Source organism: Isachenkonia alkalipeptolytica, from assembly GCF_009910325.1.
Lineage (GTDB): Bacteria > Bacillota > Clostridia > Peptostreptococcales > T1SED10-28 > Isachenkonia > Isachenkonia alkalipeptolytica.
Window position 1 is genome coordinate 1 of the sequence record NZ_SUMG01000012.1, and the last position, 57671, is coordinate 57671.

A 57671-nucleotide genomic window follows, 5' to 3' on the forward strand; every position below is an offset into this window, starting at 1 on the left:
CAGGGGGTCGGACCCTGTGGTACAAAAAAAGTGTACCACAGGGTCCGACCCCCTGGTACACTTTTTTTGTTTCTTATTTTCCATTTTCCGTTTGCTTAGGATTCCCTGCGGTTTGACTAAATGATAAAGTTGATGATGAAAACCAGTACTAAAATGTAAGCAATTGGGGATACGTCCTTGGCCTTGCCCGTAAGCACCTTCAGGAATACGTAAGAGGAAAGTCCGAAAATAATACCTTCCGCAATACTATAGGTTAGGGGCATCATAATAATCGCCAAGAACACCGGAATGGCTTCCGTATAATCGCTTAAATCAATCTTTTGAATCGGACTCATCATGAACAGTCCAACGATGATCAGCGCCGGTGCCGTAGCGGCGTCCGGTACGATTAGGAAGATCGGGGAGAGCAATAGGGCAATTAAGAACATCCCTGCGGTGGATAGCGCCGTAAGACCGGTTCTTCCACCTTCAGCAACTCCCGCAGCACTTTCTACATACGTGGTTACGGTACTGGTTCCTAGACAGGCTCCGGCAGTGGTACCCACAGCGTCGGCAAACAGTGCCTGCTTCGCCTTCGGTAGAGATCCGTCTTCCCGTAAAATGTTGGTCTTTGAAGCAACCCCCACTAAGGTTCCGATGGTATCCAGCATGTCGACAATTAAGAAGGTTACCAACACAATCACCATATCCCAGGTGAAAATCTCACTAAAACCGACAAATTGAAAAGCAATAGGTCTTAAGGATGGAGGGGTGCTGATGATTCCTTCCGGTAAGTTGGCAACACCAAAGGGAATACTGATTACCGTCGCCACCAAAATTCCTAATAATAAAGCCCCTTTAATATTTTTAATCAGTAATACTCCGGTAATAATAATACCGGCGATGGTAATCAGTACGGGAGCACTGGTCATATCACCCAGGGTGACCGCCGTGGCTTCATAAGGTATAACCACTCCCGCATTTTGAAGACCGATAAAGGCGATAAATAAACCGATCCCTACGGATATGGCATGCTTTAAGTTGATCGGAATGGAATCCACAATCTTATCCCGTACATTAAAGGCGGTTAAAATAAGGAAGATAATTCCTTCGATAAACACTGCGGTTAAGGCGAATTGGAAAGAATATCCCATTCCGAGAACCACCGTGTAAGCAAAAAAAGCATTCAGTCCCATACCCGGGGCTAAGGCAAAGGGGTAGTTGGCATAAAAGGCCATTACTAAGGTTGCAATAATTGCAGATACTGCGGTTGCCGTAAACACGGCACCAAAATCCATCCCTGCGTCGGATAAAATCCCGGGGTTTGCAACTAATATGTATGCCATGGTCATAAAGGTAGTAATTCCTGCTAAAATTTCGGTTTTCACATTGGTGCCGTGTTCCTTTAACTTAAAGGTTTTTTCCAAGAATCCGTTTTCCATGCTTTGGTTATTACTCAAATTTGTTTCCTCCTCTTATCTAATTTTAATAAACCCGTTGAGAGAAACTTGATTCGCGTGAAAATTCCAACTGTAGCCTCCTTTCTGAATATTCAAGATGGTAAAAAAGTTGAAGCTATAGTATTATAATATATTTTTGCTATAGCTTCAACCGATTTTCTTGTCTAGTACTATGATACTACATTTGTATCCATCATTTTAATGTGTACTCTACACAATTCTTTTCGAATTCTTGTTGTTTTTCGAGGATTATTCTAATAAAGTTATACAATCGGATCCAAAATTTTGAAATTGTTCACATCAATGATGCCCTGATCCGTCAGTTTCCATTTGGGACTGGTGGAAAGAGCCAAAAAGGACAGGTGCATAAAAGGCGCATGCACTTTGCCGCCTAATTCCTCGTTCACGATTCTTTCCAACTCTCCATAGCCGGCACTGACCTCGTGACCGGTTAATTCATCGGTGATTAAGCCCCCCACAGGGAGTCTCATTTCCTGAATTACCCGACCCCGGTTGGCCACCGCAATACCGCCTTCCATTTCAATGACCCGGTTGATGGCATGGGCAATATCCTTCAGGTTCGTACCCACGGCAATGATGTTATGGGTATCATGAGCAATACTCTCGGCGAAGGCGCCCTGGGTGATTCCGAAACCTTTCACAAAGGCCCGTCCAATACTGCCGTTTCTGCCGTAACGCTCCACGCACACCATGTGAAGGACATCTCCCTGCACGTCGGCCTGGGCAATACCCTGCTGAACCTTTACCGGTTCTTCGAAGCTGTCACTTAAGTTTTGATCGGGAATCAGTCCGATCACCCGGGCGGTGGCTTCCCGACCCTCGGTTTTAATTCCTAAGTCCTCTTCCTTAACGGGAGCAACTTTTACCGAGTGCTTTACGGCATCGGGATAGGTGTACTTCGGAAGCTCTTCCAGCATCTTTCCTTCGTAGGCCGTCAGCTTTCCTTTGACGTACACCGCCTCCACACTCATTTCCTGAAGATCGTCGATAATGGCGATATCCGCTCTTTTTCCCGGTGCTAAAATCCCCACATCCTCCAATCCGAAATAGGTTGCGGGATTGATGGTAACCATTTGGATCGCTTCAATAGGGTCTGCACCCTCTTGGATGGTCCGTTTCACAATTTCATTCATATGCCCGAGCTTTTCCAAGTCCTCGGCCACCATATCATCGGTGGCCAGGATGCATCTTCTCGAGTCCAGTCCTTCTTCCGTAACTGCCCGGATACATTCCGCCATGTTTCGCTGGGTGGAACCCTCCCGCATGAAAACGTAGACTCCTTGGCGAAGTTTCTCCACACATTCTTCCTTCGTCGTGGTTTCATGACAGGAACATTCCCCCGCCGTAGAGATAATATGGGCGGCGAGTTCGTTTCCGAAGAGCTCCGGAGCATTGCCGTCCACCACCTTGCCAAGACTTCGGGCATAGGCCGTGGAGGCCAGCAAATCCGTCACCACTTCCGGGGTATTTCGGTATACATGCTTTACGTTACTGAATCCCTGAAGTTCTCCGATTCCGATAATGTTCTGGTAGTTCAGTAAATCCGGCATATCCTTTGAGGTAATATCATAAGCTGCAGTTTCCAGTCCCGGAGAATCCGGAGTAAGGGCCGGCACCACCAGTTTCACATTGTTCGGTACATGGGCGGCTTCGTCGGCCATGGCCTTCATTCCGATAGGACCTAAGGCATTGCCGATCTCATGAGGATCCGCCACCAAAGTGGTGGTCCCCGAGGGAATGGAGAACCTGGAAAATTCGGTGATGGTCAGCATACTGCTTTCAAAGTGCATATGGGAATCCATAAAGCCCGGTGCAATAAAACGTCCGGAAACGTCCACTACTAACGTATCGGGACCAATCAAGCTTGACGCGTCCCCCACGTTAAGAATATAGTCTCCCTTAATGGAAACGTCGGCCACGTAGACTTCCCGGGTTAAGACATTAATGAAGTTCCCGCCGCTAAGTACCACGTCGGCGAAATCATGATCCGACATTAACACATCAATCAGATTCCGATATTCCATTGATTTTTTAAATCCTTGGGCATCTAACACAATTCGCCCTCCCTTCTGTATCACAATCAATCGTTGAATCTATTTTTATCCACTGTCGTCTCTGTTTTAAAATTGTCGTCTCTGTTTTTAAATCAATCCTTCAATCCCTCATTTGAGTTCATTATCTTTTTCAATCATATAGATCAATATTATCCACAATTCCTACAATGGCCATATCAATAGCAGATTCCCGCTTTCTGGCTGCATTCCTGGCCGCGGTACCCTTCGTGTAGATTACCACTTCCCCGATTCCGGCGCCTACGGTGTCCACGGCAATGACCGGCTCTCCGATTTCCTTGTAGTCCATGGTCAGGGGTTGGGTAATCATTAATTTACAGCCCAACAGGGTTTCATCTTTTCTCGTTGCCACTGCGGTTCCAATTATTTTTCCTATATTCATGGTCTCTCTCCTTTACCCTTGTTCTTTTTTGATTTCAATCCCCATGGTTTTGGCACGATCCCAGGCCAAAGGGGTAACAATTGTATTGAAAGGAACTGTTAGGATCTTTAAAGGAGAGTTCATATTTGTAAGATCTTTCTCCGTAATGATGGTTTTATCTCCCATTTTGCCCCGTTGTTCCCCTGGAGGTTGAACCCTTGGGGCTTTTGTCTGTTCCCGGGATTTTAAAGCCTTTTGCTTCAAGAAGGTATCTTGTAACACTTTCTGATAGTCTTGACCATAGAGGGTTACCACTCCCATTTTTTCGATCTTTTCTATCATTTCATCAACCATCTTTTGCATTTCGGGAACCTTCGACCGCTGTCCTTTATAGGCCACCACACTATCCAGGTTCAAAACCATTTTTTTCCCCCGCCACAGACCTTCCCATAAAAGGGTGGAAATAAAATCATCCAGTATTCCCTTGGAAAGTTTGGAAGTTGTGTTTTGTGTGGTCATGGGCACAACGATGCCGTCCACCCGCTCAAGAATCCGGGTGATTTCCCCTTTATCCACTTCCGTGAAAACATTCCGGGCGCCCAGTTGTTTTTGTATGTTTTTAATGTCCTGCAAATCTTTCCCGTTCCAGGAAAAAGCGACGTCAAAGCTGATTCCGTATTCCCGGGACCTTTTCAGTTCCTCTAAAGCTTGATCGATCCCTCTATTGGTACCGGTAAAGACCGCTAACAAATTCAACTGTTTTTCTCCGGGGGAAGGCGGCGGATTCACCGCGCCCTTCCGTACATCCGGGTAGCCACTCTGTTCATTCCTGTTTGGATTCTTTTTTGGATTGTTGCTTGTATTCTCATACGGACTTGAAGACTGCCCAAGCTGATCCAAAATCGATTTGGTAAAATCATGCTTATTCATCGTTTAACACCTCACTGAGGAGTTTACCCCTTTATTCTTGACCTTTTAACATTACTCTTTCCACTTCTGAATGAGGTCTTGGGATTACATGAACGGAGTGCAGTTCACCAACCACTCTTGCGGCCTCTGCTCCTGCATCGGTGGCGGCTTTTACGGCCCCTACATCGCCTCGTACCATTACAGTTACCAGACCGAAGCCGATTTTCTCATAGCCTACCAATTGTACGTTTGCTGCCTTTACCATGGCATCCGCTGCTTCCGTAGCGCCTACCAAACCCTTTGTTTCTACCATACCCAGTGCTTGACTCATAATATACCCTCCTTGAATTTTGTATTATTCATTTCTTATTTACAATAACTGATGATGCTCGCTTAGCTCTTTGCTTTTGTGGTATTACCCTTTTTGGTTTCCTGTTTCTTGCCGGTTTCCTGTTTCTTGCTTGTTTCCTGTTTCTTATCGGTTCCCTGCTTTTTATTGCTGTTTTCAATGACCTTGGCCCCTGATTTCTTCTTAAGGTTTTTTCGGAAAATTTCAATCAAGTGGTCCAATTCTTCATCGGGTCTTGCAATAACATGATGGGCTGCCACCGTGCCGATTTGCCGGGCCGCTGAAACACCTGCGTCCACTGCCGCCTGTACTGCTGCTACATCCCCGGCTAAGTGCACGGTTACACTTACCGCCTTGCCTACACCGATGACTTTTTCATAACCGATCAGTTCCACATCGGCGGCTTTACTGGCTGCATCCAGGGCTGTAACGGCGCTGGTCAGTCCTATGGTTTCAATCAAACCTAATGCCGGTTTCATACCACACCTCCTCCTTTTTCAATGCTTACAACAAATTCCCTTTTCCTAGAGACTTTAACCCTACGGGAACCACGTCTTTCCCGGGCTTTGCAATCACCGAGGTTTTTACCCCGCCCTTATTATAGGGATCTTTCACCGGACTTGTCTTTTCTTTTGCCCGGGAATGCTTCTCAGGCTTTGAAGGCTTCTCTTGGGGCTCCTCTGCTTTTTCAGAAGACTTTTTCACCAAATCCTCGAGTTTCACTTTTTTACCCCGAGCATCCGATGAACTCTTCCCATTGGCAACCTCCAGGTTTCCCCGAGAGCCGTGAATAAGACCGGAAATCATTTCTTCTTCCCGTGTATCCAAATTCCGCTCCCTTTCCGGGGTGTCAGAGCAGGTGTTGGTTTTGATGCTTTTATTCTTTTTCGACATCTGATCCATCATTACTCTTGCTAACGGATTTGCCATATTATCACCACCATTTTGGCTAATCTAGAATTTTATCAATTTCATCGTGAGGTCTTGCAATTACATTTGTTGAAATAACTTCCGCAATTTCTGCGGCGATCTCCTTGGCATTCTCCACCGCTGCGGTAACCGCGGCAACTTCTCCGGTGACAATTACTGCCACAATACCCGAGCCCACATATTCTGCCTCTAATAGGGTTACATCGGCGGACTTCACCATGGTATCCGCTGCCTGTATTGCTGCAACTAAACTTTTCGTTTCCACCATTCCTATGGCCTGTCGCATAATCAATGACCACCTTTACTCTATTATTTCATATCCGGAAAATACTTACCAATATCAATATTTTCATATCCGGGAATAACTGCTCTTTCAAAGAACTTCCCTTGCTCACCTAAAGGCTTGGTTCCATCGATTCCGATTTTATCCGTATATCCTTGGGCTACATGAGAGGCTTCCAGTCCCGAGCCCAGGGCCCCTTGGATTACTACCAGATCTTTTCCTGCCTGAACCCTGGAAGCTAAGGCCAATTCAACATCTTTGTAGTTATAAATATCAATGTCCTCATCCACCACTACAACATGTTTAATATCCTTCGAGCTTCCCAGGGCTCCCATGATCGCAGTTTTCGGATCTCCTTCATGGTTTTTTTTGATCTGTATAATCCCATGGAAGCGACAACCACCCCCAACGGTAATGTGCACATCCTTTGCATCCACGAGGTTATTCACATAACTGAAAACCTCCGCCTCTCGGATCAATCCGTTGGATAAATGCTCTTCCCTTGAAGGAAATGCGTGTTGAAAGTAGGGCTCATTTCGGTGCATCACGGTTTGGATTTTCATCACGGGATTCGGAGCAACCTCCCCGTAATATCCCATCAGCTCTCCAAAAGGACCTTCATCCACCCGCTTGTTGGGGATCAGATGGCCTTCAAAGACCATTTCCGCATAGGCGGGCACTTCCAGGTCCACGGAATGACACTTCACCAGTTCTAAGGGTTCTCCCCGAAGGGCACTGTCCACATGGTATTTATCCACCCCGTATTTCTCGGAGCTTATTTGGGATGCCAATAAGTACTCCGCATCGTATCCCAGTACCAGGGCACACTCCAAGGGCTGCCTTTTTTCTTCCAATTCTTTGAAATGCTTCAACAGTAAAGGCGACGCCCCGGAAATCAATGCATTGATTTCGTCCTTCTCATTGATTTGAAATCTTCGTACCGCCATATAGGTCTTTTTCGTTTCCGGATCCTTCACCACCAGCATCCCTGCGGTAATGAACCGCTCCGAGTCCTCGCCATTGGACTTGGGGATGGGAAACATTCTTCCGATATCAATGTTGCGGGTGATGATGTTCTCTTTGATCGGTCCATCCTCTAAAAGCTTGGGTGGTTTGGGATTTGCAATGGCATCCATGATCCGTTCCAGTCGATCTTCCTTGGTCATGCCCATCAAGTCATAATAAATTTGTCGTTCCCCAAAGATTCCGCCCACTACCGGAACCTTGTGGCCTTTGACCTTGGAAAACACGATGGGCTTTTCGCTGTCGAAGTAATCCAGCACGGCGCCCAATTCATAGATCGGGTCCACCGGTTCATGGCAATGGAGCAGCCGGTCGGATGCCTCCAGTAATCCTAAGGTCTTACGAAACATTTGTCTTTCCAAAACATCCCTCCTTTCTTACTCGCCCCATCTTTTTGCCAGGTGATGTTCGATTCCCAGTTGATCCAGGGTTCTTGCCACGATGGCATTCACGATGTCTCCAATGGTTTGAGGGTGGTGATAAAAGCTCGGGGACAGGGGCATAACCCGAACCCCCATTTTGGCCAGTTTCAGCATGTTCTCCAGGTGGATCACGCTCAAAGGAGTCTCCCTGGGCAAAATCACCAGTTTACGATCCTCTTTCAACACCACATCCGCGGCCCGGGTCAATAAATTATCCGAACCCCCGTGAGCAATGGTGGACAGAGTCTTCATGGAACAGGGGACGATGACCATCCCGTCGGTCTTAAAGGACCCGCTGGAAATCTTCGCCGCCAAATCATTGTTCCGATGAAAAACCGTAGCATAGGATTTGATCTCCTCAAGACTCATCCCGGTTTCATGGTCTAAAACATATTCCCCCATGGTACTTACCACCAAATGGGTTTCAATATTTAATTCTTTTAATGCTTTTAGCAGAGCGACCCCGTATAGGGCACCGCTTCCACCGGTCATCCCGACTATTATTCGCATCCCAGGTCCTCTCTTTCTCAGGCCTTATATTCAGGCGCCGATTAGTCCACTTTATTCTCCGTGTCTCCTCCGCCTAGCCAAGGATCTTCTCCTTTTTCCCATGCGTCGATGTATTCGTCGATGGTGATCACCTTGGTGAAAATTCGCAGGTCATTCAATCCGTACTCGTGCATTTCATCATTCTTAGAGTGTACGCCGTCGCTTAAGGTAATTACTTTGTAGGCATTGGCTAAGGCATCCGAGGCCGTACTTCTTACACATACGTTGGTCCAAACTCCGGTAACCACAACGGTATCGATGTTTTCTTCCTTTAAGTACAGGTCCAGATCCGTGTGCTGAAAGGCACTGTGCCGTCTTTTCGGAATGATGTATTCGTCTCCTTCCGGGTACAGCTCTTTAATAAAATCGGAACCCCAGGTTCCTGCCACCGCATGTCTCGGTCGCACTCTAAAGTCTGCATCGTTTTTCCGGTGGGCCTCTTGAATGTGGACTAGATGGATATCATCTTTTCCCTCTGCATTTCTTTCCCGAACCCATTTCATTAGTTTTTGCAGGTTCGGCACAATCTCTTCCCCGCCGGGACAACGTAGAGGGGCCTTTTCTCCTATAAAATCATTTAGCATATCTATTACTACAATTGCATGTTTTGCCATTTGCAAACGCCTCCTTATATTTTATCACAATTTTTTGATTTTCCTATCCTTATGTTGAAAATGATGTTGAAAATGTTGAAAAAAACCTTCCTAGTTTTCCACCGAAGACCAAGAAGGTTTTTTTGTCATTGGTCAATAATTGTTGCTGTTCCCGGGCTTAACCTATTCCCTTTTTATTCTTTTTCCACAAAGGGATATTTGATGTTATTATCCAATTTTTGAATGCTTTGTCGTCGAACAAAATTTCCATAGCCTTCTTCTCCCACGATTCCGTGATTGATATCGAATACTACTTTTCCCCGAACCACGGTTTTAACCGGCTTTCCTTTTAGTTTCATGCCGTGCAGAGGATTGTACTTCGCCATGGAATAGGTGTCCTGTTCATCCACGGTCCATTCGTGATCTAAGTCTACCACGGTTAAGTCTGCATCGGAACCGATTTGAAGAGCCCCTTTCTTAGGATACAGTCCATACATCTTCGCCGCGTTGGTACTTAAGATCTCCACAAGCTTGCTTAGGGTAATCCGTCCTTTGTTGTATCCTTCACTTACAAGGATCGGTACCATGGTCTCCACTCCGGGGATTCCCGGGAAGGTGTTCCAGATGTTTGCCCCTTCAAAGTCTTTTTCCGTTGCAATTTCATAGGGGGCATGGTCCGTTCCGATGAAGTCCACACTTCCGTTATTAATTCCTTCCCATAATTCTTCGTTATCCTTTTTCGTTCTAAGGGGCGGTGCAATCTTTGCAAAAGCTCCCCGCTCCGTCATGGCGTCTTGATAATTCAGGGTTAGATAATGAGGAGTGGCTTCCGCGGATACATCAACGCCCCGCTTTTTCGCTTCGCCGATTAATTTTGCACCGATGCCGGTACTCATATGAACAATGTGCAGTCTCGCGCCAGTGTCCTCCGCAAAGCTGATGCCCAATTCAATCGCCGCTTTCTCTGCAAGGGCCATTCTCGCTTCCGCCCAGGCGGGAGCGTCCATTCTTCCTTCTTTTTCAAACTTCTTCGTATAATAATCGCACATGTCAAAGTTTTCTGCATGGATTCCTACGGGAAGTCCGGTTTTAGCCACGGCTCTGAAGGCTTCCAGCATTTCAGGATCCGTTACCTTCGGATAAGTGGGTACCGAGGGAGTCATATAGCATTTAAAGGCACATACGCCGTAATCCGCCTGTTCCTGCACATTGTGTAACCATCCTTCTCGAACATCTTCTCCGGTTACCCCGCCCCACATGGCATAGTCTACAATCGCTTTATCTTTAATAGCATTTAATTTCGATTCCAGATTGTCCACGGCTCGTACTGAGGGTTTGGAGCAGCAGGGCATATCCATGACCATGGTCAGTCCCCCGGCGGCAGCGGAGGAAGTTCCGGTTAAGAAATTCTCCCGATGGGTAAATCCGGGATCCATAAAGTGGACATGGGAATCAAAGCACCCGGGCAGGGTTAAATGCCCTTCTAAATCAATGATCTCCTTGGCTTCCACCCCTTGGATATCCGTTGAAAATCCTGAGATTTTTTCGTCCTTCACTAAAATGTTGGTTACTACGGTTTCGTCTCCCTGGGGGATTCTTGCATTCTTATAAATTACATCGTACATGTTATTGGCCTCCTTTTATTTTTAAAACAACAGGTCTTACCTTTCATCAATAAGGGTGTTTCTTTTTTTCCCCACGCTTATTCCATCAAGTGGGTTTCTAGAATTTGACTGTTATCAAAGCCTTCCAGTCCCAGGAAATACTCCAGAGAATTCACAATGTGAGCAAGTTTTACCGGCCCTACAATTTCTGAACCTGTAACCCTTACACCAAATCGCTCGGCCTCCTGCTTCACCGTGTTAAAGGTTCGGTAAAGAGGAGTTTTGTTACAGTCAAACATGTTCATGGAAACCACAACCCCTTCGTGGTCCGGGAACTTAATGCCCACGGACTTAACGGTGGAAAATCCTCCGCTGGGTCCCCGAACCGCCTTGGCAATTTTCTTCGCAACGGATACATCCTCGGTATCCAAAAATACATTATAGGCCGTCAGACCTTCCGTCTCGGCACTGACAATGGTGGCCCCCATTTTTCCCGACAGCTTGCCGTCGGTGCTCAGATCCGGCTTTCGGTCTTCATAATCGGGATGTGCGGGATCTTCAAGGAGCTCTTTAAGCCCTTCATACTGCCCTTTCCGGATATAAGCCAGGCCTTTTCTTTGTTCATTTCTTGCATTCTCCGCTGCAAAAAACACGGGTACGCCTGTCCTTTCATGAAGTTCCGATCCGATTTCCTCTGCTAAGTTGACGCATTCTTCCACGGTGGTGTTTTTAAACGGGAACAGCGGGATAGTGTCCTGGGCTCCGATTCTGGGATGGGACCCTTCCTGTTCACTCATGTCAATAAGCTCCGTGGCCTTTGCCGCCATGTTTAACAAGGCTTCCTTTAAGGGTTCCGGTTCTCCGATGGCGCATAGCACCGTTCGATTAAAATCATGTTCCGGCTCACAACTCACTAAGGTGACCCCTTCTTTGTTTCTCAGCTCATCAGACACAGCGTTGATCACGTTCTCTCTTCTGCCGTCACTGAAGTTCGGCACTGCAAGCATATACTTCTTTTCTGTAGTCATACGTTAAACCTCCCTGATATATTTATTTAAACCCTAATGTTCAATCTATGCATTCATCATATCACATAATTCTTTGAATCTCTTTGTTATTAATCTATAATTCTTTTCCCTCCTCCCCCCCGATAATCTCTTTCCACTCTTGATTTCAGAAGGATTCAAGGCTTTTTTCTACGGAAATCTCCCAAATATTTTATACAAATCCCTAAATCACTGCTTCCAAAGCGATTTCCGCTCTTTTATCATTTTGTTACTTTTTTATAAAGCATATCCAAAGTCTAAATAGTATAATAAAAACAGCATCGAATCTTCTTCGAAAAAGTGATACACTGAAATGGATTCGAAAGACAAATGAGAGGAGCGTTGAAATTGGGTTTGAAAATCATTGATCTATCCCAGGAAATTTTTCAAGGCATGTCGGTTTTTCCTATGCATCAAAAAACCTTTATTATGGAGAACATGACCCATGAAGAAAACATGGAGGATACCGGAAGCAAATCCCTAGGCTTTTCCGCACGAAATCTTTTAATGAGCGAACACTGCGGTACCCATAGTGACGGAGTGTGGGAATACAACCCCGAGGGCCCCACCATTGATAAAATGTCCCTGGATCACTTTTGGGGCAGTGCGGTCTGTCTGGATGTAAGCCATATCCCCGCCACCCGCTACATTGAAGCAAAGGACTTGGAGACGGCTCTACAAAAATCCGGTCTCGAATTGCGTAAAGGGGATATCGTTCTTTTATATACCGGGCACTACGACCGAAACTTCAACACAGAAAAATGGCAAACCGAGTACAGCGGTCTTAGCTACACCGGCGCAAAATGGCTGGCGGAAAAGGGAGCCATCAATATCGGAGTGGACGCCCCCGCCATTGACCATCCCCAGGACCTTGATTTTTCCGGTCATCTGATTTGCGGAAAATACAACATTACCAATACCGAGAATCTATGTAATTTGGACCAGGTGGCCAATAAACGGTTCCTCTACATGGGGCTCCCCCTGAAAATCCGGGACGGCACCGGCTCTCCCATTCGGGCGGTGGCTTTACTGGAAGAATAAGCCGGACCCAAAGGTCAGGGATCGGTAAAAATCCACCCACAATAATGACCACCCAAAACCATAGAATGCAAATCGTAAAAAAAAGGACTTCCCGAAGAAGTCCTTTTTTTATTACCATCCTATGCTTCTTTAGCAAAGCTTACTTTCATCCACCCTTACTTTCCCAGCAGCTTTTTAATCTTCACCGCAATTTCCAGGTTCAACCGATCATCAAAATCCTCCAGATTCATCCCCGTGACTTCCTTAATCCTTTGCATCCGGTAAAGTATGGTGTTGTAGTGAGCAAATAGTTCATTGGAAATTTTTTTAAAATTCCCGTTAAACTTAAAATAGGCTTCCAGGGTTTTGACCAACTCTGTGGATTTTTTCTGATCATAAGCCACCAGAGGTTTTAGGGTTTCATCGTAAAACTTTTCCAATTCTTCATCCAGATGATCCTGACTGAGGATCTTAAAAACCCCCAGGGACTGGTAGCTGACGATGCTGACCTCACGGTTCACCTTGGAAATTCGCATGGCTTTTAAGGAGTCCTTAAAGCTTTTATGAAAATTCTCCATGCCGGTATAAATTCTGCCCACTCCCACGTGGATATCCACACTGATGGACTGCAATTTGATGGCTTTTTCCAAATGGGTTTTGATTCCTTCGATCTTTCGATCCCGTTTATCTTTTTTACCAAAAGACAGTACCAAAATAAAGCTGTCGGTTTTATTCACCACCACGCCCTCGATCCGGTACTCCTCCAGCAATCGCTCGGAAAGGTTTAAGACCCTGCCCATGTCGTCCTCCATAAAATCATTGGACTGTCCTTTTCTCGAATCGAAGTTTACGATGATGCTTAAATAGTCCTTTTCCGGATCAAGACTGAACATCGGCGCTTTTTCCAGGGCTTTTTCCCTTCGATAGGCTTCCAGGGATACCAGTTCTTCGAAAAATTCGGCTTTATATCGATTTTCCACTTCTTTTACGGAGAGCTTCCGGAGCATGTCCAGGGACATGGTGGTGGCCGTAGCTTCCAGTACCGAAAGGTCAAAACCTCCTAGGGGCGTACTGAGCCCCCAGGCGAAAATATGCCCGAAGACACTGTTTTTCACAACAATGGGCATGACCATGCGATCCACATAGATCTCGCCGATTTCTTCCTTACTCTCATAGAGCTTTCGTTCCTTGTACCGTTCCAGGTTCGGGTCAAAAAACCGCTCCGCATTTTGAATTAAATCTTCCCTTGTTTGGTTTTCGATATAGCCGGCGTGAAAAACTTCATTGGTGGGAAAATCCAGCTTAATCATTACGGGATTTTTCAAGTTGTCATTTACGGTCTTGGCAACACTTTCCAAGTCCCCGCCCTTGAGCATCACATCCATTAGCCGCTCATAAATATTTTCCAGTTTCTGTAGCAGTAAGGCCTGTTTATTGAAGATCTCTTTAAATACCGGTGTCATAATATCCGAGAAAGGGATTTCATAGTAGAGCTCAATAATCGGTAAGCCCAGCTGATCCGCCAGAGCCAGGGTCTCCTCCGGCAGTTTTTCCAGGTAGGGATAAATTTTGATTCCCAGGGCGGATAATTTCTTTTCTGCACATTGCCGGATAAAATCCCGCTGTTCATTTAGGGAGCTGGTTTTAAAGGAGTAGGCCGTGGTAAGCAGAAGCTCCCCTTCCCCTACCCAGTTGATAATATCGGGGTCCGCCATTACATTCACATTGGATACGGTGTTTTTAATACCTTTCATTCCGGCGATGATTTTACATTTATCCATACAGTCCATTTTCATGATTTTATCAAGCGTAACCCCGTTTGTTCTTGCCATAATTACCTACTCCTTTGCCTTCGTTCTTTGTTTACAGGATTTCTATCGTAACAGCCAAGAGGTCTCCCCCTCAAAAGGTTTAAACCTTCAGGCGGGAGTCTTCATTCTTACCCCAGTTTGGTGTACACTGTGGAAAGGGTCGCTTCTTTCAGCTTATTTCCCTCTTCCTTTAAATCTTCACACTGCTTTTTAATGTCTTGAATATAAGCTTCGTCGCTAAGTCCCTGAAGATTAATCAGCACATTAAACAAGGCGCCTTCCAAGCCGGCATAGGCCAGCAATGCGCCTACCCCTACATCAGTGATGGCATTGGGGTTTCCATTATCCGCAAAGGCCTGTTGCAGCTTCAACACTTCCAGAGACTCTTTCCCTACGGTTAAGGGCACTTCCAGGGCTTCCTTGGTGGCCTCTTCAATAGCGGCTTTGCGAATTTTTTTGTCCTCTTCGGTTTCTTTCGGCATTTTAAAGGCTTTCATCACACCGTTAAAGGCCGTGGTATCCTCTTCCGTTAATTGATTTAATCTGTCCATCAGCTCCTGAACCTTCGTAAAGTTCTCGTCCAGTTCTTTTTGCTGTTCTTCGCTTAATTTCTGATAGGCCTTCCGTCCGATGGTCAAATTCCCCACCATGGCGGTCAGGGCCGAGGCCAAACTGCTGCTCAACGCCGCCACACTTCCCCCGCCGGGTGCAGGGTCCTTACTTGCCACTGATGCTACAAATTCCTCTACATTTTTTTCTAATAACATATTCATCCTCCTTTATATTTTAATTATTTTAAACTTTTACTAGCTGTTAATCTTATACAACCTTTTCATAGCATATCATATCACATTTTCATTTTCCATGTATAGTTCTAACAATCCAATCCGGAACTTTCTTTTGGAAAAGGGGTTGCAGTTGTTTACTATCTTTAAAAATTCCTTTCCTCATGCTATATTTTAATAAGCTTTAAAGGAATTTTCAATCGTTTTTGATTTTTATTATTTTTCTTCTTCCAGCCCGACTTATTCCCTGTGAAAACTCCCCAACTATTTCATCCTCCCGGTTTGTCCCCCTTTAATGAACGGGAAGTCGGCGAAGGATTGTTTATTTTTTAACTATCTTTGCCTTGCCAAAAGTAATTTTGTTAAGAAACCACAAGGTTTTTATAAAAATATTCTGTATAATGGGTTTTTAAGGACAGCAACTACAAAATTAGGAGGAATTATTATGGAAAAAAGCATTCATTATCCATGGTTCAAGCGTGAAGACATCGACGGGTTCTTCGCGCTGTTCCAAAACAACCTGGCAAACTTTGTATTGATCGCCGTAGCCATGATTGGTATGGGGTATCCTTCGGAGATTGTCTACGGACAAGTGATCCCCGGAGCCGCCGTCGCCGTATTAATCGGAAATATTTATTATGCCTACTCCGCAAATCGACTGGCCCAAAAAGAACAGCGAACCGACGTAACGGCCCTGGCCTACGGAATCAGTACCCCGGTCATGTTTATTTACCTCTTCGGTGTCCTTGGACCGGCTCTGGCCCTGACCGACGACCCCTACGTTGCCTGGAGAATCGGAGTGGCCGCCTGTATTTTCGGTGGTGCCGTGGAAGCCACGGGCAGTATCCTGGGAAACTGGATTCGAAAAATCCTTCCTCGGGCGGCAATGCTGGGAGCCCTGGCAGGAGTAGCCTTTTCCTTTATTGGCGCGGAACTGTTTTTTAACACCTTTGAAATGCCCATTGTGGGGATGCTGGTCCTTGCCATCATCATCATCGGTCTGATTGCAAAAAAAAGCATGCCCTTTAGAATTCCCGCTTCCCTCTTTGCCATTATCATCGGAACCTTTTTGGCCTATTCCCTCGGTCAATCGGATATGAGTCAATTGTCCGGCGGTTTATCCACCGTGGGTTTTTATCCTTTCCTGCCCAGTCTAGGGTTTATTGAAGGATTTTCTTACTTATTCGGTCCCATGGTCAATATTTTAGCCATCCTTATTCCGATTTCCATTTATAACTTTATTGAGACTATGAATAACGTGGAAGCCATGACCGCTGCCGGTGACGATTACAGCGTTTCTGAATGCCAACTGGTGGACGGGATCGGCACCATGATCGGCGGAGTATTCGGCGGGGTTTTCCCCACCACGGTATACATTGCCTCCGTAGGCTCAAAGTGGATGAATGCCGGCCGGGGCTACTCGGTGCTGAACGGTGCCGTATTTATGCTGGCCTCGCTGTTTGGAATCGTTGCCGCTATGTCGGAAATCATTCCCCTGCCGGTGATCGCACCGATCTTAGTCTTCGTGGGGATTTCCATGGTATCCCAGGCCTTCAGTTCCGTACCTCAGAAGCATTTCCCGGCGGTGGTCATTGCCATGTTCCCCTATCTTGCCAACTATATTATGACCCGATTCAACAACGTCGCTCCGGAGGCGGTGGCAGATCTTTCCCCCGCCGTGGTACCCCTCGGAGAAGGGGCCATGTTCGCCGGAATTATTTGGGGGGCCATGACGGTGTATATCATAGACAATGATTACAAGAAGGCTACCATCACCGCTTTAGTGGCCTCGGGACTTGCCATGTTCGGTTTTATGCATGCCCCGAACCTGGGCTTTATGCACGACTTTCAGTACCCCGTAGGCTACCTGCTTGTGGCAGGATGTTTTTACGCCTACAGCTTGGCCGATGCCAAGGCCCTTTCCAAGGAAAAGGATCCGGCGGTTGATCCTGTCCCCGAGGTTTCCGTGGACTAAGCTATGGATTATGCCATGGATTCATCCCTAATTTCATAAGGAGGGGGAAGAAGCGCTTCGCTTCTTCCCCCTTTCCTGTTTTGAGCCCCATTTTTCTTGCCCTGCAGGAAGCAGCCCCGATTGTTTTCAATGTTTTCAGTTGCTTACAGTATATAATAAACTTCCTCTAAAAGCAGTTTTTCCTCTACTTTGCCTCTTTCCCTGGGTACAATAAAGGAGATTTTATCCCCTTTATTTTTTTTATCCCTCATCATCCTCTGGACCAAATCCTCCCGGGGGAATCCTTCAATGTCCAGGGATACCCCGGTTTTTTTGATCAGCCCGGCGACCTCCTCAAAATAGGCGGCATCCAACAGACCCATTTTTTTTGCCATGAACGCTTCATGGTACATTCCGATCAACACCGCTTCTCCATGGGTGTACTTCTCATAATTACTGAGGGCCTCTAAGGCATGGCCCAGGGTATGGCCGAAGTTTAGAATTTTTCGAAGCCCCTTTTCTTTTTCATCCTCGACGACGATTTCCCCTTTAATTTCACAGCATCTTTTTACCACCGCCAGGATCACCGTCTCCTCAAGATTCATCAGGGCTTCAAAGTTTTCCCTGATGTAGGTTAAAAAGTCATAATCATAGATTACGCCGTATTTTATAACCTCCCCGATCCCGGTAATCCGTTCTCTTTTCGAAAGGGTTGATAAGACTTTGGGATCGATTACAACCCACCGGGGCTGATAAAAACTTCCCACGGTGTTCTTTCCCTGGGGCAGGTTCACTCCGGTTTTTCCTCCCACGCTGCTGTCCACTTGGGCCAGTAGGGTGGTGGGGACTTGTACATAGGGGATGCCCCGCATGTAAATCGAGGCGCAAAAACCCGCTATGTCCCCTACCACGCCTCCGCCCAGGGCAATGATCCGTGAGTTTCTGGTAAGCCCCAGGTCCAGCATCTTTGACAGTATTTTTTCCACCATCGATAGATTCTTGCTGCTTTCCCCCGGGGGAAGAATGATTTTTTGACTCTCTCTTCCTTTCATTCCCGCTTCCAGGGAGTCACCGTATAAACGGTCTACATTTTCATCGGTAATAATTAGGGTTTGATCGGCTTTTTCCAGGTAGGGATCAAGACCCCGGATCAAGCCCTTTTCCATATGGATTTCATAGGGGTTGTTCTCTAAGGCTATCTGAAGTTTTTCCATCGTTTTTCAATCTCCTCCAAGGAATCTCCCGGATATTTTGTTAAAAACTCTTGAGCAATTACGGTAAGGGCCACCATTTCCCCTACCACCGATGCCGCCGGTACCGCACAGGTATCGCTCCTTTCCACGGTTGCCGACACCGGTTTTTTTGTTTCGATATCCACGGTTTTCAGCGGTTTATACAGGGTGGGTATGGGTTTCATGGCACATCGGATGATGATGTTTTCTCCGTTGGACATGCCCCCTTCGATGCCCCCGGCATGATTGGTGTTTCGATGGTAACCCTTCTTGGAATCATAAAATATCTCGTCGTGGACCCGGGAGCCCTCCTGTTGGGCATTATCGAAACCGTAGCCGATTTCCACCCCTTTTATCGCCTGGATTCCCATAAGGGCCCGGGATAGTTTTGCATCCAGCTTACGGTCCCATTGCCCGTAGCTTCCAAGGCCCATGGGCACCCCGGTAATATGAATTTCAAATATGCCTCCCAGGGAATCCCCTTCCGCTTTCGCCTGATCAATACAGTGGATCATTGAGGATTCCGTACTTTTATCCGTACAGCGTACCGGGGAATCATCGGCAGCTTTTATTTTCTCCATGTCCACCACCGGTTTTTTCAAAGAGGCTTTACCAATGGCGGTTACATGACTCCAGGCTTCGATCTTAAACTTTTTCATCAGCTGCCCCGCTATGCTTCCGATGGCCACCCTTGTGGCGGTTTCCCGGGCACTGCTCCGTTCAAGCACATTTCGAATATCGGAAAAATTATATTTCAAGGCCCCGGTTAAATCCCCGTGCCCCGGTCTCGGTTGGGTAACTTTTCTTAAGGATTCCTCTGCCTCATCAGGATCCATCACCGCTTTCCAGTTGGCATAGTCTTTATTTTCAATGAAAAAGGATATGGGACTGCCCAGGGTTTTCCCCCCTCTTACCCCGGATAGAAATTCGATTTTATCCTTTTCAATCTTCATTCTGCCGCCGCGACCATAGCCCTGTTGCCTTCTTGCTAAATCTTTATTAATCCCCTCACGGTCCACAGGGACATTCGACGGAAAACCCTCGACAATTCCCATCAGTCCTTTTCCGTGGGATTCTCCTGCTGTCAGTATTCTAAACACCTCTACCACCCTCCTGTTTCAATTGGCTTATTTTCTTTCCGTCCAGTTCCTGTTCTCTGTATACGATCCTACGCTTACGTAAAAAAACCAGGCCCCGCCTTAAGCGCCGGGAGGATAGCTCCCACTTTTGGGGATGTCCAAAAGGGGGATGCCCAAAGAGGGATCCCCGATGCTTAAAAGGCCTCTTTATACACCGTGACTTGTGACCTGTTTTACTGTCTGCTCAAAATCCGGAAAGGAAACCCCAATGCATGCACTGTTTTGGATTTTCACAGAGTCCCGGGCAAACAGTCCCGCTACTGCCATGGCCATGGCGATTCGATGATCTCCATAGCTTTTGACCCTTCCCCCGGTGATGGTACTCCCCCCTTCGATTTCCATCCCATCGGGCAGTTCCTCTACCTTCATCCCCAGTTTTTTCATTTCCGTTACCATCGAGGTGATCCGGTTGGATTCCTTCACCTTCAGCTCCTGGGCCCCGGTAATGGTGGTTTTTCCCTCCGCCATAGCTGCAATCACCGCAATCACCGGTATTTCATCAATCAATCTGGGAATAATCTCCCCGGTTATATGGATCCCCCGGAGTTTTTTCCCTTGAATAATTATATCCCCGGCGGCTTCCCCGCCGCTTTCCGTGATGTTGTCGATTTCAATGGCGGCACCCATTTCCCTTAATACATCGATAATCCCCGTCCGGGTAGGATTCAGGCCCACTCCCCGGATCCTTAGCTGGGATCCCGGCTTGGCTGCCGCCGCCGCCATGAAAAACGCCGCCGATGAAATATCTCCCGGCACCTGGATGGCGGTCCCTTCTAGTTGGGATTTCCCAAGGGAAACCTTGCCTTTTTCCGCGGTTATATTGGCCCCAAGGGCCTTAAGCATTCTTTCCGTATGGTCCCGGGTGGTGACTCCTTCCCGGACCACGGTCTCCCCTTTGGCATAAAGACCTGCCAAAAGCACGGCGGATTTAACCTGGGCACTGGACACAGGAGGGGTATAGTCCATTCCCTGTAAGCCTCCCCCTCGAATCACCAGAGGGGCCAAGCTTCCACGGTCTCTGCCTTCGATCATGGCTCCCATCTTTCGTAGGGGCACCGCAATCCGGTCCATGGGTCTTTTTCGTAGGGAATCGTCTCCGGTGACAACGGTTAGAAACTCCTGCCCCGCTAATATCCCCGACAATAGCCGCATGGTGGTGCCGGAATTCCCGGCATCCAGTACGTCTTTGGCCTCCTCCAGGCCCTGAAGTCCCTTTCCCTGAACGATGATTTGACTGCCCCTATCCTCTATTTCAACGCCTAACCCTCGAAAACAGGCAATGGTGCGATAGCAGTCCTCCCCCCTTAAAAACCCTTCAATGATCCCCTTTCCCTTGCTGATCCCGGAAAGCATTACGGCTCTGTGGGAGATGGATTTATCCCCGGGAACCCGGATCCTCCCCTTTATCTTATCCACTTTATTGATCTTCAGCATCTGCTATTCCTCCGCCTTTCTGATGGGTTAAGGAAAAACCCTCCTTCGTTAAAATATCCCGGGCTTTTGTATGCATTTCCCTTGATGAAAAGCTCATCCGTAAAGCCCCTCCTTCATCTTCCCTTGCATGGAGGATCTCGATTTCCTTTATGTTAATATTATTATTACCCATTAACCGGGTTAAATCCCCTAAAATTCCGGGACGATCCTTCACATCAAGGACCAATTCATAAAGGGGCGGGGTATAGTCTTTGGAAGAATGGGGAATCCCATCCCTGATCCTCTTTGCCCGTTGCAGCCGGTGTAAAATTCCCCCCTCCCTTTCCGCCGCCAGGTTGTGTTTGAAATCCCTCAGCAGCCCCTCCAGGGTCTCAATCCCCACCAGCACTTCCTTTTTATTGAACAAAAAGATATCCTTCCACATTTCGGGATTTCCCGATGCAATCCGGGTACTGTCTCTAAAGCCCCCGCCTACAAAGGAAGTATAGGACCGGCTCTTTTCCCCGTCAAGCATACTTGCCAGTAAAACCGCGGAAAGCTGGGGAATATGACTGATCCCCGCCGCAATCTGATCGTGTTCCCCGGCGTCTGTTACAACGGGATAGGCCCCGAGACCTTCCACAAAGGCCCTCACTTTTTTTATGGTATCTCTGTGGGTATCATGCTTCGGGGTTAAAAAATAATAGGCATTCTGGTAAAGAAAGGGACTGGCTGCCCTAAACCCGGATTGCTCCGATCCCGCCATGGGATGCCCCCCGATAAACTGGATGTCCTTTGGCAAATACTGTTCTACGATCCTTTCCACATACCCTTTTACACTGCCCACATCGGTTACAATCACTTTTTTTGACAGAAAAGGGGCTGTTTTTGCCAACACCTCCCGGTAATACCCTACCGGGGTGGCCAAAACCAGTAACTCCGTATTTTTAACCGCTTCTTCCGGTGCTTGATAGACCCTGTCCACGGCGCCCACGGTCTTTGCTGCTTTCAGGGTCTCCAGGGATGCATCGCATCCGATGATCTTCCCCTTAAATCCGGACTTTTTCAAGGCCAGGGCCATGGATCCCCCCATAAGCCCCATTCCGATAATGGTGATTTTCTTAAAACCCTCCACTTTCATTCCCCCTTTGTCCTTCCCGGTCTCCGGTATATTTTAATAAAATACTTTAATGGATCCCGGTGGGCTTGTCAAGAAAAAGTTTTCAGAAGATTCCTATTAAAATAATTGCCTAACAGTTAAAAAATTTTCCGATTGACAATCCCGAAAACTTTCACTATACTTTAGGGAATTTAATTTAATGATTTTTTCCAAAGATTCAGATTTTTCCACAAAACGGCTTTACCGGTTTAACATTTCATGTCAATTTCATGCCAACAAAATTTCATGCCAAAGGATGATTTCCATGTTTCCCGCAAAGCAAAATCCTATTAAAAACAATGCACGGCCTACACAATCAAATATGTATTATTCCAAGGCTTACTGGGGCTTTTATTATTATAGCGCCAGCTATTTTGCATGGAAAAAAATTATATATGAAATCCTACTTCCGAGAAAAACTGTGAACAGCTACCCGCCCATGGGTTAGCTTTATTTAACTGTATTTGTCCATTCACAAAGAAACTCTTGGAAAAGAGTTTCTTTTTTTATTCTCTTTTTTATTATAGTTAAAACCCAATAAAAATTCCAAGGAGGCAACAATTATGGTCATTGTTATGAAACCCGACGCACCCCGAGAGGTCATTGAAAAAATCGAAAAGAAAATGCAAAGTTTAGGATGCCAGGTGCATCTTTCCCAGGGAGAAAATTATGTTTTATTAGGGTTGGTGGGGGATACCCGGAAAATTAACCCCAGCCAAATTGAGGCCAATGAATACGTGGATAAGCTTTTGAAAGTACAGCAGTCCTTTAAATTAGCCAATCGGACCTTTCACCCCGAGGATACGGTGATCGATGTGGAGGGGCATACAATCGGCGGAGATCATGTGGCGGTGATCGCCGGGCCCTGCTCCGTTGAAAGCGAAGAACAGTTGATGACCATTGCTCGCTCGGTTAAACAGTCCGGGGCAGCCTTCTTACGAGGGGGCGCCTTTAAACCCCGCACCTCCCCCTACAGCTTCCAAGGCCTCCAGGAAGAGGGCTTGAAGCTGTTACAGCAAGCCAAGGCCGCCACAGGAATGCCCATCGTAACCGAGGTGATGTGTCAGGATACCTTCGATGTGGTGGAACAGTATGGGGATATTCTCCAAATCGGTGCCCACAATATGCAAAACTTTGCCCTGCTGAAACGTGCAGGAAAATCCCGCAAACCGATTTTATTGAAAAGGGGCATGTCCGCAACGGTGGAAGAGCTGTTGATGTCTGCGGAGTACATTATGGCCGAGGGCAATCAACAGGTGATCCTTTGCGAACGGGGGATCCGTACCTTTGAGACTTACACCCGAAACACCCTGGATCTCAGCGCCGTCCTTGCGATTAAAGCGTTAAGTCATTTGCCCGTAATTGTGGATCCCAGCCATGCCTGCGGGAAATGGGAGATGGTGGAGCCCTTATCCAAGGCCGCCGTCGCTGTAGGGGCCCATGGTCTGATGATCGAAGTGCATCACCAGCCGGAATCCGCCTTATCCGACGGGGCCCAGTCTTTAAAACCCCATAAATTTCAACGTCTGATGGATTCCATTAAAAAGATGGGCTAACCCGCCCTCTGAAGGAACTTCCTGCAACCTCAATCGAAAGGGGGTAACTACATGTTAAGCAAAAGAATTGAAAATATGAATCCTTCTGTAACCGTTGAGCTTACCGCAAAAATCGAGGCGCTTCAACGAAAAGGAAGGGAGATCCTCACTTTTAACGTAGGGGAGCCGGATTTCAATACCCCGGATAACATTTGTTCAGCGGCGAAGAAGGCCATCGATCAAGGCTTTACCCGGTATACCCCGGTTCCCGGAATTCTAGAGCTTCGGGAAGCGATCTGTAAAAAACTTGGGGATGACAATAACCTGGCCTATACCCCCGATGAGATCCTGGTCTCCACAGGGGCAAAACAATCTCTGATCAATGGGGTGCTGGCTCTTTGTGACCCCGGTGATGAAGTGATGGTCCCTACCCCCTGCTGGGTGAGTTACTTGGAGATGATTAAGTTGGCACAGAGCACACCGGTTTCCGTAGGCACCCGTAAAGAGGATGGCTTTCAATTGGATATCGAACAAATTAAACAATCCCTGTCCCCTAGGACCAAGGCCATTATCTTAAACACTCCCAACAATCCCACCGGCGCCGTATACCGGGAGGAGACCTTACGGGAACTGGGAGCCTTGGCGGTAAAACATGATTTTTATATATTCGCCGACGAAGTGTATGAAAAGCTGGTGTATACCGGGGAAAAGCATATTTCCATCGCTTCCTTATCCCCGGCCATAAAAGAAAGAACCATTACCATAAACGGCCTGTCCAAAGCCTATGCCATGACCGGTTGGAGACTGGGGTATGCCGCGGGACCCGAAAAAATCATTAAAGCCATGAACAGCTTACAGGGTCATATGACTTCGGCGCCCAATTCCATTACGCAAAAAACCGCCATTGAGGCCTTATTGGGATCCCAGGAACCCTTAACCGCCATGCGGGAAAAATTTGACCAGCGAAGACAGTATATAGTAAGCCGACTGAACAAAATGCCGGGGATCACCTGTGCCGATGCAAAAGGAGCCTTTTATGTATTACCCGAGGTGTCTTCCTATTATGAAAGCCGTTATAAGGGGAAGGTTTTGAAGCACTCAGCGGATCTATTTGAATTCCTGTTGGAAGAAGCAAACATTGCCGTAGTACCGGGGGCCGCTTTTGAAGCCCCGGATAACCTTCGTATATCCTACTCTAATTCCCTGGAAAATATTAAAGAGAGAATGGAGCGAATGGAAAAAGCCTTAGGGTTACTAAAACCCTAAGGCCTTTAACCGCCGTTCCCCCCGGGAAACCCCTTCACTCCCCGGGCACCCCCGGGGTCATATTGATTACAATCTCCGCCATGAATTTCGGAGATTTTTTCATGTCATCGTTGAGCCATTTTTGAATCACCCCGATACATCCGGTAATGGTATAAGCGTAGACATATTCCGCATCCTCTTTGTTCAGAGCCAGACTTTGCTGCAGCTCATTGATGTATTTTCCGTAGACCAGGTTCAGCACCCGTTTTTGAAAATTCAAATCCCCCCGTTCACTCAAAAGCAGGCGACAGATCCGGGCATTTTCCATGGCATACTCAAAAATACCCTCCACCATCTCCACGGAGACCTCCTCCGTCTCATCATGAATATAGGGAGCCAGATAATGCTCCACATGATCGATCAGTTCATTTTGGATCTTTCCCATCAGGTCATATTGATCGTTATAATGGGCATAAAAGGTGGACCGGTTAATGTCCGCATCTTCGCAGAGCTCCTTGATGGTGATGGAGGCGATGTCCTTGGTTTCCAAAAGCTTGATAAAACTCTCCTTCAACAGCATTTTCGTCACCTTCACCCGCCGATTTTCCTTCCTTTCTTCCATGAAATTTCCTCCTCATTTTTTACATATATGATTATTTACCAACATATTCAATGGATTTGTGGGTTTGCTAGCAGACCGAAGCAATCTGATTATTGAATTTTAAGTCTATCCATATTATATTAATAAATAATAAGGAATGCAACACAGTGTTTAATTAACCAAAGACCTCGGGAGGAATCACCGTGCAACCCTTTTTTGAAACCAGCACCAAATACCGAAAACTGATCCTGATCACCTTCATTCTTATGGCTGGCCTCAGCGGCTTAATGATGACCGGTGTTGATGTGAATTACGATATGACCGATTATCTCCCCGGGGATACCCAGTCCACGGAAGCCATCACCGTGATGGAAGAAGAGTTTGCGGGAGACCTTCCCAATGCCAGGGTACTGCTGAATGAGGTTACCTTACTGGAGGCCCTGGAATACAAGGAGAGGATTCAAAACATCTCCGGCATCCGCTCCGTGGAGTGGCTCGATGACGTCTTTGGAGAGGATGTTCTCCTTACTACCCCCTTGGCGTTTTTTGACGCGTCCATAACCGATAATTACTTTCGGGACCAACGAGCTCTTTTGGAGCTCACCGTGGAAAGCGGACTGGAGTCCGAAGCCGTGGGGGAAATCCGGGAATTGATCGGTGAGGAGAACGCCGTGGCGGGACATGCGGTCAATACCGCCGAAAGCCAGGATATGGCTTTTACAGAAGTCTTCAATGCCTTAACCATTCTCCTTCCCGTGATTCTCATCATCCTGTTTATCGCTACAAGCTCCTGGGTGGAGCCCTTTTTATACTTTATTACCATCGGTATTGCGGTGCTGATTAATATGGGAACCAACCTCTTTATCGGTGAGATCTCCTTTGTTACCCAGACCGTCAGTCCCATTCTGCAGCTGGCAGTTTCCTTGGACTATGCTATTTTTCTAATGCACACCTTTAATGATCAAAAGAAGACCCATGAGGCGAAAACCGCCATGATCAACGCCTTACGAATTGTTCTTCCCACCATCGCCGCCAGTGCCGCCACCACCATCGTCGGTTTTTCCGCCCTGATGTTCATGCGTTTCGGCATCGGCTCGGATCTGGGCCTGAATCTGGTAAAGGGCATATCCCTTAGCTTTCTCTCGGTGATCTTTTTCCTGCCGGCCCTGACCCTGGTGGCCCATGGACTTATTGAAAAAACCAAGCATCGAAACTTCCTGCCGAAATTTCATAAGGTGGGCCGGGGTATGGTGCGGATTCGGATCTTCTTTCTTATTATCGCCCTGCTGGTTGTTATCCCCAGTTACTTTGCCCGGTCGGAAGTGGATTTTCTTTACGGTACCGGGGATATGGCGGAGGGAAGCCGGGCGGGGGATGATCTGGAAAGAATCAACCAGGACTTCGGAACCTCCAATCCCCTGGTGCTTATGATTCCAAAATCCCAGCCCGGGGAAGAAGTAACCTTCACCGATGAGCTGTCCGCCCTCCCCCATATTACCGGTGTGGTCTCCTATGTCACCTCCGTGGGCCCGGAAATCCCCCGGACCTTTGCTCCCCAAGAGGTGACGGACCAGTTTTATTCCGATACCTATTCCCGGATCATTCTTTATCTTGACCTGCCCGCCGAAGGGGATCGAACCTTTCAGGTGGTCAACCGTATCCTTGAGACCGCAGACAACGCCTTCGACACCTATTATCTCGCCGGGGAAAGCGCCTCCCTTCTGGATATGAAGGAGGTTATCGAAGCGGATACCCGGGTGGTGAATCTGATCGCCGTTGCCGGGATCTTTCTGGTAATTCTGGTGACCTTTAAGTCCCTGACCATCCCCTTGTTCCTGGTTTTGACCATCGAATCCGCCATTTGGATCAATCTTTCCTTTCCCTATTACACAGCAAGCCCCCTCAGCTACGTGGGGTATCTGATCATCAGTACCATTCAGCTGGGGGCAACGGTGGATTATGCCATTTTATTAACCCACAACTATCTTACGGACCGGAAAAGCCTCCCCAAAAAGGAAGCCATGGTCAAGACCCTGTCGGAAAACCTGGTGGCCATCCTCATCTCCGCCGGAATCCTTTCCTTTTCCGGCTTTATCCTGGGACTTACCTCAACGAACCCTATTATTTCAGAGTTGGGTATTCTTCTCGGGAGAGGCACCTTTTTATCCTTCTCCATGGTGGTGCTGGTGCTTCCCGCCCTCTTTCTGATGTTCGACAGAGTCATTGAAAAAACCACGCTGAAAAGCGACTTTTATAGAAACCGAAAAAAGGAGTTTTAGCCATGAAAAAATTTATCCCGATCCTCTTAATCGCTACCCTGTTCTTAACCACAGCCCTGGCTGTCCTGGGTCTCGGATCCCCTTCTTCAGAGGAGGAACCCGCCCCCGCCGGCACCGTGGCCAGGGGGGTCCGGGAAGATTCCCGGGAAAAAGACCTTGAGACCGATCCATCGGACCGCCCTTCGGAAAAAGAGGAAGTGGTCTATTCCATCCTGGATTTTCAGGGTAACCCCGAAGAAGTTTATGTGGTCAACAGCTTCACCGATGCCTCCATTATCGATTACGGCCGGTATTCCGAGATCAGCAATATGACCTCTTCCGAGGAAATTCAGGTGGAGGGGGACCGGATTACCATCCACACCGAAGAAGAGCGTTTTTTCTACCAGGGGACCCTGGAGGATCGGGAAATGCCCTGGAATATTTCCCTGTCCTATCACTTAGACGGGGAAGAGATTTCACCGGAGGCACTGGAGGGTGCCACGGGCCGGGTGGAAATTACCATTGATGTAACCCTCAATGATGGGGTTGACCCGGTTTTTTCTAACTATTATGTAATGCAGATCGCCCTGATGCTGGATACGGAAAAATTTACGGATATTCAGTCCCCCGACGGAGTCTTTGCCAGCGCCGGGAGAAACCGGGTGATCAATCATACCATCTTACCGGAAGAGGAAGCCAGGATTAGGGTGGATGCCGATGTCCGGGATTTCTCCATGAAAGAAATCGAGTTCAGCGCCCTGCCCTTTTCCATGGTGTTTGATGATCCCCTGGAGGAAGATCTTTTCGACGATTTCTACATCCTGACCGATGCCGTGGACGGCATCTACCAAGGGGTTAAGGGTCTGAACCGGGGGATTCACGATACTTTCCTCGGCGCCCGGGCCCTGAACGAGGGGAACCGGGAAATTGGCGAGGGATTGGAAGCCTTGAGCGAAAATTCCGATCCCCTGCTGGACGCCTCCCGACAGATCGGCGACGCTTTACAAACAATCTCCGGGGAGTTGACTGAAGGGGCGGAGATGATCCCGGATTTCGATGATCTGACCCCTTTTATCGAATCCCTTCAAATGATCCGGGAACTTTTGGATGATGGGGAATGGGAGGACAACCCCTGGGCCATGGATTTGGATGACCTGCAAGGGGAATTTCTTTCGGTGACGGAGACCATGGAGGAAGCCGTCGCCGCCCTTCCCGATGAAGAGGTGGACCTGGAGGCCCTTTATGAAGCCGTGGAGGGGGATGAAGAGCTGACGGAATCCCTGGACCGGCTGAATGACTATTATCAGTCCTCCAGGGATGTGAGCCACATCTTTGAAGAGGCCCGGTCCGGCTTTGAGGATATGGAAGAACAGCTGGAGGAGGCCTTTGCCTCCTATGAAGTCATTCTGGAGGAGCTTCCGGAGATGATCGATGAAATCCTGGAATTTGCCGAGGCCGGCGCCGGTTTTGAAGAGATCGATGCACTGGTCGACGGAATAAATGAACTCTCCCAAAACTATGAACAGTTCCATTCCGGACTGAGGAGCTATATGAACGGCCTCAGGGACCTCTCCGATGGCCACCGGGAAATCCAAAGGGGCTATGAGTCCCTGACCGACGGTCTGGGTGAGCTTAACAGCGGCGCCGATGAACTGGGGGCGGGAACAAAGGAATTCAGTGATGCCGTGGGCCTTCTTCCCGATACCATCCAGGAGGAGATCAATAAGCTGATGGCGGAGTTCGACTACTCGGATTTCGAGCCCCGCTCCTTCGTCTCTGAAAAAAACACCGAAGTTTCCCTGGTGCAGTTCGTCTTCAAAACTCCGGAAATCGGAGGAGAGGAAGAGGAAAATGACGTCCTTGAAGAACCGGAATCCTTAAGCTTCTGGCAACGGCTGCTGGATCTTTTCGGTCTTTATGACCGGGAATCTTCCCAGTAACCCTATTAAAGAGTGCCGGCTCTTCCCCGGATAATATGCCCAAAGAAAGGGACCTGTCTGTTCTTTATTTTCCAGACAGGTCCCTTTTAGTGCCTTCCCCGACTTTAGGCCCGTTCATCCAAATCCCTTCCCTTATAACCGATGTAGCCAATTCCCATAAAGGAAAGACTGATCAGGGTCAGAACCGTGAAGGTGATTAATTCGAAACTTTCCATGGGCATTCTGGGAATCCAGCTCTGGACCGCGGTATTTAAAAACCATTCCGGCAAGTCCAGGATCCCTTCAAAATAATTCAGAAAAAAGGAATAGATGAGATATACATACACAAGTTTTCCAAGTTTCGGTACCCAGCCTAATAGGAGGGCGGAAAATCCGATGAAAAAAAGGACCGAGGGCAGGAAGTTAAAGCCCGCAGCGAGAAAATCCATGATTTCCATGGTGTTGTTTTGATCCATCACCGTGATCGCCGTGATGCCGAGTCCTCCTGCGGCAACAAGGATTCCCAGGATTCCGGCGGCGGTGGCAAGGGCGATATTCGTCCAATAAAATCGAGCCCGAGTTACTTTGGTGGCATAGAGTTGACTTAGATATAGGCCGTTTTCCGAAGCATAGAGTTTGTTCACCATGGCAATGGGCAGGATGGAGACCAGAATAATCAGCACCATCATAATAGTACTTGTAAAGGATTCTTCCAGGCTTACTTCCGAATGCAAAAACATCTGAGAGATTAATTCGTTACTCTCGATAAAGGCCTGCATGTCTCCGTAAATCGACCCATAGGCCGCCCCCAACAGCACAAAAGCTACCAACCAGCTGATCACCAGCCCTTTATTAATTCGAAGGAGCAATCCCTGCGCCGAAAGCAGGGACTCCTTGGCCTTTCCCCGACCTTCCCGCCGGGGTAAATAGCCGGCCCCCATATCCCGGGATCCTTCCAAAGTATAGGCAATCAGGACTAAGGCCCCGGTAAAAAGAAAGGCATAGAGCAGGGGCATTCCGTTGTTTTCCGTAAAGGGGTTGGTCAAATAGGTCCACCCCAAGGGGTTTACCATGGATAAGTCAACATTCGAGACATCGGTCCCTGCACGAATTATATACATAAGACCCATCAATCCCAAGGAGGCTCCCTTTGCCCCCGCAGCGGTCGGCATGATCTGGGCTAGCAAAAGGGCAATAGCAATACCGATGATCCCCGCTGCCCCGACGGTTGCTGCAAATAAGAAGGAGCCTTCCGTCGTAATGGTATCTGCTCCGAAACTGACCATCACGCCCCCAATAAACAGAGCCAGTAAAATGTTTATAAAAACGGTTTCTACCGTTACGGCGAAGGAATTGGCCTGTCGACCGATTTGAAAAGAGCGTATCAGTTCCGTAAGACCGTCCTCTTCTTCCCCGCGGGTATGTCCTGCCACATGCAACATCGACACTGCCATGGCAATCAAACCGCAAAATAATACCATGGTATGAGCATACATGGCCCCCACCGTATATTCACTGCCTGTTTCTACCGGTGTAGGTCCTACCATCGCCGTCATTGCAGGATTTTGCATCACCTCATACATTCCCCGGGCGCCGTCTCCCTTTGCAATTTCCACAAAAGCAGGGACGTAGGCTGCAGAAAATAATCCCACGCCCAGAATCCAAAAATGATTTTTTTCCAATCCCGTTTGAGGTACTGAATAAAGAGTATCTCCCAACGGGCAATATTTTCCTTCAACATAATTTGGCCTCCTCTCTTTCCCTATTCCCCTTCATAGTGGCGCATAAATAAATCTTCCAGGGTTGGGGGCACCGCCTCAAATTTCTTTACCCCCAGTTTACTGGCCTCGGCCAGGATCCCGTCGAGAAATTCAGGGTCCGCGGAAAAGGTGGCTTGTCCCTCTTTTTGCACAAAATCATGGACCCCGTCTAAGGAGGCCATAGCAGCCACGTCCCCCTTTGTGCCCACGGTGATGGTGGACCGGGTTAAATGTCGGAGTTCATCCAGGGTACCGGATTCTACAATTTCCCCCTGGCGGATAATCACCACCTTATCCGCTAAACGTTCCACCTCACTTAGAATATGGGAGGAAAGTAATATGGATTTCCCGGCTTTTTTAATCTTTTCCACTTCCTCCTGAAAGATGGCTTCCATCAAGGGATCCAGCCCCGAGGTCGGCTCATCAAAGATGTAAAAATCCGAATCCACGGATAGCGCTGCAATCAAGCCCACTTTTTGACGATTTCCCTTGGAATAGCTTTTGGCTTTTTTCTTCGGGTCCAGTTCAAAACGCTCGATTAAATAATCCCGCTTTTCCTGATCGCCCCCTCCATGGAGTTTGATAAACAGGTCAATAATTTCACCGCCGGTGAGTCCTCCCCACAGGGCCACTTCTCCGGGGACATAGGAAATTCGTTTATGAATTTCAAAACTGTCCTTCCAGGCGTCCTTCCCGAATATTTTTACCTCGCCGGCATCGGCCTTGATAATTCCAAGTAATATACGAACCGTGGTGGATTTCCCCGCACCATTAGGCCCGATAAATCCCACCACTTCTCCGGCCTTTACCATGAAGCTCACATCCTGTAATGCTTGAATTCTTCCGAAGGCTTTCTTTAACCCTTCTACTCTTGCAATTTCTGTCATGTCATACACCTCTTTCTTTAATTTTTTTACCGGCCCCTGATTCTTATTTATAATAGCATTTTTTCAACATTTCCCCATACGCCTTCCATTCTTGTAGGAAGGTCTCCCCAAATTTGTGGATATTCTCAAAGCCGCCCAGCTGTCTAATCGATTTCTCGGAAAACCCAAGCATCGTCCAGTTTATGACCTCCACCGCTTTTTCAATGTCGATATCCTCCCGGAATTTAGAATAATCAATGTTTTGATAGATTTTTGAGATCCCCTGTTTATAAATGTACTCCGTCTTCTCTATAATAATCTCTTTAACCTCCGGGGAACCTTCCTCTCTGGTAGAGGTGAGAAAATCAAAAACGTAAGGATACTTTTGCTGGGTGTATAATTTAAGGAGGCCCACATTTTCGATGCGCTTAAAAAGATCCTGTTCTGTTAAATCAATTTTCTCATAAAACCCCTCAATCACTTGAAGGCTATAATCGATTAAATAGACATACAGATCCCTTTTTGTATTGAAATAATTAAACAGAGCTCCCTTCGAAATTTTAGCGTTCTTTGCAATTTCAATAGTGGAGGCTTTCTCAAACCCGTATTGACGAAACTCCTCCATGGCACTGCTTAATATTTGCTTTTTCTTTTCTTCTTTTAGTTTATGGAAATTCGAGTACATGGTTTTCACCTCTTTTCCATCCTGTTTTTCTTATTTCATTCTTTATATCCTTTGTATCATTCTTTTTGTTCTTTGTATCATTCCTTTTATTCTTTGTATCATTCTTTTTGTTCTTTCTAATGCTTTTCCCTATTTTTCATAATTTTTTGACCATTTTGGTCAATTTCAGAATATCATTTTTGACCACATTGGTCAATCGATTCCCCCCGGGAATTTTCCCTAGTTCTACCAACTTTTGATACAAAAAAAAGAGGGGATATCCCCCTCAAATTAAGCTCAACCGAATCTCCACACGACGACTATAGCATTTTCTCCCGATAACTTTATGGATCACAGCCGCAGATATTGGATAGCATCACACTGATGGTAAAATTACAGTTTTCTTCATCCATGGTATGGTAAATCTCTTGTAGCAGCCCAAAGATCTCTTTTGAGCTTCCCTGGATCGTCGTGGAGAGTATGCCGATCTCCACGGTTACCGGATAGGATTTGATGATTTCCAGCACTTTATCGATATCCTCCAGATAGTTCTTTGCATCAATGGGAAAATAGGTTATTTCACAGGAGGTCAACGGGGCTTTTGGTACAGGGTGCATATAAATCCTCCCCTTTCTTTTTGGGACAGGGCTTGTTCCCTTTCCATGGTAAATTCTTCTTCATCGGAATCCGGAGGAACAAACAGACACTCTTTCGAATCCATCAGATGATCCTGATCCAGCTCTTCCATTTCCTCCTTGGTTTTAAAATCCGCATATTGAAAGACCGTATTTTCCTGAAACTCCTTTGATAAATATAAACGTCCCCAGCTGCTGTTTTTATTGATGGTACCGATCAGCATCTGCCCTCCGGGCTTTAACACCCGATACATTTCGCCGTAAGCCCTATTCGGATCCTTAATAAATTCAAAGGCCGCCATGGAGAAAACCGCGTCAAACTCATTGTCGGGAAAGTCTAAATGATACACATCCATATTATGAAAAGCAATAGCCAGTTCCTCTTTTTTCGCCTTATCCTTGGCTATTTTTAGCATTTCCTCGGAAAGATCAATCCCTACCACATCACACCCCATTTTGGCGAGCTTGATGCTGAAATTCCCGGTGCCGCAGCCCACATCCAATACCTTCATGCCCTTTTTCGGCTTCAACATACGAAATGCCAGTTTGGTTTCCACTTCATCAACAAATTGTCCCATGGTACTTTCGTACCACTGATCGTATTCCTTGGATTCCCGGTCAAAAACCGCCATGATAGGCCTCCTTTATCTTTATTTTTCCGCCTCCGGTGACTTTTCTTCCGGAGGGTTGAATTTGCTTTCCATATATTTGATCAAGGGAACTATTTGCACCAGGGTGGGCGCCCCCTTCATCCATACCTGTTGTTTAAGTACCTCCAGGATTTCCTCTTTATTTGCCCCATTCTTAATGGCCTTACCCATTTCCAGCTTGGCCCTGGTTTCATTTTCATCAAATACAGCCGTGGCCAGGGCGATTAAATACCGGTATTTTAGAGGAATTGCACCCTCTCCCCATATTTCGTGATGATACTCACTTATAATCTTTTGAAAGTCTTCCCCGAAATTTTTGGCTACCATAATACCGGGAGGCACAAATCCTATTTCCTCTTTGAATTCTTCCTCTAACTTTTTCTTATCCATTGAAAACACTCCTTGTAATTGGTATGATTCTTTCCCTTCGATCTAGGGCTATAAAAATCCTCTCTTTTATTTTTCATTTCGAATGAGGATTTTCTTTACGATGTCCCCTGCCAGATTTTTCACTTCAACATTATGAAAGCCTGCTTTTTGAATATTTTCTACGGTGCGTCGGTTAATGTTTGCTCCGTATAGGTTAACGGTGAGAGGATTAAACAAGTCCATCAGCGGACCGATGATTTTTTTCTCACTGCGAACATGTTCAAGCATGATAATCTTACCCTCCGGTTTGCAGACCCTTTTAATTTCTTTCAGCCCTTTTATCGGATCCGGAACGGAACAAAAAACACAGGTGGTAAACACCACATCAAAGGTGTCATCTTCAAAGCTCATATTTTGGGCATCCATGTGAAGGAGCTCCACATTTTTCTGATGTTTCTTTGCCTTTGCTCGTGCTTTGGCAAGCATCTTTTCACTGAAATCAATGGCGGTTATGTCAGCACTTTCCGGGTAATAGGGAATGTTCTTACCGGTGCCTACCCCAATTTCCAATACTTTGCCTTTTAGGGCTTCCGTCATTTCCCGTCTCCACTGCTTCAGGGCCATCAGTTCCATGGGCTGCTCCAGCGCATCATAAATTTTTGAAATTCGATCATATCTTTTTCGGATTTTTTCCGTATCCTTCATGGTAATCGCTCCCCGTTTCCTTTGAAAGTACCTGTTTGATATGTTTATACCCGATTAGGCCGAAAATAATACACTGGGAATCACAGAAAATATATTACTGCTGCGATGCCTACCGATAGTGCCAGCATCAGCAGGAAATTCGAACCACTCTTTAAGTGTTCGCTCCCCGGCTCCCTTCCTTCTTCAGTGCCTCGATTGTTTGTCTGTTCCTTCTGATTTCCATGATTTTGCGGTGGGTGATTAAATCCGCCGCCGCAGCATCCGCCTCTACTGATCATAAAGAAAATCAGTCCTGCGGTAAATATTACTACAACAAAGTCACCCATTCTTTTCCCCTCCTTAAATGCAGACTGCGTAATCCGCATTAATCCATTTAACTTCAAACTTTCCGTTACAACCCACTGCGCATCTTTAGATACCGCAACACCATGATTCCCCATCGCCAGCAAGGATGTATAGAAATTCTTCTTCGTGGTTGTAAAAAAAACAAGAGTTTACCCCTACTGCCGGTTTTGCTCTACGGCTTCCTCTCCATGATGCCCCTCCCCTTTTTTATCTTTAAACATAAATACCATCATCCCGATATGCATAATCGGACAGATCAGAAAAATAGCATAGGGAGCCATTCTTCCCAGGGGACCTAACTCCACCCCGAACCTTGGCAATAAGAAAATCGCCGCTATAGGGATTAAACAAAGCACCATCATCCATCCGTGACCTTTACCTTTATGATTCATTTTATACTCCTCCTTTGAATATTGTCTCCTCTCCGGTTATACATTTCTTTTATGAAACCTTAGCAAATGCCACAGTTGTTGTAGTATATGCTACACACCCGATTTTACTCCGGGTTACCCTTGCTTAAGAACCTCTGAGACAATCCCTTCAACCTCATTTGGGTGAACTTCCGTGTATACTTTGCCGTTCACACGAACAACCGGTCCTTGGCATGAACCCAGGCATCCGGTTTTTTCAACATTCAGCGTCATTGACTTTTCCTTCAGCGCCTCTTCGAAATCTTTAAAACCCTGTATCACTTCCTCCATTTCCTCTCCTGCACAGTGCTCACATATTTCTACTTTCATCATAGTAACCCTCCTAATTTTTTGGTTATTTCCATTCCACTATTAGTAGAGCAACTTCCGTGCCAAAAAAACTCCGGAGCGTATCATACACTCCGGAGTTTCTTATATTCTTCTTTTTTATGTCCTTTTTTTCTAGTTGATCCTTAACAGCCGTGCATTAATGGCAACAATTACGGTACTAAGGGACATCAGTCCCGCACCCACCGCCGGGCTGATGATGATTCCCTGATTATATAGGATTCCCGCTGCAAGGGGGATGGCAACAATATTGTACCCCGTTGCCCAGGCCAGGTTCTGAAGCATTTTTCGGTAGGTTGCCCGGGAGAGTTTCAGGATATTGACCACGTCTAAGGGGTTGCTTTTGACCAGAATCACATCCGCCGTTTCAATGGCTACGTCCGTCCCGGCACCGATGGCAATCCCTAAATTCGCCTTGGCAAGGGCCGGGGCATCGTTGACCCCGTCACCGGTCATGGCAACGGTTTTTCCCTCTTGATGAAGGGCTTCGACCTTTGCTGCCTTTTCCCCGGGCAGGACCTCGGCAAAAATCGTATCGATCCCGATTTCCCGTCCTACATGATCCGCTACCCGCTGATTGTCCCCGGTAAGCATAATGGATTCCACACCCATACTTTTAAGTTTTGTCACCGCTTCTTTTGCGGATTCCCGGATAATGTCGGATAGGGCAATAAAGCCCAGCAGCTTCTTCTCTTCCAGGACGAACACCACGGTTTTCCCTTCCTTAGCCATTTTCTCATACTGTTCATCCTCAAAGGAAATGTTTTCCCCCCGCATAAATCCGGGGCTGACCACTTTGATATTTCGTCCGTCCACTTTCGCTTCCAGCCCTTTTCCCGTAATATTTCGGTAGTCCGCAACTTCCATTCGTTTCACATTTTCTTCCTTACCCTTATTTACAATCCCCTTGGCAATGGGATGTTCCGAGTTCAGCTCAACGGAGTAAGCAATGGACAGCAGTTCCTCTTTAGATGTTCCAACTTCCTGAATGTCCGTCACGCCAAACTGTCCTTCCGTCAGGGTTCCGGTTTTGTCAAAGACGATGGCGTTGATTTTTCGTGCATTTTCAAAAGCTCCCCGGTCTCTTACCAACAGACCCTTCTTTGCTCCGATACTTGTGGATACCGCCGTAACCAATGGCGTTGCAAGGCCCAGGGCATGGGGACAGGAAATAATCACCACGGTAACCGCCCGGACAATGGCAAACTCCACGTCTCCGCCGATCACCATCCACAGGGTAAAAGTGACAACCCCTGCGGTCACGGCAATGTAAAACAACCATTTGGCCGCAATATCCGCCAGTCGCTGGGATCTGGATTTGGATTCCTGAGCTTCTTTCACCATCTTGATTACCTGGGAAAGAAAGGTCTCATCCCCCACGCGGCTTACGGTAAACTTTAAGACGCCGTCGCCGTTAATGGATCCCCCTACAATTTCATCGCCTTCTCCCTTATCCACGGGAACCGATTCTCCCGTGATCATGGATTCATCAACGGAAGAGCTCCCCTCAAAGACCGCTCCGTCAATCGGTACCTTTTCACTGGGTTTGACCAGCACCCTGTCTCCGGCTTTTAAACGGTTTAGCGGCACCTCTTCCGTATCCCCGTTGTCTCCAATCCGATGGGCGGTCTCCGGCATTAACTTTACCAGTTCATTTAAGGCGTTGGATGCCCCCATGATGGATTTCATTTCAATCCAGTGGCCCAGAAGCATGATGACGATCAGGGTGGCCAGTTCCCAGAAAAATTCGTCTCCGGGAAGTACAAATACGGTCAGCGAGCTGTATACGTAAGCCACGGTGATGGCTAGAGCGATGAGCATCATCATCGCCGGTGATTTTTTCTTAAACTCCTCTACCGCCCCGGTTAGAAAGGGTTTTCCTCCGTAGAAAAACAGCAGAGTGGACAGAATAAATAGCAGATAGGAATCCCCGGCAAACCGAAGGTCTACCCCCATGAACATCTGAATCATCGGTGATAGGATAAGAATTGGAATCATCAGGATAAAGGAAACAAAAAATCGCTTCTTGAAGTCTGCAACCATCATGGCGTGATGGTCGTGATGGTCTCCGTGCTCATCCTTACTGCCATGGTTTTCATGATTTTCATGATTTTCATGGTCTTCATGGTTTTCATGGTTTTCATGGGCTCCATGTCCATTGTCCCTTTCGTTGCTTTTCTCCTCAACTGAGCTATGCTCTTTGGCATGATCCTTGTTTTCTTCTTTCATACATATAACTCCCCTTTCCTTTTCTTAGCCTTTTTTCCAACGATCCATCTCTTATTTTTTCAGATCATATTTTTCCATCCGGTACAGCAAGGTATGGCGGCTGATGCCCAGGAGCTTCGCTGCCCGGGTCTGATTGTACTCCGTACGTTCTAAGGCCTGGAGGATCAAGTCCTTCTCTAGGGCATCCAGATTGATCCCGTCCTCGGGCAGTTGAAAGCTTGTTTCCCCGGGACGGTGAGAGTCAGAGGTTGCCGACGGCCCATAGGAGATCAGTCCCTGGGGGAGGTCCTTCTTCTTAATCACCGGAGTGCTGCTGATAATCAGGGTCCGCTCCACAATGTTTTCCAACTCCCGGATATTACCGGGCCAATCATAATCCATTAACGCCTCTAGGGCTTCGTCGGAGATTTTTACGTCTTTTTTCCCAAGCTCCTGTTGATACTTCTGTAAAAAGTGTTCCGCCAGTAGTGGAATATCTTCTTTTCGCTCCCGGAGGGCGGGAAGTTCGATGGGAAATACATTTAATCGATAATACAAGTCCTCGCGAAATTCCTGGGTTTTTACTTTTTCATGGAGATTTTGGTTCGTGGCCGTAATAATTCGAGTATCCACGGTGTAGGTTTCCGATCCTCCCACGGGTTCCACTTCCCGTTCCTGCAAAACCCGAAGGATTTTCACCTGCATAGGGAGACTCAGCTCTCCGATTTCATCCAAAAAAATCGTCCCTCCCTCGGCCCGTTGAAACTTTCCTATTTTTCGTTTCACTGCTCCGGTAAAGGCGCCTTTTTCGTGACCGAAGAGTTCGCTTTCCAACAGATTTTCCGGAATTGCTCCGCAGTTTACCTTAATATAGGGACCCTGGCTCCGGCCACTATTTCGGTGGATGGTATCCGCAATGATTTCCTTTCCGGTACCGCTTCCCCCGAGGATCAGTACCGTAGCATCGGTTTTTGCCACCTGATTGACCATTTTGTATACGTTGTTCATTTTCTCACTTTTTCCGATAATAGGCTTTCCCTGTTTCAGCTCCAGGGCTTCCTCCAGATAGTTCAGCTTATCTTGTAACCCTTTGTATTCCAGCGCTTTTCGAAGGATTATCCGAAGTTCCTCCACATCAAAGGGCTTGGAGATATAATCCAGGGCTCCAAGCTTCATGGCCTCCACCGCGGACTCTGCCGTGCCGTGGGCGGTTATCATTACCACAGGGACTTCCTTTTCCATTTCTTTTTCCAGGGCCTTCATCTTTTCCAGAGCCGTAAGACCGTCGATTTTCGGCATTTTTAAATCCAGCAGCACCATATCCGGCTGTTCTTTTTCAAAAACCGCCACGCCCTCTTTACCATCAGCGGCCTCCAGAAATTCATAGGGTTGATTTTTAAAGGCCCGTTTAATGGCCCAGCGCATGTTTTTCTCATCATCCACAATCAGTATTTTATGCATGGCGTCCTCCCTCCTTGGAAATGTAGGGCAGCTCGATTATGACTTCGGTGCCTTTTTTCCCTTCGCTCTTGATTTCCAAACTTCCCTGATGCTCCTCGATGATCCGGTGGGTAATGGAAAGACCCAGACCGCTTCCCCGGTCCTTTGTGGTGAAAAAAGGATCATATATCTTTTTTATATTATCCGGGTCAATGCCGATCCCTTGATCTTGAATGATCAGTCGGATTTTCTTTCCATTCGGAAGCTCCTCCGCCTTTGGCTCTGTCAACTGTATACGTACTGTCCCGGTTTCTAGTCTTTCTGCCGCTTCCATTTCTTCTTTTGTTTCCGCCTTCTTCCTATCTGCTTCTTCCGTATCTGTCTCCTGCATAACCGTTTCTTGCCTTTCCGCCTCTCTTATCTTCCGCTCTTCCATCGCCTGAATGCCGTTTAGCACCAGATTTAACAGCCCCTGCTTTAGTTTGTCCGGATCCCCTTCAATCATATAGTCTTCCTCTGTGGGCTCTAAAATCAAACGAAACCCGTTTTGCTCCGCCAGTTTTCCGGTCATCAGCTCCAACTCCCGTAAGAGTCTTTGAAAAGAGATTTCCTCCCTTTTCAACTTACCCGGCTTGGCAAAGTCCAACAGGCCCTCCACGACCTTATTGGCCCGGTGAATTTCCTGTTCAATGATCTCTAAGCTTTCCTTAATGTCCTCATCGGTATTTTCCTCTTGGATGGATTGACTGATGGTTTTGATAATGCCTAAGGGATTTCGAATTTCATGGGCCACACCGGAGGATAGTTCTCCCACAGCGGCCAGCCGCTCTCCCCGACGTACCTGCTCTTCCAGTTCTCTAAGTATGGTTACGTCCTCGATCATAAGAACGGCCCCTTCAATTCGATCCGACACACCCCGCACCGGAAAAATGGTGGTCTTTAGAAAAAGCATGGGACCCGTCTTCGTTTTGTAAGCGGTTTCCGACCCGGAATAGGTTCTCCCGGTCTCAAGCGCCTGCTGCAGCTTCTTTTTAATTTGATTCTTTCGAATAAAGCGGTGTGCGTTTTCCGGGGAATGAAATATTCGTTGGGCTTCCTTGTTCATGGACTGTAAATTTCCCTCTTCCCCAAAAGCCACCACCCCGGTATCAATACTGTTTAGAAGATTCCGAGTGTATTTTTCCAAATTTCCCACTTTGATTATCTGATCCTCCAGACCTCGACGGGCTTTGTAATCCTCCTCTACCAGATAGCCGGTGATAAGACCCAACACTACAAACATAACCGCCTCCAGTAATTGATTGACCAGCTCCATGTTCAACTCTCCGAAATAAACCAGTAAATGAGGAGCATAAAGAATCACCGTAAGGACCGAGACCACTAGCGCACCCCGAAGACGAAATTTAAAAGCCGCGATGATGATCGGAAAATAATACAGCCTTCTGAAAAAATCATGTAGCTGCCAGTCTCTGGACTCCGTGAAATAATGAAAAGTCGTGATCAGCATTAACAATAGAATAATAAGTCCGAAGGCCCGTTTATTCGGAATCATCTGTAGCTTTTGCGCGGTTCTTGTTTTTTTCTTCATTAACTTATCACCTCAATTTCCCTTTTACTGTGGCATATCATACACTTTATATACCCCGGATATTCTACGCAACACACCCTAAAAATTAAGACCCAGCGGAATCCCGCTGAGCCTCAATAGCACATTTTTTACTTGTTTTGCAGCAGTCTTTTCTTGCTCTGATATTCCTCTTCATCAATTTCACCCTTGGCAAATCGTTCATTTAAGATTTCCAGTGCCCCTTCTTCCGAATTTCTCTCCCGGTAAGCTCCTGATCCGTTCTCACTGCCGGACTTGTTATTCTTCGAATCCATAAACAGATAAACCGCCACGATCACTATAATAATAAATATGAACATCATGATCCAATAGCCTCCCATCATTCCATGTTGATTCCAATACATTGCTATCACCTCTTTTTATTTTTTTCTTGCCCTGTGGCTGTGGGAAACCCCACACAAACTGTAGTATTTCCCACAGTTTTTCTTATTCTCTGCCTGTCGCAATTCGGTATCCCTTCACCTAATCTCCATCAGTTACACTATTTCATTACGTGCCCACAAATAGGATTGAATCAATGTTTTGCACTGTTATGGCTGGATTTATCTTGCTTGGCATTTTTGTTGTTTCCATTGGACCCTTGGTTCAGGTCACAACAGTCCATTTTTTTCTTGCCGAAATTCTGCTTATTGGCATCTTCAATAGACTTCAACATGTTTTTGAAAAAGTTTTTCAAAGGACGCACCTCCTTTTTTTAGACACTTTACGGTGATTCTTCATTCAATCTCTTCATTTAATAATTTTCGAAATCACGATTTCTACTTTTTCTCTGTTTTTTCGGCTGCGGTCCCAAAGACGAATGCCGAGAAAGGACAGTCCTAAAAAGATCAGCCCTGTAGCGATCCCCACCGCCTCTTGATTGCTTCCGTCTCCCATATTTCCACCGGCCCATATTCCCAGTAACACACCGATGAAAGTGCTTAACAGAGGTAAAAGATACATAATGATTGCGGCATTCAGTACTTTTTTTGTTTGCAGTTCAATCTTCACCCGCTGTCCTGCTTTCGCTTCCGGCAGATTTATAGCCTCCACATACTTTTTAGTGGGTATGCAGCCCCCTTTGCAGGAAGCACAGCTTTCACCGCAGGCACTGGTTCGTTGAATTTCCACAATCGCTTCACTGCCTTCTATTTTTTTTACGATCCCTATATTCTCCATGAATTTCCCTCCTGCTATTATATAGTTGCAATTCCCGTGCCAACTTTTATTGATTCTTATCCCTTACTCCAAATCCGGGACCCTTACTTTTGATTCTTCACTGTAAACCAAAAAGGAATGCACTAACAAAAACTAAGCCATGAAATGTACGTGATTTAAGCATTTCAAAAGTTGATGTTAAAAGCTTGTTTTGTTTTATTAAATAAAGAACAACACAGAAGATTTACTGTGCTGTTCTTTATTTGTACAAAGGTAATCCGATGCAGTACTTGCTTTTTTATTCATCTAGATATTTGCGCTTCTTTTGGTACTCTTCTTCCGAGATCTCCCCTTTAGCTAATCGCGTATCCAGTATCTCTTTTGCCGATGGACTAGTGGAAGACTGGGACTTATTAGGGGTCTTTGTTTTATTCAACATAAGAATCACAATCAGAACAATGCCGATTAAAATAATTCCGCCCCATATAAGTACGCTCGGCCACGGAGTCCTTCTCATCATTCCTCCGGAATCATGGCCCCAGGTCATCCAGGAAGAGTCATCATCCGAGGCCATCATTGAAGACTCACCATACCAGCTTGACAGCCATTCCTCCATTTGATGAATTTCATCCCGCTGACTGTTTCTGATGTCCCGGGCTAAAACCGCTACCTCTTCATGCTCCGCAAGTCCTCTCATTAATAATTGCTGCGACATCATCACCGCTTCCATATGATGAGGAATCATATCCTCTAAAAATGCCCGATCCAATTCCTCTCCGGTTAGGTTTTCATAATCTCCCATCATCGGTTCATAATCAACTGCATGTACTTCATCCGGATACCAGTCGTTAAGAAAGCCTTGCATCCGTTCAATTTCTTCCCTTTGGGTTTGAATGATTTCTTCTGCAAAATCCCGCATTTCTCCCCGCTCTGTATTGTCTCTTAGAATTTGTGCATTATCCACAGCCTCTTGATGATGGGGGATCATATGCACCAGAAATTCATATTCATTATCTACAAAAACTTGGCTGGACCGCATCATCCCCGGCCCTCTCTGTCTCGGACCCATTCCGCTGCTTACCACTATGCTTGCCAGCAAAATCAATACAAAAATTACTTTCCAGTTCTTTCTTTTTTTCATTGCACACGCCTCCAGTCAATCCACTACTTGTAACTCCTTTAATATATACCCGATTTCCAAGGATTTATCGAAAGTTGTCCCTATAATCGATCTGTAATATCAGCTGATCATTTTGAACCAAGAAGTAATCAAGGAAAGGACCAAGAAAAAAACGTCCACTCATGGGACGCTTCTTTTACGGTACTATGGACTTCAGGGCAAACTCCGAGACAAACACTTCCCGAAAGCCCAAATGATCATAGAGATTTCGGGCCTTGTTGCCCACCACACACCAAAGATAGATTTCCTTATTGCCTCTATTGTAAAGCTCATTGCATAAATACCGGGTAAACTTCATTCCAATCCCTTGTCCCTGGAGATCCGTACGCACCGAGATGCTTTCAATTTCATTGCCTTCCAGACGACCATAGCCTGCGATTTCTCCATTCAGCTCATAAATGTATCGATTCCCAGCGTCCTGCTTCCATGCACTGCAGATCCCTTCACTGGGCTTACCTACGGCGGAATCGGGAAAATCCCCTACCCTTAAACGCATTTCATGGAAGGCTTTGGCGGATAAGGTAAAGGCCTCCTCAAAATCTTCATCCCGGTAAGGCCTTACCGGTACCTGTTCAATGGTGAATTTCCCATCACTACGCTTTAAATAGGCACTGGAAAACAGTCGTTCATAGCCGTGCTTTTTTGCAAAGCCCTTGGAGTTTTCATGGTTCATGGAATAGGTGGTCATAATCTTTTTCGTTTCCTCTTGATGTAATACCTCTTCTGCATATTGTAAAATCCTACTACCAAGGCCTCTGTTACGATGATTAAGGGGAACGTAAACGATGACAAAGGAGGTGTCCTTTTCCGGCTCAATTTGCACCAGGCCCAGAATTTCCTTCTTTCCATAGACAACCCTTACTTTCCCTGATTCCAGTTCCAATACACTTCGAAGATAATCCCTTTGTTCCGGATCCTTCCCAATCATTTCCATTACGCTTTCCTGCTGATTTTTCGTATATTTTTCATACTGCAGTTCCATTTGTCACAATCCTTCCTTTCAATGCTTAGTATACAATTAGTTCCAATTACAAAAGCACTCAATATAAAAGGGCTCGTCTCCTTTGGGCTCCCGATTGAAGATTTTCTTAAATTATTTTTCCCCTTCTTTTGCTGAGGTTTCCGCCCCCGCCGCTTTTGAGGCTCGCTCCAGCTCTCCGAAAAATTCCTCCATTTCCTTTTGATCAAGGATGGATTCGTGGGATACGATATAATAGGCCACATCCAGAGATCTTATTGCTTCAATCAGCATGAACAGCTTTTCCCGGTCATAACCGAACTTCCCGTTTTTCCGCGATCCATAAATGGAATCCCCAAGGAAAAGCACCTTCCTTTCCGGTACATAGATCAGTGTTGTATCCTCCGTATGAGGTCCGTCCATCTCCAGCATTACGGATGTGATGTTCCCAAGGTCAAAGGTAAGTTTCCCTTCGAAAATTATATCCATGGGGGCTACCCTGAAATCCTTTCTTTCCTCTTCCTTCATTTCTCCTTTAATGGCATTGATTACAAAATCATTGAATACCCCGTCCTTTTTCTGCTTTTCCAGAGAGGCATCATCCCATTTCCAGTTCCCCATGTCCTTCAGCCGGCTTTGGGTTTTTCGACTCCCCACACTGGGAATATTCATCTTTTCCATTCCCACGATATGATCCCAGTGGTGGTGAGTAATCCCCAGGTATTTTATCGGTCCCTTTGTTACTTTTTCAGCTGCTTGTAAAAACTCTCCGGCATGTTTCGGCGAATTTCCGCTGTCCACAACCATACTTCCTTTTTCTCCAACAATCAGTCCTAAGGAGGGCCGATCGGTTTTTCGTTCATGCTCTAATAAGTAAATCCTCTCGGTGATCTTTTTTAGCATTTCATTTCCTCCTCAAAATTGATTCTGATAGGCAGAGTTGTAACCTTGCCATCCTATCCTGTTAGTAATCAAAATTATTTTTCCCTAATTTTAAAATCAAAAATTTCCGGTCGATTATAATGGCCCACGGGGTCCCAATCGAACTTCGATTGCACAACCTGTTCTAAATCCAGTTCTGCGGTAATAATGCCCGGTTTGTCAAATAAGGGCTCCGCAAGATATTCTCCGTAGGGACTGATAATACAGCTCCCGCCTCTACACATTACCTCCGGCTGATCCTTGAGATCCTCATAATAGTTAAGATCCGTGGGATACATGGATTTTTCCACATACTGATTGCTCATGATTACAAAGCACCGACCTTCAAAGGCAATATGTCTGAGGGTTGCCTGGTAAGTTTCTCTTTGATCCGCCGTTGGAACGATATATAGATTGACGCCTTTTAAATACATGGCCATTCTCGCCAAGGGCATATAGTTTTCCCAGCAAATCAGGGAGCCCATCTTGCCGTAGGGGGTATCCACAACGGTTAAAGTAGAGCCGTCGTCCTCTCCCCAAATGACCCGCTCTGCCCCGGTGGGTTTTAATTTTCGGTGTCTTCCGAGATACCCTTCCGGTCCGAAGAATAAGTTTGAACAGTGAAGGGTTCCGTCCAGGCCTTCGCCGTTTTTCTCCGTAACTCCGATGGATAAGTAAACATCCAGCTCCTTGGTCAGTTCCCCTAAACGATCCACCTCGGGTCCCGGCACTGCCACGGCGTTATCATGGTAGCGCTGATAATCCTGTCGGCCTTTTTCCGTACGGTTTCCCACCACCATGCCGAAGGTTAGTCCCCTGGGATAGCAGGGAATGAAACTCTCGGGAAACACAATCAGTTTTGCCCCGGTGGCTGCGGCCTCCCTGGTCAGTTCAATGGTCTTTTTCATGGTTTTTTGCAGATCAAAAATAATCGGCGCGTCCTGGACTACGGCAACCTTCAGTTTCTTTTCCAATATCATCAGCTCACTTTCTTGAAATGCTTTTCTGGAAATTCACCTTAATCTCTACATTCATTATTAATTAATTCGACAAAGAAATCTGTAACTCCTCTATTTTTTCAAAAATCAACTCTTGGTGCCTCCCTGCAGATTCTTAATTTCATAATCAGCGGCAGTGATATTTTATCCGAGCATTTTTGTTAATACCTTTTTCAGTACTTCCTGATTGATTTCCTTCAAATGATCATGACTCCATTTTAGATATCCCCTATAAGTAGCGCCCTATTCTATATTTTTATAAATTTATAGAATAGTAGCTCTTTATGATTGATAGGCTCTCTTTAATATAGATAGGCTCCCTTCATTATAAAATATATCGAGAATCTAAATAACCGTCCCCAGGATGTCTCCATCTACTCCTTAAGGGAAATAAGTCCTCAGTCTTAAGGCGGAGGCTAGGTAGCAGACGTAGACCTGACACGAAGCATGGTTTTATAACTTAAACATCCCTACCACGCATTACTCCGCGTACTAGGGATGTTATATTACAATGAAATTGATTCCTATTTTACCATGAACGTTAGCTTTTGTTTTACAAGCTGAGTTGACCCACCCGGAGGACTGTGATTCTCTCATAGGGTGGCAAACAAAACGTCCCCTTGGCTTTTTACTTATAGGTCACTTGAGGATCGATATTTTCGATGGCGTCCATTTCAGACATTTTTTTCAACACTTCTCCAAAGAGATAAAACAGGGCCACCAATCGCTTTTCGTCCTTAATCACCCCATAATCCTCAAAATACAATTGCTTGACTCCTTCAGGGAATTTCGTGCCCATGAAACCGTCGTCCTCCTTGACTTCCAGCCGGATCCTATCCTGGCCTTCGATGATTTTTTGAATGCTCTCATGGGTAAAGAGGGTTTTCATTTTAGCCTCATCATTCCCCTGAATAATGAAGTTTTCGTCGAGAGAAGGGATTCCGATTTCAACATCCTGGCTACCCAGAAGTTTTCCAATATTGCTGAAAATCCCCTTTTGGTAAATTTTAAACCTAAAATCATCCTTGGCACTATAAGGGGCTCGGATGCGGGTATAGGTGGCTGCACTTTTCCCTGTGGATACGGTATAGGTATCCAGGGTAATCGTCCAGTTATGGAGATTCCCTATCATCTTATCGGGCTTGAAAAGTCCCCCTTCAACCAGTTGGAAGCCCATTTCCTCCACCACTTTATGCCATGCTTCTTTACGATTTTTTCCGAATAATCCCATTGGACCACTCCTCTTTTCCTTATTGTTTTATAATATTATTGTAACATATTATGTTTTGCAACGCCTGCAAATGCCATGTATTCCCCCTTGGTTCTCTTTATATATGATCCCTTATTTGATCCGAATATTTTTTTTGTTTTTTATCTCATAAATTACATCCGCCACATTTTCCACCAGCCTTCTATCATGACTGATAAAAATCAGGGTGCCTTGAAATCCCTTTATCAGACTTTCCAAAGCTTCTAATCCCGGTAGATCCAGATAATTGCTCGGTTCATCCAGCAAAAGGATATTATATTTTCCAAGCAGTACCTTTAATAACATCAGCTTTATTATTTCCCCGCCGCTGAGGACTCTGAGGTTTTTTCTTAGATCCACCGCAGTAAATCCCATTGACGATAAGGCTCCCCGGATTTCCGAAACATTATAATCACAATCCGCCTGCATATGGTTGATCAGGTTCTGATTCCCGTCATATTTATAGCTTCCCTGGGTGAAGTATCCTATTTTAGCCTTGGGAGATATTTCAAACCCCTCTTCCCGGTTCATGATCATTTCCATTAAGGTGGTTTTTCCCGCACCATTGCCTCCTACAAAGGCCACTCTTCCTCCAAGGGGGATGGTAAAGGAGGCCTTTTCAAACAAGACTTTTTCCCCGAAGCTCTTGTTGATCTCTGTGGCAATAATGGGAAAGGGGTTATGGAGCCTTAGTCCCTCACTCTCCTTAAACCGAAGGGAATGCTCCTGCTCAGGGGCTTGAACCTTTTCCAGGGCCTGGATTTTTTGTTCCATGGATTTTGCCGCTTTTTGCAGTTTTTTCTGTTTGCTTCCCACAGGCTTTTGGTGACTGAGTCGGCCCCCGTCCTTGGAACGGTTTTTCTTAGCACGGCCCTTGGTCTTTTGATTAATCTTTAAAGCCTGCTTCGTTTTTCCTCAGCGATTTCTTCTAATCTGCCGCACTCCGCCCTATATTCTTCGTATTTTGCCGTCTGATTCTTACGTTCCTCTTCCTTTTGTTGAAGATAATTAGAATAGTTGCCCCAGTACTCCGTAATTTTTCCATCTTCCAGCTCCCAAATCTTATGCACCACTTCATCCAGGAAATACCGGTCATGACTGATCACCAATAAGGCTCCGAGGAAATATGTTAACTGTCCGATTAAAAAATCCATACCTTCCCGGTCTAAATGGCTGGTCGGTTCATCGGCAAAAATCCCGTGTGCTTGATTGGAAAGGGCCTGGGCAATTTTCATTCTGGTTTCTTCCCCGCCGCTCATCCTCCGGGTATCAATTTTATCAACTCCAAGCTTACCCATAAGAGCAAAATCCTTTGTTTCCTCCAAAACCCCTTCCTCGAGCTGAGGGATGTAGGCAAATTCTCCAAGACGGTTGACCTCCCCTGCTTCGGGGTTCATCTCACCTATCAGCACTTTTAATAATGTACTCTTTCCTGCACCGTTTGCTCCTACTAAACCAATACGATCATACTCATATATTTCCACTTCCTCAATGTCCAGTACCTCTCGTCCAAGATATTCCACTTGGATATTTTTTCCCTTTACTCTTAGTTCCATTTTTATTCCTCCTGTCAAAAACCGATTTTTATGTTCTCTTTCTTTCGGGTTTTTGCAACAAAAAATCACAGGGAGACTACCTGTGAGGGAGTAAAGGATATGATCCGGCAACTGCTTTCGACGGATTCTTATATCTTGGCATTACATCATTTAAAAAACAGTTGGATCATGGATTCATCCAATTTAAGCCGCAAAAAAAGAGGGCAGATTTGTCCCTCCTCTTTAACGTTAGATGTTTTTTTATTCCTTATCGTTAATAAGGCTCTCTTAAAAATAGGCAGAACAATCCCGGTTACTCTACACAGGTAGATTCTTTAAGCAATATGAAATTCGTTGCAAAAAGAAGGAAACCGTAATCTGAATAGTCCACACATTTTTAATCAACCCTCCGATCATCATAAGATTTTTCAACCATACCCTTTTTAGGCTATGGTCACAAGGTCTCAGCCTTTGAAAAATCAATAGCATTAGCATTCGACTGATCCCATTGCTAGTATTAGTATAACTACTATTATTAATGGAGTGAACCTTCTAAAGGCCGATTGCTCCTCCGCCTTTAGACGGATGTTTTCCTATCCCACCAATTTAATGCCGATCCCTTTCTTATTCTAGATCATGAAATTCAAAAAGGTCATCTAAAATACCATTACCTGATCCGCATTCTCCGTGAGTTCCGCCAACTCTGCCATTGAGCTTTTCTCCGCTTTTTTAACCATCATCTCCATGCTCAGTCCACGAGCATCCATGCAGGAACCTCAGAGTTTCACCTTTCCCTTTTTCACCAAAATCCCTTTTAGCATGCGTTCAATGTTATAGTACCCCTCCGGGGTTTTTTGATTGGCAATGCCGTTGTTCACAGCATCCCCCACCATAGAAATTACCACTTCATTTTCTTTTGATCGACCCTGCAGTGCCATTGCCAGGCGTAGGGCGTTATAACTTCTTTCATTTCCGTAGGGTCCGTCGTTTAGAATGAACAAAAACTTCATTAAAACTTCCTCCTTTTTAATATTATTCATACGTTTCAAGCTTCCCTTTATTATAAAATACCCAAAAATTCTTATTAGGCCCATTTTAAAATATTCTTTTTCTTCGCCCCCCCCCCCGGTATTCCTTCCAATTTATGGTTTTATCCTTGGTTCATAGGCTATAGGTGCTATATCTTTTCCTAAAAAATAAGATTGAAAACCTTTTACATATAATCCATCCATAAAAAGCCTAACAAAAGGGAGCCGGCCGGTTAAATTACCAGTGGACTCCCTTTTTTTTGGATGCTGCCGTTCTAAGCATTTATCCCTTGCTTAAATCTTCATTTTTTATGTTGGTTACAAACATGTACCCCGGTGCATGGGTAATCATAATTTCCGGTTTTGCATTTAGGGCAAGCAACTGAGGGGTGACGCCACAAGCCCAAAACACCGGAATTTCATCTTTCCCTATAGATATGGCATCACCATACTCCGGGTTGTCTATATCCTGTATGCCGATTTCTTCAGGATTGCCGATATGAATGGGGGCTCCGTGCACTTCGGGAAATTTGGAGGTGATCTCTACAACCTTTGTAATATCCCTTCCTTTGATCGGTCTCATACTGACAACCATATTCCCTCTAAAGATCCCCGCCTCCTTACAGGCAATATTGGTTTTGTACATAGCAACATTTTTTGACTGTTCGATATGTTTGATAGAAATCCCTTCTTCTAATAAAGCAGATTCAAAAGTAAAAGAACACCCTAAAAGAAAGGATACAAAATCCTCTCGCCATAAATCCCTGATGTCCTCTTCTTCCGAAACCAGAACCCCCTCTTGATAAATTCTATACTTAGGGATATCCTGTCTTATATCTGCCCCTTTAGAAAGTGGAGGGGTTATTTCTCCTACCTCTAATATATCTATGATGGGACAGGGTTTAGGATTTCTTTGGGCAAAAATCATGAAATCCAAGGCATACTTTTTGGGAAGGATCACTAAGTTTGCCTGAGCATAGCCATGAGATACTCCCGAGGTGGGCTTATTAAATTTTCCCCCTCGAACCGCTTCCCAGAAATCCTTCGGAATCATCTTTCCATAATCCGTCATTTTATCACCTCATTGTATATTTTAAACAATCTTTTTGAAGCTACTTTGCATTTTCATCCTTTATACTGAAGTTCAGGTTCTTTTCCCCCTCTATCCCGACGGGGCTTTGTCCTTGATCTTAAAGCGGGAAAAGGACTAATTCTCTTCTTTACTCTTTAGACGAAACTCCATGGAAACCGGGTTGTGATCCGTATTTTCATATCCCAGGTCGTGTCCTTGAACCTCTAAAATTTCTACATTGGGGGAAACCAAAAACCCGTCAATAATGGTCTCAAAGGTTTCGCCGGGCACATAGGCCGTTGCCAAGTCTCTAACCGTCATCACCTCTTCATCAATGCCCCAAATAAATCCGCTGTCCGTTAGGGAATCCGGCGCTTGTACCAGCCACTCCGGCCAATGATCCTTAAACTCCGGATCTTCCAATTGTTTCGTCCCCAAGAGCTGGTTCCAGTCCCCTCCTAGTACCACATAATTTCCTTCCTTGTACAATTCCTCCATATACCGAATAACATGCTCCACTTGCTGTTTCCTCAATTCCCCGCCTTTGTCATAGGCCGATAAATGAAGGTTGATCAACACCAAGCTTTCTCCGTTATCCAAGGGAATTCGGGTTTCCAATAAGCACCGATCCAGTTCTGCTAAAATCATCGGCCAGGACTCCTGTCCTTCCAGTTGATGTCTTAGGGCTTCGGATACCCGGTACCTTGAAAAGGTCCCCAGGCCGGCATTGGCATAGCCCATAGGATTGAAAACCGGTAAGGGCACCCAAAGAGCATTGTAATTGTAAGCAAAGGATGAGCCGTATCCCCTAAGTTCATTTTGCAGATATTCATATTGTTCAATATCATAGCTTCTTGAGGCTTTTCGATCAATTTCCTGAATCATTAAAAAATCGCTGTTTTGTTCAAGTAAAAAGGAAGTCATGGCCTCTAGGTTTTTCTGAACCACAGCCTTACTCTCTCCTCGAGAATTTTTGCCTCCATCGAAAAAAAAGTCTTGATTCCTGTCTAAACCCCCATATCCGATATTAAAAGTGGTGGCCCGGTAGATTTTATCTGCCGGGGCCTGGGCCTCGGGATTACTGGTGCTCATGAGCGCTTCCTTACCTTCATGGGAAGGATTGTTTAACGTTAAATATCCGATAAATATAACCGGTACCAGTATTATTATCGCCAGAGAAATGCCTAAAACATATAGTACTATACTTTTCATTGCCGAGCCTCCTTATGGAATCTTTGATCTTACTTTCTTTTCAAATCTAAACTCTTTTGTGAAAGCTCGTTAAACCCGATAAAACAGTGCAATTAACGGTTTTTCCTCTTTAATCACTCCATGAACTTGAAAATACAGTTGGTTAACTCCTCCAGGAAATTTCGTGTCATGAAGCCGTCGTCCTCTTTGACCTCCAAACGGATTCTTTCCTGTCCCTCTACATCCAAGGGCAGTTATTTTGTATCTGTATAGGGATTATTTTATACGTTTGTATAAAATTTTATATACCAAAAGGGCCGTTACCCGACTTATAAACGAGGCTTTCGTATCATAGAAATAGTTCTTGTCCAGCCACTCCTGTCCTTCCCAATAGTCTTTATCGATGGCAAGGATTTTTTCAGCCAAGACTTTTTGCACTTGAAAATGAATCATCTGCCGGGTGCTCGGCCGATATTTTTCCCTTGGCATATGCAGATGCTTTAAAAAGCTCTTATACTCCTTTTCATCTACAGGTCTGTTAAGATCCTTGGATTTTCTGGCAATGCTGTCTGTTGGGAAAGCACCCCATTGAAAACCGATGGTTTCTAATGATCTAAAGGTATCTTTTATTCCCGAAGCTGCCGTGGTGGTTACAAATAATGTCGGGACTCCAATTAACTCCGGTCGGTGGAACCATCTACAGGTTCTGTCCACAAACACTTTGAGCTTCCCACTGATATTCCCCATATATACCGGGGTGCTTAATATCAGTCCGTCATATCCCCTTAGTTTATCCATAAGCTCCTCTGCCTGATCCTGGAGAATACAACTTCCTTTCCTTAGGCAAATTTCACAGCCGGTACATTCCTTAATATCGTAATCGAAAAGATTCAGAATCTCAACTTCTGTATTTTTTTCTTTCAACTGTTCTTTTAACTGTTGTAGCAGTCCATAGGTGTTTTTCTTTCGTTTACTGCTATTGATCGCAAGCACTTTTTTACCTTCCATTTTTCCACCTCCGGCGATCATAAGGGTTTTTTCCGCCCCTCAATAATCGTTACCATGGCCAGGAGCTCCAGCTTACGGTATTTTGAAAATACTAAACTATCTTAGCGTGCTTTTGGGCTACACTTTTATCATCACTTCATTGTGTTTGAACACACCGGGAATAAAAGGCGGATTAAAATAGGCCACCTTTGCCCTTCCTTCCACCGGCAAATCCATTTTTTTCATCCATTCCCGCAGTCGTTTCTCTTTTTCCTGTTCCACTTTTCTGTTGGAAGTTCCCCTATACTGGATTACAGCATATCGGCCCCCTTCCATTTTTGTGATGGTAAGTCGATCATCCAAGGGCTTCGGCGGGTTCGGGCCAAAACGCTTCGGCACCACAAAGGACATTCGGTATCCCTCTTGATTTTTCCCTTCGATCACCGGCACCGTCATGGAGATCTTCTTGTTTTCCTCATTGTTACTGGAGATATAGCTGAATAATGTTCGAAATCCTTCACTGGAGTTCGGATCTTCTTTGCTAAAGTACGTAACCATGAAAAACTCCTTGTAATCTCTTAGCTCAAAGGGCTTATCCGACAACAGTACTTCATATTCCGGTCTTTCATAATATCCCATGTTGCACCCTCCTGTGTTTTTCTTTATATTTACCCAGGAAATGAGGCTTTAATTTCTTTAGCACCTGTGCCAGCCTAGAAAACCAAAAAAAATTACAAAAAAAACCTGAGATCCCCAGGTTTAGATCTTCTCTGTCGCAATCCGATGAAGTCTTCCCTCTTGTTCCATGAAGTTTTTCAACTCCTCCTCGGCGTTCATTGTCAGGTTTTTCAGTTCTTTTTCCGTAAGAAAAGCCTTCATTCCTTCACGGGAAAACACATTGGGAAAGTTTACTTCTCCACCCAGCTGCAGTTTCTTTTCTTTTTCATCATAGCCTTCAATTATATTACCCTTACTTTCTTGTTCATCATAGGCATAGGCAATCCAATTTTCTTTAAAATAGATAACTTTTTTCAATGGCCCTTCACCGTCATCGATCCAGTGATTCTGGAAGGACCTTAGAACCCGGAATTTTTTCTCATCTTCTTCGATCCACCTTTTCCGCTCTCTCCAATCCGAAGCCTTAAGATCTTGCGCTTTTGTCTCGTTTCCGCACCTTCGACATATAAAGGCCTGTGCAAAGACAAAGGGGACCCACGCGACAACGATACCATAGGGAATCAGAACCGCCAAAACCAAAGCAACCACCAGCCGCATAGGCATGGATGAGCTTTTGTAAATATCATCACTAGTACAAACCGGGCAATGTTTCAAGATAATCACTCCTTACAATGGATGTCTAATAACTTCTTCGACAAAGGGACTGGAAATCCCTTCTAAATAAAAAATATTTTTGATCCAAAGGAAAAGGAGGTGTTTGAATCATCGCGACTCAAACACCTCCTTCTCCTTTGGGCTAAGCAACTGCTTTGAAGTTGCTGCTTTGAACTAATATATTTGTGTCCTTTACAACCTGCTCTTTTGTTAAGGTTTCTCCCCCTTGGTCTTGGATAAAATCTAAAAGAGCACTTTCACCATCCTCCTTACGGGAGAAAACAGGGATCTTATGAGTTGTTATGACTGTATTTCCGATGGCGGGGAAGAAAGTCATTAAAATGAAAAAGATGACAAAAACTCCGTCCCGCTGTCATCGCTGTCATCTTTTAGAGTTTCTCTCGAACCAGGGATTGGAGATCCCGGATGATTTCCGGATTCTGCAACGAGTTTTGCAAGACCTCTTCCATGTCCTTCGCCGCTAAGGGGGTGCCGACTAAGTCTTTTGTCAGTGGAATAAAATCCTCTTTCAGTATGCAGTCGGTATTAATGGCGGCCTCTTGAATCCTGCCGTTTTTCGTAGACAGATCCATTTCAAAAACCCCCCAGGGATATTTTTCTTCCAGGGTCAGATCAAAGGAAGGGGCCTTTCCGTAATTCCAGGTCCATTCCTCGTAGGCTTTGGCCTCACCGAGGACTTCTTCCTCCACATTTTCGGGACCGATCTCTTCGATCTCACCGGTATAGGAGTATTCCTCTTTAAATGCATCGATAATTTTTGAGGACAGGTCCTCGGTGGTGATCTTTTCGTTCAATGATCGGAGATTTACCACCCGGGACTTTACAGAGTCCACGCCCCTCGCTTTGATTTTTAGCTGCGACGGGGTGAGATATTTCGGCAAGGCCTTCAGGTCCACATCCAACAATAAGGTGCCGTGATGGCACTGCACCTCTTTATGATTCATAAAGGCATTTCCTGAAAATTTTTGCCCATCAACGGTCAGGTCATTTCGACCGGAAATCTCGCCGTAGATGCCGTAACTTTCCAAGGCCTTTAAAATCACTTTGTACTGCCGGGTGATATCGTGATGGTCCCGACCGGAAATAAAGGTAAAATTCAGATTCCCAAGATCCTGATACACCGCTCCCCCTCCGGATTTTCTTCGCACCAGATTTACCCCTTCCGCCTCCATCTTTTTAACGTCGCATTCCTTGTAAGGATTTTGATGTCGGCCGATTACGATGGTTTTATTGTTTTGCCACAGATACAGGATCACCGTATTTTCGTCGCAGTTTCGGAGAAGATACTCTTCCAAGGCCAAGTTGACCGGTCCTTCGTATAACTTTGATCGCACTATTTTCGTATGCTCAGGCATGATGAAGCCCTCCCCTTTTTATCTATAGTATAAACCAATGTGCCTTTCCTGTTACGTTTCTATTCTATTGTTTATTCCCTTCGCCGTCAATTCTTAATTCTTCCAACCATCGCCACTCCTTATTTTGATCAAGGGTTGATGCCCTCCGGGTAAAAAATTTTAACGATACACTGGATGTGCTATTATAGTTATAGTGATTATTTTTTCCATAATCACCGTAACCTTTTGGATGCTCATACGTTTATAAAGTGAAAGGAGGGTTTCAATGAATTCCGATGCCATGAATAATTTGTACCAGGAACACCACAATGAGCTTTATCTTTACGCCTTGAGTCTCTGTCAGAGGGAAGACATGGCAAAGGACTTAGTCAATGAAAGCTTCTATAAAGCCTTTATCACCTCCAATCTCCCCACGGGGACTTTTAAATACTGGCTGTTTCGGGTATTGAAAAACCTGTTTCTTGATGCTAAGCGTAAAAACCGGGAGGTTTTCAAAGAGGATATGGATTTAAAGCCTGTTACCGTAAATGAAGGGGGAAGTCCTCCGGGCAGTCTGTTTCTAAAAGAGCGGAACCGACGATTGTATGAACATCTCCTTCGCTTAGAGCCGGAACGTTACCGGGAAATCCTATACCTTTATTACTACGGAGAATTATCGGTAAAGGAGATTTCCAAAACCATACAGGAGTCCGAGACCCATACCAAAACCCTGTTATATCGGGCAAGAAAAAAACTAGGAAAAAATCTAAAGGAGGATCCCTATGAATTTTAAAGAGCTTTTACAACGATACCGGGAAGGCACCGCCACACTCGAAGAAAAAAAACTAGTGGAAAAGGAACTGGAAAAGTACGAGTCCATTGAAGCGTATTTCTCCGAGGACCTATCCGATCGATTTTTACGGGAGGAGATCCCAAATAAGGATGAAAAAAAAGGTAAAATGAACGGTGAAAGCCCAGGGCCAAAAAAGGACTTTAGCATACATAAACTGGTGAATCGAAGACTTCGAA

57 protein-coding genes and 1 pseudogene (1 of these 58 running past the window's edge) are annotated in these 57671 nt (G+C 45.8%); 8 read left to right on the plus strand and 50 right to left on the minus strand.

The window, feature by feature from the left end:
- Positions 1 to 116 precede the first annotated feature (116 nt).
- From ISALK_RS09875 to ftcD, 13 genes are all read right to left on the minus strand, one after another.
- Positions 117 to 1406, minus strand: coding sequence for an NCS2 family permease (locus ISALK_RS09875; RefSeq protein ID WP_245394421.1), 1290 nt, complete (start codon positions 1404 to 1406; stop codon positions 117 to 119).
- Between the two features lie 296 nt (positions 1407 to 1702).
- Positions 1703 to 3514, minus strand: coding sequence for an adenine deaminase (locus tag ISALK_RS09880; protein ID WP_371723833.1), 1812 nt, complete (start codon positions 3512 to 3514; stop codon positions 1703 to 1705).
- A 130-nt stretch (positions 3515 to 3644) separates the two neighbouring features.
- Positions 3645 to 3914: a EutN/CcmL family microcompartment protein gene (locus ISALK_RS09885; RefSeq protein ID WP_160721799.1), complete on the minus strand. Its 270-nt coding sequence runs from the start codon at positions 3912 to 3914 to the stop codon at positions 3645 to 3647.
- Between the two features lie 12 nt (positions 3915 to 3926).
- Entirely contained in the window at positions 3927 to 4823 is an 897-nt protein-coding gene (locus ISALK_RS09890; protein WP_160721802.1) for a hypothetical protein, read from the minus strand.
- Positions 4824 to 4854: 31 nt separating this feature from the next.
- Positions 4855 to 5136: a BMC domain-containing protein gene (locus tag ISALK_RS09895; RefSeq protein ID WP_371723853.1), complete on the minus strand. Its 282-nt coding sequence runs from the start codon at positions 5134 to 5136 to the stop codon at positions 4855 to 4857.
- Positions 5137 to 5195: 59 nt separating this feature from the next.
- The gene (locus ISALK_RS15600; protein WP_160721808.1) at positions 5196 to 5630 is read right to left on the minus strand and encodes a BMC domain-containing protein; all 435 of its coding nucleotides are present in this window, start codon (positions 5628 to 5630) and stop codon (positions 5196 to 5198) included.
- A gap of 25 nt (positions 5631 to 5655) precedes the next feature.
- Entirely contained in the window at positions 5656 to 6081 is a 426-nt protein-coding gene (locus tag ISALK_RS09905) for a hypothetical protein (protein ID WP_160721811.1), read from the minus strand.
- Between the two features lie 19 nt (positions 6082 to 6100).
- The gene (locus tag ISALK_RS09910) at positions 6101 to 6367 is read right to left on the minus strand and encodes a BMC domain-containing protein (RefSeq protein WP_160721814.1); all 267 of its coding nucleotides are present in this window, start codon (positions 6365 to 6367) and stop codon (positions 6101 to 6103) included.
- A gap of 23 nt (positions 6368 to 6390) precedes the next feature.
- Entirely contained in the window at positions 6391 to 7749 is a 1359-nt protein-coding gene (locus tag ISALK_RS09915) for a UbiD family decarboxylase (protein ID WP_160721816.1), read from the minus strand.
- Positions 7750 to 7764: 15 nt separating this feature from the next.
- Positions 7765 to 8319: a UbiX family flavin prenyltransferase gene (locus ISALK_RS09920; protein WP_160721818.1), complete on the minus strand. Its 555-nt coding sequence runs from the start codon at positions 8317 to 8319 to the stop codon at positions 7765 to 7767.
- 41 nt (positions 8320 to 8360) lie between these two features.
- Positions 8361 to 8972 carry a cysteine hydrolase family protein gene (locus ISALK_RS09925; RefSeq protein ID WP_160721820.1) on the minus strand — a complete coding sequence of 204 codons (612 nt, stop codon included), beginning with the start codon at positions 8970 to 8972 and terminating at the stop codon, positions 8361 to 8363.
- A gap of 173 nt (positions 8973 to 9145) precedes the next feature.
- Positions 9146 to 10576: a dihydroorotase gene (locus tag ISALK_RS09930; protein WP_160721822.1), complete on the minus strand. Its 1431-nt coding sequence runs from the start codon at positions 10574 to 10576 to the stop codon at positions 9146 to 9148.
- 77 nt (positions 10577 to 10653) lie between these two features.
- Positions 10654 to 11583 (minus strand): glutamate formimidoyltransferase, encoded by a 930-nt coding sequence (ftcD, locus tag ISALK_RS09935; protein ID WP_160721824.1) that lies wholly within the window; start codon positions 11581 to 11583, stop codon positions 10654 to 10656.
- A 366-nt stretch (positions 11584 to 11949) separates the two neighbouring features.
- Between ftcD and ISALK_RS09940 the strand changes: the two genes are divergently transcribed.
- Complete coding sequence (locus ISALK_RS09940) at positions 11950 to 12642, plus strand: cyclase family protein (protein WP_160721826.1); 693 nt, start codon at positions 11950 to 11952, stop codon at positions 12640 to 12642.
- 155 nt (positions 12643 to 12797) lie between these two features.
- Here the strand turns inward: ISALK_RS09940 and ISALK_RS09945 are convergent, their stop codons facing one another.
- Together ISALK_RS09945 and ISALK_RS09950 are read right to left on the minus strand one after the other, a co-directional pair.
- The gene (locus ISALK_RS09945) at positions 12798 to 14453 is read right to left on the minus strand and encodes a PucR family transcriptional regulator (RefSeq protein ID WP_160721828.1); all 1656 of its coding nucleotides are present in this window, start codon (positions 14451 to 14453) and stop codon (positions 12798 to 12800) included.
- Positions 14454 to 14560: 107 nt separating this feature from the next.
- Positions 14561 to 15199, minus strand: coding sequence for a cyclodeaminase/cyclohydrolase family protein (locus ISALK_RS09950; protein WP_160721830.1), 639 nt, complete (start codon positions 15197 to 15199; stop codon positions 14561 to 14563).
- Positions 15200 to 15662: 463 nt separating this feature from the next.
- Here ISALK_RS09950 and ISALK_RS09955 point away from each other — a divergent pair, with 463 nt between their 5' ends.
- On the plus strand, positions 15663 to 17192 hold the full coding sequence (locus ISALK_RS09955) for a SulP family inorganic anion transporter (protein ID WP_160721832.1): 1530 nt from the start codon (positions 15663 to 15665) through the stop codon (positions 17190 to 17192).
- 143 nt (positions 17193 to 17335) lie between these two features.
- On the opposite strand, the gene aroB is transcribed toward ISALK_RS09955, so the two are convergent.
- The 4 genes from aroB to ISALK_RS09975 all read right to left on the minus strand — a co-directional run bounded on the left by aroB (position 17336) and on the right by ISALK_RS09975 (position 22090).
- Complete coding sequence (gene aroB / locus ISALK_RS09960; RefSeq protein ID WP_160721834.1) at positions 17336 to 18385, minus strand: 3-dehydroquinate synthase; 1050 nt, start codon at positions 18383 to 18385, stop codon at positions 17336 to 17338.
- Complete coding sequence (gene aroC / locus ISALK_RS09965) at positions 18367 to 19503, minus strand: chorismate synthase (RefSeq protein ID WP_160721836.1); 1137 nt, start codon at positions 19501 to 19503, stop codon at positions 18367 to 18369. Before aroC ends, aroB begins: the two co-directional genes overlap by 19 nt.
- Positions 19504 to 19689: 186 nt before the next feature.
- Positions 19690 to 20976, minus strand: coding sequence for a 3-phosphoshikimate 1-carboxyvinyltransferase (gene aroA, locus ISALK_RS09970; RefSeq protein ID WP_160721838.1), 1287 nt, complete (start codon positions 20974 to 20976; stop codon positions 19690 to 19692).
- The gene (locus ISALK_RS09975; protein WP_160721840.1) at positions 20960 to 22090 is read right to left on the minus strand and encodes a prephenate dehydrogenase/arogenate dehydrogenase family protein; all 1131 of its coding nucleotides are present in this window, start codon (positions 22088 to 22090) and stop codon (positions 20960 to 20962) included. The genes aroA and ISALK_RS09975 overlap by 17 nt, the downstream gene beginning before the upstream one ends.
- A gap of 587 nt (positions 22091 to 22677) precedes the next feature.
- On the opposite strand from ISALK_RS09975, the gene aroF reads away from it, so the two are divergent.
- The gene (aroF, locus tag ISALK_RS09980; protein ID WP_160721842.1) at positions 22678 to 23670 is read left to right on the plus strand and encodes a 3-deoxy-7-phosphoheptulonate synthase; all 993 of its coding nucleotides are present in this window, start codon (positions 22678 to 22680) and stop codon (positions 23668 to 23670) included.
- 51 nt (positions 23671 to 23721) lie between these two features.
- Positions 23722 to 24915: a pyridoxal phosphate-dependent aminotransferase gene (locus tag ISALK_RS09985; RefSeq protein ID WP_160721844.1), complete on the plus strand. Its 1194-nt coding sequence runs from the start codon at positions 23722 to 23724 to the stop codon at positions 24913 to 24915.
- A gap of 34 nt (positions 24916 to 24949) precedes the next feature.
- Here the strand turns inward: ISALK_RS09985 and ISALK_RS09990 are convergent, their stop codons facing one another.
- Positions 24950 to 25516 (minus strand): TetR-like C-terminal domain-containing protein, encoded by a 567-nt coding sequence (locus ISALK_RS09990; protein ID WP_160721846.1) that lies wholly within the window; start codon positions 25514 to 25516, stop codon positions 24950 to 24952.
- Positions 25517 to 25698: 182 nt separating this feature from the next.
- Between ISALK_RS09990 and ISALK_RS09995 the strand changes: the two genes are divergently transcribed.
- Positions 25699 to 27774 carry an efflux RND transporter permease subunit gene (locus ISALK_RS09995; protein ID WP_371723840.1) on the plus strand — a complete coding sequence of 692 codons (2076 nt, stop codon included), beginning with the start codon at positions 25699 to 25701 and terminating at the stop codon, positions 27772 to 27774.
- Positions 27775 to 27776: 2 nt separating this feature from the next.
- Complete coding sequence (locus tag ISALK_RS10000) at positions 27777 to 29693, plus strand: coiled-coil domain-containing protein (protein WP_160721848.1); 1917 nt, start codon at positions 27777 to 27779, stop codon at positions 29691 to 29693.
- A 104-nt stretch (positions 29694 to 29797) separates the two neighbouring features.
- On the opposite strand, the gene ISALK_RS10005 is transcribed toward ISALK_RS10000, so the two are convergent.
- The 30 genes and pseudogenes from ISALK_RS10005 to lplA form a co-directional block, all read right to left on the minus strand.
- Positions 29798 to 31324, minus strand: a complete 1527-nt coding sequence (locus ISALK_RS10005) for an ABC transporter permease (RefSeq protein WP_245394420.1) — start codon at positions 31322 to 31324, stop codon at positions 29798 to 29800.
- Positions 31325 to 31434: 110 nt separating this feature from the next.
- Positions 31435 to 32319, minus strand: a complete 885-nt coding sequence (locus ISALK_RS10010; RefSeq protein ID WP_160721850.1) for an ABC transporter ATP-binding protein — start codon at positions 32317 to 32319, stop codon at positions 31435 to 31437.
- A 43-nt stretch (positions 32320 to 32362) separates the two neighbouring features.
- Positions 32363 to 32983 (minus strand): TetR/AcrR family transcriptional regulator, encoded by a 621-nt coding sequence (locus ISALK_RS10015; RefSeq protein WP_160721930.1) that lies wholly within the window; start codon positions 32981 to 32983, stop codon positions 32363 to 32365.
- A gap of 323 nt (positions 32984 to 33306) precedes the next feature.
- On the minus strand, positions 33307 to 33579 hold the full coding sequence (locus ISALK_RS10020) for a YkoF family thiamine/hydroxymethylpyrimidine-binding protein (RefSeq protein WP_160721852.1): 273 nt from the start codon (positions 33577 to 33579) through the stop codon (positions 33307 to 33309).
- Positions 33552 to 34229 (minus strand): class I SAM-dependent methyltransferase, encoded by a 678-nt coding sequence (locus tag ISALK_RS10025; protein WP_160721854.1) that lies wholly within the window; start codon positions 34227 to 34229, stop codon positions 33552 to 33554. Before ISALK_RS10025 ends, ISALK_RS10020 begins: the two co-directional genes overlap by 28 nt.
- Positions 34230 to 34247: 18 nt before the next feature.
- A complete protein-coding gene (locus tag ISALK_RS10030; RefSeq protein ID WP_160721856.1) occupies positions 34248 to 34637 on the minus strand; it encodes a carboxymuconolactone decarboxylase family protein in 390 nt (129 codons plus the stop codon).
- 66 nt (positions 34638 to 34703) lie between these two features.
- On the minus strand, positions 34704 to 35321 hold the full coding sequence (locus ISALK_RS10035) for a class I SAM-dependent methyltransferase (protein WP_160721858.1): 618 nt from the start codon (positions 35319 to 35321) through the stop codon (positions 34704 to 34706).
- A gap of 80 nt (positions 35322 to 35401) precedes the next feature.
- A complete protein-coding gene (locus ISALK_RS10040; RefSeq protein WP_160721860.1) occupies positions 35402 to 35647 on the minus strand; it encodes a hypothetical protein in 246 nt (81 codons plus the stop codon).
- A 174-nt stretch (positions 35648 to 35821) separates the two neighbouring features.
- Positions 35822 to 36058, minus strand: coding sequence for a DUF2933 domain-containing protein (locus tag ISALK_RS10045; protein WP_160721862.1), 237 nt, complete (start codon positions 36056 to 36058; stop codon positions 35822 to 35824).
- 114 nt (positions 36059 to 36172) lie between these two features.
- Complete coding sequence (locus ISALK_RS10050) at positions 36173 to 36409, minus strand: NAD(P)H-dependent oxidoreductase subunit E (protein ID WP_160721864.1); 237 nt, start codon at positions 36407 to 36409, stop codon at positions 36173 to 36175.
- Between the two features lie 129 nt (positions 36410 to 36538).
- On the minus strand, positions 36539 to 38653 hold the full coding sequence (locus ISALK_RS10055) for a copper-translocating P-type ATPase (protein ID WP_160721866.1): 2115 nt from the start codon (positions 38651 to 38653) through the stop codon (positions 36539 to 36541).
- Positions 38654 to 38704: 51 nt separating this feature from the next.
- The gene (locus tag ISALK_RS10060) at positions 38705 to 40093 is read right to left on the minus strand and encodes a sigma-54-dependent transcriptional regulator (protein ID WP_160721868.1); all 1389 of its coding nucleotides are present in this window, start codon (positions 40091 to 40093) and stop codon (positions 38705 to 38707) included.
- Positions 40086 to 41660 carry a two-component system sensor histidine kinase NtrB gene (locus ISALK_RS10065; protein ID WP_160721870.1) on the minus strand — a complete coding sequence of 525 codons (1575 nt, stop codon included), beginning with the start codon at positions 41658 to 41660 and terminating at the stop codon, positions 40086 to 40088. The genes ISALK_RS10060 and ISALK_RS10065 overlap by 8 nt, the downstream gene beginning before the upstream one ends.
- Before the next feature lie 128 nt (positions 41661 to 41788).
- Complete coding sequence (locus ISALK_RS15370; RefSeq protein WP_306770730.1) at positions 41789 to 42043, minus strand: SHOCT domain-containing protein; 255 nt, start codon at positions 42041 to 42043, stop codon at positions 41789 to 41791.
- A gap of 170 nt (positions 42044 to 42213) precedes the next feature.
- Positions 42214 to 42375: an LDCC motif putative metal-binding protein gene (locus ISALK_RS14940; RefSeq protein WP_201756895.1), complete on the minus strand. Its 162-nt coding sequence runs from the start codon at positions 42373 to 42375 to the stop codon at positions 42214 to 42216.
- A gap of 53 nt (positions 42376 to 42428) precedes the next feature.
- The gene (locus ISALK_RS10075) at positions 42429 to 42857 is read right to left on the minus strand and encodes a SoxR reducing system RseC family protein (protein ID WP_160721872.1); all 429 of its coding nucleotides are present in this window, start codon (positions 42855 to 42857) and stop codon (positions 42429 to 42431) included.
- Between the two features lie 277 nt (positions 42858 to 43134).
- A complete protein-coding gene (locus ISALK_RS10080) occupies positions 43135 to 43977 on the minus strand; it encodes a DUF305 domain-containing protein (protein WP_160721934.1) in 843 nt (280 codons plus the stop codon).
- A 175-nt stretch (positions 43978 to 44152) separates the two neighbouring features.
- The gene (locus tag ISALK_RS10085) at positions 44153 to 44998 is read right to left on the minus strand and encodes a GNAT family N-acetyltransferase (protein WP_160721874.1); all 846 of its coding nucleotides are present in this window, start codon (positions 44996 to 44998) and stop codon (positions 44153 to 44155) included.
- Positions 44999 to 45109: 111 nt separating this feature from the next.
- Positions 45110 to 45877: an MBL fold metallo-hydrolase gene (locus tag ISALK_RS10090; protein ID WP_160721876.1), complete on the minus strand. Its 768-nt coding sequence runs from the start codon at positions 45875 to 45877 to the stop codon at positions 45110 to 45112.
- Positions 45878 to 45951: 74 nt separating this feature from the next.
- Positions 45952 to 46875, minus strand: coding sequence for a carbon-nitrogen hydrolase family protein (locus ISALK_RS10095; RefSeq protein WP_160721878.1), 924 nt, complete (start codon positions 46873 to 46875; stop codon positions 45952 to 45954).
- A gap of 646 nt (positions 46876 to 47521) precedes the next feature.
- Entirely contained in the window at positions 47522 to 48124 is a 603-nt protein-coding gene (locus ISALK_RS10100) for a DUF3137 domain-containing protein (protein WP_160721880.1), read from the minus strand.
- A 111-nt stretch (positions 48125 to 48235) separates the two neighbouring features.
- Positions 48236 to 48916 (minus strand): ATP-binding cassette domain-containing protein, encoded by a 681-nt coding sequence (locus ISALK_RS15605; RefSeq protein WP_442786248.1) that lies wholly within the window; start codon positions 48914 to 48916, stop codon positions 48236 to 48238.
- A 119-nt stretch (positions 48917 to 49035) separates the two neighbouring features.
- The gene (locus ISALK_RS15610; protein WP_442786249.1) at positions 49036 to 49698 is read right to left on the minus strand and encodes an ATP-binding cassette domain-containing protein; all 663 of its coding nucleotides are present in this window, start codon (positions 49696 to 49698) and stop codon (positions 49036 to 49038) included.
- Between the two features lie 635 nt (positions 49699 to 50333).
- A pseudogene (locus ISALK_RS10110) lies at positions 50334 to 50771 on the minus strand (DsrE/DsrF/TusD sulfur relay family protein).
- Positions 50772 to 50988: 217 nt separating this feature from the next.
- Complete coding sequence (locus ISALK_RS10115) at positions 50989 to 51777, minus strand: putative hydro-lyase (RefSeq protein ID WP_160721882.1); 789 nt, start codon at positions 51775 to 51777, stop codon at positions 50989 to 50991.
- 135 nt (positions 51778 to 51912) lie between these two features.
- Complete coding sequence (locus ISALK_RS10120) at positions 51913 to 52989, minus strand: endonuclease/exonuclease/phosphatase family protein (RefSeq protein WP_160721884.1); 1077 nt, start codon at positions 52987 to 52989, stop codon at positions 51913 to 51915.
- Between the two features lie 255 nt (positions 52990 to 53244).
- Positions 53245 to 53976, minus strand: a complete 732-nt coding sequence (locus tag ISALK_RS10125) for a flavodoxin family protein (RefSeq protein ID WP_160721886.1) — start codon at positions 53974 to 53976, stop codon at positions 53245 to 53247.
- Between the two features lie 117 nt (positions 53977 to 54093).
- Positions 54094 to 54594, minus strand: a complete 501-nt coding sequence (locus ISALK_RS10130; protein ID WP_160721888.1) for an SOUL family heme-binding protein — start codon at positions 54592 to 54594, stop codon at positions 54094 to 54096.
- Positions 54595 to 54714: 120 nt separating this feature from the next.
- On the minus strand, positions 54715 to 55287 hold the full coding sequence (locus ISALK_RS10135) for a hypothetical protein (protein WP_160721890.1): 573 nt from the start codon (positions 55285 to 55287) through the stop codon (positions 54715 to 54717).
- 389 nt (positions 55288 to 55676) lie between these two features.
- Complete coding sequence (gene lplA / locus ISALK_RS10140; protein ID WP_160721892.1) at positions 55677 to 56663, minus strand: lipoate--protein ligase; 987 nt, start codon at positions 56661 to 56663, stop codon at positions 55677 to 55679.
- A 265-nt stretch (positions 56664 to 56928) separates the two neighbouring features.
- Between lplA and ISALK_RS10145 the strand changes: the two genes are divergently transcribed.
- Both ISALK_RS10145 and ISALK_RS10150 read left to right on the plus strand, forming a co-directional pair.
- Positions 56929 to 57435 carry an RNA polymerase sigma factor gene (locus ISALK_RS10145; RefSeq protein WP_160721894.1) on the plus strand — a complete coding sequence of 169 codons (507 nt, stop codon included), beginning with the start codon at positions 56929 to 56931 and terminating at the stop codon, positions 57433 to 57435.
- A protein-coding gene (locus tag ISALK_RS10150) for an anti sigma factor C-terminal domain-containing protein (RefSeq protein WP_160721896.1) crosses the window boundary here: on the plus strand, positions 57425 to 57671 show its 5' end (the start). The gene runs 1046 nt beyond the window's last position; the window shows 247 of its 1293 coding nt (coding positions 1-247); it begins with the start codon at positions 57425 to 57427; the stop codon falls past the right edge of the window. Before ISALK_RS10145 ends, ISALK_RS10150 begins: the two co-directional genes overlap by 11 nt.

What these genes read in the sequence shown, in the direction of transcription:
- ISALK_RS09885 (WP_160721799.1), bottom strand. Translation starts at nt 3,914, where the DNA reads ATGAATATAGGAAAAATAATTGGAACCGCAGTGGCAACGAGAAAAGAT.
- ISALK_RS09890 (WP_160721802.1), bottom strand. Translation starts at nt 4,823, where the DNA reads ATGAATAAGCATGATTTTACCAAATCGATTTTGGATCAGCTTGGGCAG.
- ISALK_RS15600 (WP_160721808.1), bottom strand. Translation starts at nt 5,630, where the DNA reads ATGAAACCGGCATTAGGTTTGATTGAAACCATAGGACTGACCAGCGCC.
- ISALK_RS09905 (WP_160721811.1), bottom strand. Translation starts at nt 6,081, where the DNA reads ATGGCAAATCCGTTAGCAAGAGTAATGATGGATCAGATGTCGAAAAAG.
- ISALK_RS09910 (WP_160721814.1), bottom strand. Translation starts at nt 6,367, where the DNA reads ATGCGACAGGCCATAGGAATGGTGGAAACGAAAAGTTTAGTTGCAGCA.
- ISALK_RS09920 (WP_160721818.1), bottom strand. Translation starts at nt 8,319, where the DNA reads ATGCGAATAATAGTCGGGATGACCGGTGGAAGCGGTGCCCTATACGGG.
- ISALK_RS09925 (WP_160721820.1), bottom strand. Translation starts at nt 8,972, where the DNA reads ATGGCAAAACATGCAATTGTAGTAATAGATATGCTAAATGATTTTATA.
- ISALK_RS09930 (WP_160721822.1), bottom strand. Translation starts at nt 10,576, where the DNA reads ATGTACGATGTAATTTATAAGAATGCAAGAATCCCCCAGGGAGACGAA.
- ftcD (WP_160721824.1), bottom strand. Translation starts at nt 11,583, where the DNA reads ATGACTACAGAAAAGAAGTATATGCTTGCAGTGCCGAACTTCAGTGAC.
- ISALK_RS09945 (WP_160721828.1), bottom strand. Translation starts at nt 14,453, where the DNA reads ATGGCAAGAACAAACGGGGTTACGCTTGATAAAATCATGAAAATGGAC.
- ISALK_RS09950 (WP_160721830.1), bottom strand. Translation starts at nt 15,199, where the DNA reads ATGTTATTAGAAAAAAATGTAGAGGAATTTGTAGCATCAGTGGCAAGT.
- ISALK_RS09955 (WP_160721832.1), top strand. Translation starts at nt 15,663, where the DNA reads ATGGAAAAAAGCATTCATTATCCATGGTTCAAGCGTGAAGACATCGAC.
- aroB (WP_160721834.1), bottom strand. Translation starts at nt 18,385, where the DNA reads ATGGAAAAACTTCAGATAGCCTTAGAGAACAACCCCTATGAAATCCAT.
- aroA (WP_160721838.1), bottom strand. Translation starts at nt 20,976, where the DNA reads ATGCTGAAGATCAATAAAGTGGATAAGATAAAGGGGAGGATCCGGGTT.
- aroF (WP_160721842.1), top strand. Translation starts at nt 22,678, where the DNA reads ATGGTCATTGTTATGAAACCCGACGCACCCCGAGAGGTCATTGAAAAA.
- ISALK_RS09985 (WP_160721844.1), top strand. Translation starts at nt 23,722, where the DNA reads ATGTTAAGCAAAAGAATTGAAAATATGAATCCTTCTGTAACCGTTGAG.
- ISALK_RS09990 (WP_160721846.1), bottom strand. Translation starts at nt 25,516, where the DNA reads ATGGAAGAAAGGAAGGAAAATCGGCGGGTGAAGGTGACGAAAATGCTG.
- ISALK_RS10000 (WP_160721848.1), top strand. Translation starts at nt 27,777, where the DNA reads ATGAAAAAATTTATCCCGATCCTCTTAATCGCTACCCTGTTCTTAACC.
- ISALK_RS10010 (WP_160721850.1), bottom strand. Translation starts at nt 32,319, where the DNA reads ATGACAGAAATTGCAAGAGTAGAAGGGTTAAAGAAAGCCTTCGGAAGA.
- ISALK_RS10015 (WP_160721930.1), bottom strand. Translation starts at nt 32,983, where the DNA reads ATGTACTCGAATTTCCATAAACTAAAAGAAGAAAAGAAAAAGCAAATA.
- ISALK_RS10020 (WP_160721852.1), bottom strand. Translation starts at nt 33,579, where the DNA reads ATGCACCCTGTACCAAAAGCCCCGTTGACCTCCTGTGAAATAACCTAT.
- ISALK_RS10025 (WP_160721854.1), bottom strand. Translation starts at nt 34,229, where the DNA reads ATGGCGGTTTTTGACCGGGAATCCAAGGAATACGATCAGTGGTACGAA.
- ISALK_RS10030 (WP_160721856.1), bottom strand. Translation starts at nt 34,637, where the DNA reads ATGGATAAGAAAAAGTTAGAGGAAGAATTCAAAGAGGAAATAGGATTT.
- ISALK_RS10035 (WP_160721858.1), bottom strand. Translation starts at nt 35,321, where the DNA reads ATGAAGGATACGGAAAAAATCCGAAAAAGATATGATCGAATTTCAAAA.
- ISALK_RS10040 (WP_160721860.1), bottom strand. Translation starts at nt 35,647, where the DNA reads ATGGGTGACTTTGTTGTAGTAATATTTACCGCAGGACTGATTTTCTTT.
- ISALK_RS10045 (WP_160721862.1), bottom strand. Translation starts at nt 36,058, where the DNA reads ATGAATCATAAAGGTAAAGGTCACGGATGGATGATGGTGCTTTGTTTA.
- ISALK_RS10050 (WP_160721864.1), bottom strand. Translation starts at nt 36,409, where the DNA reads ATGATGAAAGTAGAAATATGTGAGCACTGTGCAGGAGAGGAAATGGAG.
- ISALK_RS10055 (WP_160721866.1), bottom strand. Translation starts at nt 38,653, where the DNA reads ATGAAAGAAGAAAACAAGGATCATGCCAAAGAGCATAGCTCAGTTGAG.
- ISALK_RS10060 (WP_160721868.1), bottom strand. Translation starts at nt 40,093, where the DNA reads ATGCATAAAATACTGATTGTGGATGATGAGAAAAACATGCGCTGGGCC.
- ISALK_RS10065 (WP_160721870.1), bottom strand. Translation starts at nt 41,660, where the DNA reads ATGAAGAAAAAAACAAGAACCGCGCAAAAGCTACAGATGATTCCGAAT.
- ISALK_RS15370 (WP_306770730.1), bottom strand. Translation starts at nt 42,043, where the DNA reads ATGTATTGGAATCAACATGGAATGATGGGAGGCTATTGGATCATGATG.
- ISALK_RS10075 (WP_160721872.1), bottom strand. Translation starts at nt 42,857, where the DNA reads ATGGAGAATATAGGGATCGTAAAAAAAATAGAAGGCAGTGAAGCGATT.
- ISALK_RS10080 (WP_160721934.1), bottom strand. Translation starts at nt 43,977, where the DNA reads ATGAAAAAAAGAAAGAACTGGAAAGTAATTTTTGTATTGATTTTGCTG.
- ISALK_RS10085 (WP_160721874.1), bottom strand. Translation starts at nt 44,998, where the DNA reads ATGGAACTGCAGTATGAAAAATATACGAAAAATCAGCAGGAAAGCGTA.
- ISALK_RS10090 (WP_160721876.1), bottom strand. Translation starts at nt 45,877, where the DNA reads ATGCTAAAAAAGATCACCGAGAGGATTTACTTATTAGAGCATGAACGA.
- ISALK_RS10095 (WP_160721878.1), bottom strand. Translation starts at nt 46,875, where the DNA reads ATGATATTGGAAAAGAAACTGAAGGTTGCCGTAGTCCAGGACGCGCCG.
- ISALK_RS10100 (WP_160721880.1), bottom strand. Translation starts at nt 48,124, where the DNA reads ATGGGATTATTCGGAAAAAATCGTAAAGAAGCATGGCATAAAGTGGTG.
- ISALK_RS15605 (WP_442786248.1), bottom strand. Translation starts at nt 48,916, where the DNA reads ATGGAACAAAAAATCCAGGCCCTGGAAAAGGTTCAAGCCCCTGAGCAG.
- ISALK_RS15610 (WP_442786249.1), bottom strand. Translation starts at nt 49,698, where the DNA reads ATGGAACTAAGAGTAAAGGGAAAAAATATCCAAGTGGAATATCTTGGA.
- ISALK_RS10115 (WP_160721882.1), bottom strand. Translation starts at nt 51,777, where the DNA reads ATGACGGATTATGGAAAGATGATTCCGAAGGATTTCTGGGAAGCGGTT.
- ISALK_RS10120 (WP_160721884.1), bottom strand. Translation starts at nt 52,989, where the DNA reads ATGAAAAGTATAGTACTATATGTTTTAGGCATTTCTCTGGCGATAATA.
- ISALK_RS10125 (WP_160721886.1), bottom strand. Translation starts at nt 53,976, where the DNA reads ATGGAAGGTAAAAAAGTGCTTGCGATCAATAGCAGTAAACGAAAGAAA.
- ISALK_RS10130 (WP_160721888.1), bottom strand. Translation starts at nt 54,594, where the DNA reads ATGGGATATTATGAAAGACCGGAATATGAAGTACTGTTGTCGGATAAG.
- lplA (WP_160721892.1), bottom strand. Translation starts at nt 56,663, where the DNA reads ATGCCTGAGCATACGAAAATAGTGCGATCAAAGTTATACGAAGGACCG.
- ISALK_RS10145 (WP_160721894.1), top strand. Translation starts at nt 56,929, where the DNA reads ATGAATTCCGATGCCATGAATAATTTGTACCAGGAACACCACAATGAG.